The sequence below is a fragment of the Burkholderia savannae genome (assembly GCF_001524445.2).
Taxonomy (GTDB): domain Bacteria; phylum Pseudomonadota; class Gammaproteobacteria; order Burkholderiales; family Burkholderiaceae; genus Burkholderia; species Burkholderia savannae.
The window spans coordinates 2,631,925-2,689,595 of the sequence record NZ_CP013417.1 but is presented as its reverse complement, the minus strand read 5'-3'; the positions used below and the strand labels follow the sequence as shown (position 1 = coordinate 2,689,595).

38 protein-coding genes, 2 tRNA genes, 3 rRNA genes and 2 pseudogenes (2 of these 45 only partly in view) are annotated in these 57,671 nt (G+C 66.5%); 25 read left to right on the top strand and 20 right to left on the bottom strand.

Going from position 1 to position 57,671, the window contains the following annotated elements:
• From WS78_RS13255 to rrf, 5 genes are all read left to right on the top strand, one after another.
• Positions 1-32 (top strand): 16S ribosomal RNA (locus tag WS78_RS13255) (it extends 1,501 nt beyond the left edge of the window).
• Between the two features lie 63 nt (positions 33-95).
• Positions 96-172, top strand: a tRNA-Ile gene (locus WS78_RS13250).
• Between the two features lie 38 nt (positions 173-210).
• Positions 211-286 (top strand) — tRNA-Ala (locus WS78_RS13245).
• A 454-nt stretch (positions 287-740) separates the two neighbouring features.
• Positions 741-3,621, top strand: a 23S ribosomal RNA gene (locus tag WS78_RS13235).
• 189 nt (positions 3,622-3,810) lie between these two features.
• Positions 3,811-3,924: ribosomal RNA gene (rrf, locus tag WS78_RS13230) — 5S ribosomal RNA — on the top strand.
• The 16S, 23S and 5S rRNA genes sit together here with 2 tRNA genes alongside, the layout of an rRNA operon.
• A 256-nt stretch (positions 3,925-4,180) precedes the next feature.
• On the opposite strand, the pseudogene WS78_RS37985 reads toward rrf, so the two are convergent.
• The 3 genes and pseudogenes from WS78_RS37985 to WS78_RS13220 all read right to left on the bottom strand — a co-directional run.
• Positions 4,181-4,903, bottom strand: a pseudogene (locus WS78_RS37985) (IS3 family transposase); the annotation flags it as partial.
• Positions 4,904-5,617, bottom strand: a pseudogene (locus WS78_RS37980) (IS3 family transposase); the annotation flags it as partial.
• Positions 5,618-5,723: 106 nt separating this feature from the next.
• A protein-coding gene (locus WS78_RS13220) for an IS3 family transposase (RefSeq protein ID WP_394335868.1) occupies positions 5,724-6,859 on the bottom strand; the annotation gives its coding sequence in 2 pieces (ribosomal slippage) (positions 5,724-6,604 and positions 6,604-6,859; 1,137 coding nt in all).
• Between the two features lie 724 nt (positions 6,860-7,583).
• On the opposite strand from WS78_RS13220, the gene WS78_RS13215 reads away from it, so the two are divergent.
• The 3 genes from WS78_RS13215 to WS78_RS13210 all read left to right on the top strand — a co-directional run bounded on the left by WS78_RS13215 (position 7,584) and on the right by WS78_RS13210 (position 11,886).
• Positions 7,584-8,870, top strand: coding sequence for a M24 family metallopeptidase (locus WS78_RS13215; protein WP_269434876.1), 1,287 nt, complete (start codon positions 7,584-7,586; stop codon positions 8,868-8,870).
• Positions 8,871-9,052: 182 nt separating this feature from the next.
• On the top strand, positions 9,053-9,460 hold the full coding sequence (locus WS78_RS35860; protein ID WP_156432279.1) for a hypothetical protein: 408 nt from the start codon (positions 9,053-9,055) through the stop codon (positions 9,458-9,460).
• A 575-nt stretch (positions 9,461-10,035) separates the two neighbouring features.
• The gene (locus WS78_RS13210; RefSeq protein ID WP_059575283.1) at positions 10,036-11,886 is read left to right on the top strand and encodes a M24 family metallopeptidase; all 1,851 of its coding nucleotides are present in this window, start codon (positions 10,036-10,038) and stop codon (positions 11,884-11,886) included.
• Between the two features lie 147 nt (positions 11,887-12,033).
• Here WS78_RS13210 and WS78_RS13205 read toward each other — a convergent pair whose 3' ends face one another.
• The gene (locus WS78_RS13205) at positions 12,034-13,113 is read right to left on the bottom strand and encodes a fatty acid desaturase (protein ID WP_059575286.1); all 1,080 of its coding nucleotides are present in this window, start codon (positions 13,111-13,113) and stop codon (positions 12,034-12,036) included.
• 186 nt (positions 13,114-13,299) lie between these two features.
• On the opposite strand from WS78_RS13205, the gene WS78_RS13200 reads away from it, so the two are divergent.
• The 3 genes from WS78_RS13200 to WS78_RS13185 all read left to right on the top strand — a co-directional run bounded on the left by WS78_RS13200 (position 13,300) and on the right by WS78_RS13185 (position 16,925).
• On the top strand, positions 13,300-14,337 hold the full coding sequence (locus tag WS78_RS13200) for an AraC family transcriptional regulator (RefSeq protein ID WP_038744742.1): 1,038 nt from the start codon (positions 13,300-13,302) through the stop codon (positions 14,335-14,337).
• Positions 14,338-14,703: 366 nt separating this feature from the next.
• Positions 14,704-15,909, top strand: coding sequence for a phosphoglycerate dehydrogenase (gene serA / locus WS78_RS13195; protein WP_226377148.1), 1,206 nt, complete (start codon positions 14,704-14,706; stop codon positions 15,907-15,909).
• Between the two features lie 557 nt (positions 15,910-16,466).
• Positions 16,467-16,925: a transposase gene (locus WS78_RS13185; protein WP_059575290.1), complete on the top strand. Its 459-nt coding sequence runs from the start codon at positions 16,467-16,469 to the stop codon at positions 16,923-16,925.
• Between the two features lie 368 nt (positions 16,926-17,293).
• On the opposite strand, the gene WS78_RS13180 is transcribed toward WS78_RS13185, so the two are convergent.
• The gene (locus WS78_RS13180) at positions 17,294-18,322 is read right to left on the bottom strand and encodes a sulfonate ABC transporter substrate-binding protein (RefSeq protein ID WP_059575292.1); all 1,029 of its coding nucleotides are present in this window, start codon (positions 18,320-18,322) and stop codon (positions 17,294-17,296) included.
• An 851-nt stretch (positions 18,323-19,173) separates the two neighbouring features.
• On the opposite strand from WS78_RS13180, the gene WS78_RS13175 reads away from it, so the two are divergent.
• Entirely contained in the window at positions 19,174-20,901 is a 1,728-nt protein-coding gene (locus WS78_RS13175) for a sensor histidine kinase (protein WP_059575294.1), read from the top strand.
• Between the two features lie 70 nt (positions 20,902-20,971).
• On the opposite strand, the gene arsC is transcribed toward WS78_RS13175, so the two are convergent.
• The 3 genes from arsC to WS78_RS13160 are packed head-to-tail and all read right to left on the bottom strand — an operon-like array spanning position 20,972 to position 22,825.
• Positions 20,972-21,397, bottom strand: coding sequence for an arsenate reductase (glutaredoxin) (gene arsC, locus WS78_RS13170; RefSeq protein ID WP_038744834.1), 426 nt, complete (start codon positions 21,395-21,397; stop codon positions 20,972-20,974).
• A 22-nt stretch (positions 21,398-21,419) separates the two neighbouring features.
• On the bottom strand, positions 21,420-22,496 hold the full coding sequence (arsB, locus tag WS78_RS13165) for an ACR3 family arsenite efflux transporter (protein ID WP_038744751.1): 1,077 nt from the start codon (positions 22,494-22,496) through the stop codon (positions 21,420-21,422).
• Positions 22,493-22,825 carry an ArsR/SmtB family transcription factor gene (locus WS78_RS13160; protein ID WP_038744752.1) on the bottom strand — a complete coding sequence of 111 codons (333 nt, stop codon included), beginning with the start codon at positions 22,823-22,825 and terminating at the stop codon, positions 22,493-22,495. Before WS78_RS13160 ends, arsB begins: the two co-directional genes overlap by 4 nt.
• Before the next feature lie 443 nt (positions 22,826-23,268).
• On the opposite strand from WS78_RS13160, the gene WS78_RS13150 reads away from it, so the two are divergent.
• From WS78_RS13150 to WS78_RS13115, 7 genes are all read left to right on the top strand, one after another.
• Complete coding sequence (locus WS78_RS13150; RefSeq protein ID WP_059575296.1) at positions 23,269-24,510, top strand: aspartyl protease family protein; 1,242 nt, start codon at positions 23,269-23,271, stop codon at positions 24,508-24,510.
• Between the two features lie 394 nt (positions 24,511-24,904).
• Positions 24,905-25,621: a c-type cytochrome gene (locus WS78_RS13140; RefSeq protein ID WP_052145011.1), complete on the top strand. Its 717-nt coding sequence runs from the start codon at positions 24,905-24,907 to the stop codon at positions 25,619-25,621.
• Positions 25,621-26,913, top strand: coding sequence for a c-type cytochrome (locus WS78_RS13135; protein ID WP_038744755.1), 1,293 nt, complete (start codon positions 25,621-25,623; stop codon positions 26,911-26,913). The genes WS78_RS13140 and WS78_RS13135 overlap by 1 nt, the downstream gene beginning before the upstream one ends.
• A 7-nt stretch (positions 26,914-26,920) precedes the next feature.
• Positions 26,921-27,103, top strand: a complete 183-nt coding sequence (locus WS78_RS13130; RefSeq protein ID WP_004534842.1) for a hypothetical protein — start codon at positions 26,921-26,923, stop codon at positions 27,101-27,103.
• Between the two features lie 25 nt (positions 27,104-27,128).
• A complete protein-coding gene (locus WS78_RS13125) occupies positions 27,129-27,686 on the top strand; it encodes a cupredoxin domain-containing protein (protein WP_059575298.1) in 558 nt (185 codons plus the stop codon).
• Positions 27,673-29,298 carry a b(o/a)3-type cytochrome-c oxidase subunit 1 gene (locus WS78_RS13120; protein WP_059575299.1) on the top strand — a complete coding sequence of 542 codons (1,626 nt, stop codon included), beginning with the start codon at positions 27,673-27,675 and terminating at the stop codon, positions 29,296-29,298. The genes WS78_RS13125 and WS78_RS13120 overlap by 14 nt, the downstream gene beginning before the upstream one ends.
• Complete coding sequence (locus tag WS78_RS13115; RefSeq protein WP_059575301.1) at positions 29,295-30,083, top strand: c-type cytochrome; 789 nt, start codon at positions 29,295-29,297, stop codon at positions 30,081-30,083. Before WS78_RS13120 ends, WS78_RS13115 begins: the two co-directional genes overlap by 4 nt.
• A 471-nt stretch (positions 30,084-30,554) precedes the next feature.
• On the opposite strand, the gene WS78_RS13110 is transcribed toward WS78_RS13115, so the two are convergent.
• On the bottom strand, positions 30,555-32,012 hold the full coding sequence (locus WS78_RS13110; protein ID WP_038744760.1) for an HDOD domain-containing protein: 1,458 nt from the start codon (positions 32,010-32,012) through the stop codon (positions 30,555-30,557).
• A 34-nt stretch (positions 32,013-32,046) separates the two neighbouring features.
• Positions 32,047-33,789: a cyclic di-GMP phosphodiesterase CdpA gene (gene cdpA / locus WS78_RS13105; protein WP_081989375.1), complete on the bottom strand. Its 1,743-nt coding sequence runs from the start codon at positions 33,787-33,789 to the stop codon at positions 32,047-32,049.
• Positions 33,790-34,079: 290 nt separating this feature from the next.
• On the opposite strand from cdpA, the gene WS78_RS13100 reads away from it, so the two are divergent.
• Positions 34,080-34,628 (top strand): peroxiredoxin, encoded by a 549-nt coding sequence (locus WS78_RS13100; RefSeq protein ID WP_059575303.1) that lies wholly within the window; start codon positions 34,080-34,082, stop codon positions 34,626-34,628.
• A 209-nt stretch (positions 34,629-34,837) separates the two neighbouring features.
• Here the strand turns inward: WS78_RS13100 and WS78_RS13095 are convergent, their stop codons facing one another.
• The 6 genes from WS78_RS13095 to WS78_RS13070 form a co-directional block, all read right to left on the bottom strand.
• The gene (locus tag WS78_RS13095; protein WP_038744764.1) at positions 34,838-35,467 is read right to left on the bottom strand and encodes an SDR family oxidoreductase; all 630 of its coding nucleotides are present in this window, start codon (positions 35,465-35,467) and stop codon (positions 34,838-34,840) included.
• A gap of 667 nt (positions 35,468-36,134) precedes the next feature.
• Positions 36,135-39,437 (bottom strand): efflux RND transporter permease subunit, encoded by a 3,303-nt coding sequence (locus tag WS78_RS13090; RefSeq protein WP_059575305.1) that lies wholly within the window; start codon positions 39,435-39,437, stop codon positions 36,135-36,137.
• Positions 39,438-42,548, bottom strand: a complete 3,111-nt coding sequence (locus WS78_RS13085; protein ID WP_059575306.1) for an MdtB/MuxB family multidrug efflux RND transporter permease subunit — start codon at positions 42,546-42,548, stop codon at positions 39,438-39,440.
• Between the two features lie 13 nt (positions 42,549-42,561).
• Positions 42,562-43,890: an MdtA/MuxA family multidrug efflux RND transporter periplasmic adaptor subunit gene (locus WS78_RS13080; RefSeq protein WP_038744767.1), complete on the bottom strand. Its 1,329-nt coding sequence runs from the start codon at positions 43,888-43,890 to the stop codon at positions 42,562-42,564.
• Between the two features lie 461 nt (positions 43,891-44,351).
• Positions 44,352-45,179, bottom strand: coding sequence for an IclR family transcriptional regulator (locus WS78_RS13075; protein WP_038744769.1), 828 nt, complete (start codon positions 45,177-45,179; stop codon positions 44,352-44,354).
• A gap of 553 nt (positions 45,180-45,732) precedes the next feature.
• Positions 45,733-47,694 carry a PhoX family protein gene (locus tag WS78_RS13070; RefSeq protein WP_059575307.1) on the bottom strand — a complete coding sequence of 654 codons (1,962 nt, stop codon included), beginning with the start codon at positions 47,692-47,694 and terminating at the stop codon, positions 45,733-45,735.
• A 306-nt stretch (positions 47,695-48,000) separates the two neighbouring features.
• Here WS78_RS13070 and WS78_RS13060 point away from each other — a divergent pair, with 306 nt between their 5' ends.
• From WS78_RS13060 to WS78_RS13045, 4 genes are all read left to right on the top strand, one after another.
• Complete coding sequence (locus tag WS78_RS13060) at positions 48,001-48,474, top strand: hypothetical protein (protein ID WP_038744771.1); 474 nt, start codon at positions 48,001-48,003, stop codon at positions 48,472-48,474.
• 90 nt (positions 48,475-48,564) lie between these two features.
• A complete protein-coding gene (locus WS78_RS13055; RefSeq protein ID WP_038744772.1) occupies positions 48,565-49,026 on the top strand; it encodes an Rrf2 family transcriptional regulator in 462 nt (153 codons plus the stop codon).
• A 322-nt stretch (positions 49,027-49,348) separates the two neighbouring features.
• The gene (locus WS78_RS13050; protein ID WP_059575308.1) at positions 49,349-49,990 is read left to right on the top strand and encodes an NAD(P)-dependent oxidoreductase; all 642 of its coding nucleotides are present in this window, start codon (positions 49,349-49,351) and stop codon (positions 49,988-49,990) included.
• Between the two features lie 437 nt (positions 49,991-50,427).
• Positions 50,428-52,992: a mechanosensitive ion channel family protein gene (locus tag WS78_RS13045; protein WP_082717583.1), complete on the top strand. Its 2,565-nt coding sequence runs from the start codon at positions 50,428-50,430 to the stop codon at positions 52,990-52,992.
• 345 nt (positions 52,993-53,337) lie between these two features.
• On the opposite strand, the gene WS78_RS13040 is transcribed toward WS78_RS13045, so the two are convergent.
• Complete coding sequence (locus WS78_RS13040) at positions 53,338-53,958, bottom strand: cysteine dioxygenase family protein (RefSeq protein ID WP_059575311.1); 621 nt, start codon at positions 53,956-53,958, stop codon at positions 53,338-53,340.
• Positions 53,959-54,104: 146 nt separating this feature from the next.
• Here WS78_RS13040 and WS78_RS13035 point away from each other — a divergent pair, with 146 nt between their 5' ends.
• The gene (locus WS78_RS13035) at positions 54,105-54,572 is read left to right on the top strand and encodes an Lrp/AsnC family transcriptional regulator (protein ID WP_038744775.1); all 468 of its coding nucleotides are present in this window, start codon (positions 54,105-54,107) and stop codon (positions 54,570-54,572) included.
• Positions 54,573-54,779: 207 nt separating this feature from the next.
• Here WS78_RS13035 and WS78_RS13030 read toward each other — a convergent pair whose 3' ends face one another.
• The 3 genes in view from WS78_RS13030 to WS78_RS13020 are tightly spaced (at most 10 nt apart) and all read right to left on the bottom strand, a layout consistent with a single transcriptional unit that may run on beyond the window.
• On the bottom strand, positions 54,780-55,550 hold the full coding sequence (locus WS78_RS13030) for an ABC transporter ATP-binding protein (protein ID WP_059575313.1): 771 nt from the start codon (positions 55,548-55,550) through the stop codon (positions 54,780-54,782).
• A gap of 10 nt (positions 55,551-55,560) precedes the next feature.
• Positions 55,561-57,273 carry an ABC transporter permease gene (locus WS78_RS13025; protein WP_038744777.1) on the bottom strand — a complete coding sequence of 571 codons (1,713 nt, stop codon included), beginning with the start codon at positions 57,271-57,273 and terminating at the stop codon, positions 55,561-55,563.
• Positions 57,263-57,671 carry the end of a Fe(3+) ABC transporter substrate-binding protein gene (locus WS78_RS13020; protein WP_038744778.1) on the bottom strand. 632 nt of this gene lie beyond the right edge of the window, so only the last 409 of its 1,041 coding nucleotides appear in the window; its start codon lies off the right edge, out of view; its stop codon occupies positions 57,263-57,265. The genes WS78_RS13025 and WS78_RS13020 overlap by 11 nt, the downstream gene beginning before the upstream one ends.

Here is a 57,671-nt window from a genome sequence, read left to right as displayed (position 1 = left end):
GTATCGGAAGGTGCGGCTGGATCACCTCCTTTCTCGAGCTTATTTCCGCGAAGTTGAGCGCTCACGCTTATCGGCTGTAATCAAGACAGACTCAGGGGTCTGTAGCTCAGTCGGTTAGAGCACCGTCTTGATAAGGCGGGGGTCGTTGGTTCGAATCCAACCAGACCCACCAAGTTGTCTGGCGCAGGAAACCTGGGTGAAGTCTCTGTAGGGGGCATAGCTCAGCTGGGAGAGCACCTGCTTTGCAAGCAGGGGGTCGTCGGTTCGATCCCGTCTGCCTCCACCAATTGCGGTGCTCGTTAGTGCTTCAGCGCTTACGAGCATCTCACTCCCGAAGGGAGTCCCAATGGAGAATATTTGATTGGGTTCGAGAGAACGAATCGAGTATTCCCCATTGGCGATTGAGCCAGTCAGAGTGATACGTAGTATGTATCGGCTGTCGTTCTTTAACAATCTGGAAGAAGTAAGTAATTTGGATAGCGGAAGCGTCTAATGAGATGGACGTGGAAACTATCCGGGTTGTGATTGTATCGATGTATCTCAAGATGATTCGGGTCTACTCCCTTCGGGAGTGGGGCCGGCGTAAGCGCTAAAGCGCTAACGCCGGACCGACATCAATTTTGGAATACGGCACAACGCGAGAACTCAACCTGTAGCGACTGTCGTCCCCCATGCGGGGATGGGGCCCTCGTAAGCGCTAAAGCGCTAACGATGGCCGACATGAGACAGACTCGTTATAGGGTCAAGCGAACAAGTGCATGTGGTGGATGCCTTGGCGATCACAGGCGATGAAGGACGCGGTAGCCTGCGAAAAGCTACGGGGAGCTGGCAAACGAGCTTTGATCCGTAGATGTCCGAATGGGGAAACCCACTCCTTTTGGAGTATCCATGGCTGAATACATAGGTCATGTGAGGCGAACGCGGTGAACTGAAACATCTAAGTAACCGCAGGAAAAGAAATCAACCGAGATTCCCAAAGTAGTGGCGAGCGAAATGGGAAGAGCCTGTACTCTTTATCTGTATTGTTAGTCGAACGCTCTGGAAAGTGCGGCCATAGCAGGTGATAGCCCTGTAGACGAAAACAGTATGGAAGAACTAGGTGTACGACAAGTAGGGCGGGACACGTGAAATCCTGTCTGAAGATGGGGGGACCATCCTCCAAGGCTAAATACTCGTGATCGACCGATAGTGAACCAGTACCGTGAGGGAAAGGCGAAAAGAACCCCGGGAGGGGAGTGAAATAGATCCTGAAACCGCATGCATACAAACAGTCGGAGCCTCGTAAGGGGTGACGGCGTACCTTTTGTATAATGGGTCAGCGACTTACGTTCAGTAGCAAGCTTAACCGAATAGGGCAGGCGTAGCGAAAGCGAGTCCGAATAGGGCGTTCAGTTGCTGGGCGTAGACCCGAAACCAAGTGATCTATCCATGGCCAGGATGAAGGTGCGGTAACACGTACTGGAGGTCCGAACCCACTAACGTTGAAAAGTTAGGGGATGAGCTGTGGATAGGGGTGAAAGGCTAAACAAACTTGGAAATAGCTGGTTCTCTCCGAAAACTATTTAGGTAGTGCCTCGTGTCTCACCTTCGGGGGTAGAGCACTGTCATGGTTGGGGGGTCTATTGCAGATTACCCCGCCATAGCAAACTCCGAATACCGAAGAGTGCAATCACGGGAGACAGACATCGGGTGCTAACGTCCGGTGTCAAGAGGGAAACAACCCAGACCGCCAGCTAAGGTCCCCAAATATGGCTAAGTGGGAAACGAAGTGGGAAGGCTAAAACAGTCAGGAGGTTGGCTTAGAAGCAGCCACCCTTTAAAGAAAGCGTAATAGCTCACTGATCGAGTCGTCCTGCGCGGAAGATGTAACGGGGCTAAGCCATATACCGAAGCTGCGGATGCGTGCTTTGCACGCATGGTAGGAGAGCGTTCCGTAAGCCTGCGAAGGTGCGTTGAAAAGCGTGCTGGAGGTATCGGAAGTGCGAATGCTGACATGAGTAGCGATAAAGGGGGTGAAAGGCCCCCTCGCCGTAAGCCCAAGGTTTCCTACGCAACGTTCATCGGCGTAGGGTGAGTCGGCCCCTAAGGCGAGGCAGAAATGCGTAGCTGATGGGAAGCAGGTCAATATTCCTGCACCATTGTTAAATGCGATGGGGGGACGGATCGCGGAAGGTTGTCCGGGTGTTGGAAGTCCCGGTCGCTGCATTGGAGAAGGCGCTTAGGCAAATCCGGGCGCGGAATTCAAGGGTGTGGCGCGAGCTTCTTAGGAAGCGAAGCAATTGGAAGTGGTTCCAAGAAAAGCCTCTAAGCTTCAGTTTAACGATGACCGTACCGCAAACCGACACAGGTGGGCGAGATGAGTATTCTAAGGCGCTTGAGAGAACTCGGGAGAAGGAACTCGGCAAATTGGTACCGTAACTTCGGGATAAGGTACGCCCTGGTAGCTTGATGCGCCTGCGCGCAAAGGGTGAAGGGGTTGCAATAAACTGGTGGCTGCGACTGTTTAATAAAAACACAGCACTCTGCAAACACGAAAGTGGACGTATAGGGTGTGACGCCTGCCCGGTGCCGGAAGATTAAATGATGGGGTGCAAGCTCTTGATTGAAGTCCCGGTAAACGGCGGCCGTAACTATAACGGTCCTAAGGTAGCGAAATTCCTTGTCGGGTAAGTTCCGACCTGCACGAATGGCGTAACGATGGCCACACTGTCTCCTCCCGAGACTCAGCGAAGTTGAAGTGTTTGTGATGATGCAATCTACCCGCGGCTAGACGGAAAGACCCCATGAACCTTTACTGTAGCTTTGCATTGGACTTTGAACCGATCTGTGTAGGATAGGTGGGAGGCTATGAAACCGGAACGCTAGTTTCGGTGGAGCCGTCCTTGAAATACCACCCTGGTTTGTTTGAGGTTCTAACCTTGGCCCGTGATCCGGGTCGGGGACAGTGCATGGTAGGCAGTTTGACTGGGGCGGTCTCCTCCCAAAGCGTAACGGAGGAGTACGAAGGTACGCTAGGTACGGTCGGAAATCGTGCTGATAGTGCAATGGCATAAGCGTGCTTAACTGCGAGACCGACAAGTCGAGCAGGTGCGAAAGCAGGTCATAGTGATCCGGTGGTTCTGTATGGAAGGGCCATCGCTCAACGGATAAAAGGTACTCTGGGGATAACAGGCTGATACCGCCCAAGAGTTCATATCGACGGCGGTGTTTGGCACCTCGATGTCGGCTCATCTCATCCTGGGGCTGTAGCCGGTCCCAAGGGTATGGCTGTTCGCCATTTAAAGAGGTACGTGAGCTGGGTTTAAAACGTCGTGAGACAGTTTGGTCCCTATCTGCCGTGGGCGTTGGAAGTTTGAAGGGGGCTGCTCCTAGTACGAGAGGACCGGAGTGGACGAACCTCTGGTGTACCGGTTGTGACGCCAGTCGCATCGCCGGGTAGCTATGTTCGGAAGAGATAACCGCTGAAAGCATCTAAGCGGGAAACTCGCCTTAAGATGAGACTTCCCCGGGGACTTGATCCCCTTGAAGGGTCGTTCGAGACCAGGACGTTGATAGGTCGGGTGTGTAAGCGCAGTAATGCGTTCAGCTAACCGATACTAATTGCCCGTAAGGCTTGATCCTATAACAAGTCTGTCTCGGTAGTCGTTGGCGCGTCAGCGCTCACGGATATCGAGTGTCGAGTGCAAGGCGCTCGACGTACTGCGGTTGAAGTACCGCGTATGTGTGAGATACAACCTCACAACCCACCCAAGATTACTGCTTCTTCCCAGATTGGTTCTGTTGGCCGCGCCAGCAGAACAACCCTCTTTGCCTGATGACCATAGCGAGTCGGTCCCACCCCTTCCCATCCCGAACAGGACCGTGAAACGACTCCACGCCGATGATAGTGCGGATTGCCCGTGTGAAAGTAGGTAATCGTCAGGCTCCCCTCTGAAAACCCCCGCCCTCGCCGGCGGGGGTTTTGCTTTTTACGCCTCCGCCAATCCCCTGAACGCCCTCGGCAGGAGCCTCGCGCTCCAGCTCCCGCCTCGACTCCCTTCTCGCTCGAGCGCGGGCGGGCCTCTCGGACGGTACGCACGCGCTCTTGGGATTCGACCTGACCTGCCCCTTCAATAGGGCCAACGGACTTCTAGCAAAGTCCCTTTATGAGCGGTACCGGCTTTCAGTGCCAGCAGCAATGTTAGTCTTCGGCTTTCTGTTGGTCCGTCAGTTGGGCCTGCAGGCCCAACTGACGGGCGTATTCGGCAGGCGCCACTTCACCGAGAGCCCTGTGAGGCCGACTCTCGTTGTACTCGACCCGCCATCGCTCAATCTGCGCCCTGGCATCGGTAAACCAGTGCGCGTTCAGGCATTCATCGCGCAGCGTGCCGTTGAACGACTCCACGAATGCGTTATCCGTTGGCTTGCCGGGCCGACTGAAGGCAATCTCGACCTTTTGATGGTAAGCCCACAGGTCCATCACCTGACTCGTAAATTCCGAGCCGTTATCACACAACAGTGTACGAGGCGCTTCGCGTTTGGCCTTCAGTTCACCCAACACGCGCACGACATCTGACGCGCCCAATCGCTGGCCAACGTCAATGGCGAGCGCTTCGCGGGTGAAGACATCAATGATGGTCAGTGCGCGGAACCTCTGGCCGCTCGAAAGCTGGTCGGCAACAAAGTCCAAACTCCACACCTGATTTGCCGCCGTCGACTTCGCGCGTGCCGGGCGGCTCATCTGGGCGCGTCGTTTGCGATTTGGTCTGTAGCGCAGCGACAAACCTTCCTCCCGATACAGACGGTACAGCCGATTCTTGCTGACCTGATAGCCCTCCCGCAGGAGCAGCACGCGTATCTTCCGATATCCATACCGTACCCGCGTAGCCGCGATTTCACACATGCGCTGCCGCAATGCAGTCTGGGCGAGCGTCGTGAACCAGTGCTCGTTAAGGCATTCATCGCGGAACTTGCCGTTGAACGACTCAATGTATGCATTCTGCGTTGGCTTGCCAGCTTGAATCAATTTCAACGTCACGCCGTTGGCGTATGCCCATCGGTCGAGCGCACGGCTCGTAAACTCGGAGCCCTGGTCCGTTCGCAGCGCTTTGGGATAGCCTCGGAAACGCGTTGCCATATCCAGCTCTCGAGCGACATACAAGCCCGAGATGCCGTGGTCCACGACGATATCGACAGCCTCCTTGGTGAAATCGTCGACGATGGTCAAGCACTTCAGACGCCACCCGTTCGAAAGCGCGTCCGTCACGAAGTCGATTGACCAAACCTCGTTGGGCCCATTCGGCAAAACCAGTTGCTCGCGTTCAATCATCACACCGCGGCGCCGGCGACGGCGCCGCGCGGCCAGTCCCGCTTCGCGGTAAAGGCGATGCACGCGCTTGTGGTTCGCGTGGATGTCGAGCATCGAATCGGCCGGTAGGTGCTTGAGCTTGTTGTTCTCCTGCCCCAACTCCTTTAGGCACTGCGCTTCGGAGACCGTCATCCCGCCGAACTTCGTTTTCCAGTTGTAGTAGGTCGCTTCCGAGATGCCGTACTTGCAGCACAGCTCCGCCGGCTTCAGGCCAGCCTCGGCTCCTTTCAAGATGCCGATGATTTGTTCTTCGTTAAATCGCTTCTTCATTGCCGTTCCTCTCTGGAACGGACTCTACAGCGTCACCGTACTAAAAGAGGTGGCCTCACTCGTTCGGACAGTTTTCTGAGATTTTTAAGTGGAACGTCCGAGGCAATCATGCTGCCGATTTGATCGCAGGCAGCGTCGCGAAGTATGCCTCATCCGGCGTCCGATCCGCCAGGCTCGAATGGGGCCGTTTTCGGTTGTACAGCTCGATGTAGTCGCCGATGGAGCGCCGGGCATGGCTGACCGACTCGTAAGCTCGCAGGTAAACCTCTTCGTACTTGACGCTGCGCCACACGCGTTCGACGAACACGTTGTCGCGCCAGGCCCCTTTACCGTCCATCGACAGCCGCACGCCTCGACCCAGTACGGCCTCGGTGAACGCGCCCGCCGTGAACTGGCTGCCCTGATCGGTGTTCACAATGTCCGGCAGCCCGTAGCGCGCGAACGCTTCCTCGAGCGCCTCGACGGCGTGCACTGCTTCCAGCGTGATCGCCACCCGGTGCGAGAGCACCTTGCGACTTGACCAATCCACTACTGCCGTCAGGTACACGAAGCCTCGCGCCATCGGAATGTATGTCGTGTCCAGTGCCCACGCCTGATTGGCCCGGGCGATTTTCATGCCGCGCAGCAGGTACGGCCAGATCTTGTGCTGCGCATTGCGTCGGCTCGTGTTCGGCTTGCAGTACAGCGCTTCCACGCCCATGCGTTTCATCAGCGTGCGCACGCGGCGGCGGCCGACCTCATAGCCTTCCCGGCGCAACAGACGCGCCAGCATCCGCGCTCCGGCAAACGGAAACTCCATGTGCAGTTCGTCGATCCGCCGCATCAGCAACTGGTCCGCCTCGCTCACTGGCTGCGCCCGGTAATACGCGCTCGATCTCGCGATGCCAACCAGTCGCGTCTGTCGCGAAACCGGCAGCGCATGCGTACGGTCAATCATCGCTTTGCGCTCAGCAGTCCGGCTTTGCCGAGCGCTCCTGACAAAAAATCGTTCTCCAGCGTCAACTGTCCGATTTTCGCGTGCAGCGTTTTCACGTCCACCGGCGGCTCGTTCGACGGTGGAGCGGCCGCGCCGAACACATCCGCCGCACGCTCCTGCAGTTGCCGCTTCCACTCCGTGATCTGGTTCGGGTGCACATCGAACTGCTGCGCCAGTTCGGCCAGCGTGCGCTCGCCCTTGACCGCCGCCAGGGCCACTTTCGCTTTGAACGCCGCTGAGTGCGTCCGTCGGGTTCTCTTCGTCATCTTTCCGGTTCCTTTGCCTGCATTATCGCTGGCTCAGGCCCCGGGCATTCCACTTACCCGACTGTCCGAATTTGCGCGGCCACCTCTAAACGCGGGGGATAGGTCAAGGCGCAAGTCGAGATACAATTTTTGCGCGGCTTAAATTTAAGCTTGACCAAAATTATGACGTAATCTAGATTCATTTCGGTAACAAGGAATGAGGTGGGGAATAAAGCGGATGCCTCGATCCAATCGGGTACTGAATGGGTCGACCTTGCGGGTATGAGTACTTCCGCGAATCGACGTGGAGCAGACTCAGGCGCCGCCGTTGGCAGCTTTATTAGCACGCCGCCGATTGAAAGTGAATCAGGCAGACTGTCTTTCGATGTCGATGAGATAGGGCGCTGCTGGTGTATCGGATCGACTACTGTTGAACGCTTCGGCACCGCCATCGATTCAGAGCGAATTCGGCAAGCCAGCCGATCGCAAGGCGGCATGGTGACGTCGTCGAATGAGTGCACGCGCATGTCTGCTATTCATTGCAGATTTACTTCGGAGAATTAAACAGTTGGTTCAACGCCTCTGATTCCGGAACGGATGCATTCCGTGTTGCGATCGGCATTCGCAGCAAGACATTGCCGTGCTGCCGGCGGGGAAGGGGCGGGCAGTGTACTCGGCGCGTGTTGTGTCGAGTGGTGTCCTTGTCTAACGCGCGGGACGTTCGTGCTGCAATGCGCAGTCAGACATGCCGGCGCGCCGATCGGACGCGCCACGCACGAGTTATCTTGAAATTCTTGAAACGATCGGGAAACGAACCATGGCAATCGGCATCGGCGGATCGAGTGCAGCGACGGAACTGGCGAAACTCGGCGACATGACGAGCGGCATCGCGCCGATCCAGCCCGCAGAGTATGCCGCGCGAATCGAGCGCGCACAGGCGCTGATGACGCAGTATGGCCTCGATGCGATCTATGTCGAATCGGGGACGAACCTGCTCTACTTCACGGGTGTCGCATGGCGCCGCAGCGAACGCCTGACGGGCGCGCTGATTCCGGCGTCGGGGCCGGTGCAATATGTCGTGCCGGCGTTCGAGCGCGGCACGTTCATCGGCATGATGCAGATTTCCGGCGACATCCACTGTTGGGACGAGGACGAGAATCCGTATCAACTGCTCGCGGATGTCGTCGAACGCCGTGGAATCGGCGCCGGTACGCTCGGATTCGACGAATCCGCGCCGTATTTTATGTATGTGGGCATTCGCGAACGAGCACCGGCATTGCGCATTCGCAGCGCAGCGGACGTCACGCGTGCGTGCCGGATTCGCAAATCGGCGACCGAACTCGCGCTGATGCAGCGAGCAAACGACATGACGCTGCGCGTTCACCAGGCCGCGGCGGCGATCTTGAGAGAAGGCATCGCTACCGATGAAGTGCTCGACTTCATCGACGACGCACATCGCGCGGTGGGCGCGCGGCGCGGGTCGACATTCTGCATCGTGCTGTTCGGAGCGGACACGGCTTACCCGCACGGCGTCAAGCGTCCGAAGCGCCTCGAGCACAACGACATGGTGCTCATCGATACGGGCTGCCAACTATACGACTACCACTCCGACATCACGCGTACATACGTGTTCGGCAGTGCTGACGCGCGTCAGCGCGAAGTCTGGGAGCACGAGAAGCACGCCCAACGGATCGCGTTCGAGCGCGTGAAGGCGGGTGTCTCGGCGGAAGAGGGCGATCGTGCGGTCCGCACGTATCTGCAATCGATCGGCTATGGTCCGGGGTATACGTTGCCGGGTCTGCCGCATCGAACAGGACACGGAATCGGTCTCGACATCCACGAATGGCCCTATCTTGTCGGCGGCGATCGAACCGAGCTCGACGTAGGCATGTGCTTTAGCATCGAGCCGATGCTTTGCGTTCCGAACGAATTTGGGGTTCGTCACGAGGATCACGTCTACATCACCGCCGATGGCCCGCGATGGTTCACTCAGCCGGCAAGAAGCATCGATGATCCGTTCGGATTGGGTTGAGCATCCAAGCCGTTGTCGGGGGTGTCGGTGGTCGACGCTATCGATAGTGTCGGCACCTCGTTGTTACACGGCCGGCAGCGAAGGCATGTCGGCGGTCGGCGTCGACATCGGCATGACGAGCGAGTCGGCGGAGCGTGCGTTGTGTCCTGTACGTATCGCGCCGAGCGGCCGGATTTTTGCCGGTGATCGCTGCGTCCCAAAAACGTCTGACCATCGCCGATCACGCGCTGGTTCCGCTCCGAAAAAGTAATGAGGCCAACGCGGCATGCAAGCCGTATCCGAGGTTTGACGAACATTGCAGCCGCGGTGCGGACGTCGACTGCAGGGCGACGCGGATGATCATCTTGGACATCCAGAGTGCCTTGCATCGATTCGGACGGTGCCGCAGGCATCGCATTGCGGATGCGTCAACAACCTCGGCTGCATACCCGATCGCGAAGATCGGGATGCGTTCGCTCACGATATCGCTGTTGCGACGGCTCGGTTCGAAACGTCACAAGCAGCGTTTCAGCGTGACGCCAATTTCGGGAGCGCAACTGCGCGCGCAATCGGCGCACTTCGACATGTGCGACATCCGTCTGTCGCTCTAGGGCGACGCGTGCTGTGCGTTGATGCAATTCGCTCACGGCCTCAGTCGATCGCGTCGACTAACGGTGTGATGGACGCCGGATTGCGACGTACGATGCACACATCTTCGGTACTGCTATTCGCCGGCATCGATTGTCGGATTGCAGGCACGCGCCAACGCATACCGATCGTTCGCAACGGGTATACATTTCGCCGCTCGCTGCTTGGAAAATCGATGCTGATGTCTTGTGTATCTTGTGTATAGTCTGTTCGCGCCGGGCAGGGCTTGTTGCGTATCGGCCTGCGAGCCTGCCCGAACTCGCTGGCGCGGTGCTGGCCAGATCGCTCGCCGGCCGTGCGATGTCGGTCGTTTCTTTCGAGCAGGCAGCATCCAAATCGTCGCGTGGCGCGATTCATCTTCGGGCATGCCGGTGCGGCATGCCTGCGCGGCAGACCTTTCTCCTTTGCCGGAAGGTTGCGTTCGTTTAAGCTGGACAAAAATTTAAGCTTGACGCAATTTCGCCCGAAAGGTAATTTTTTTGCCTATCGGCCGCGGCGATAGCGGCTGCGCGCTTACTGACATCAATTGGGACAGCCGATGATCGACCGACTGAAATACAGTTTTCCCGACCTCACATCCTACTGCGCATCGATCGTCGACACGCATGCAGGGCTGTCTCGTCTGATCGACACGCTACAGCTCGACGCGCTCGTGGTCACGTCCCAGGACGAATACATCTCCGAGTGGCTGCCGCGCTGCAATAACCCGCGCTACGCGTTGTCCGGATTCGACGGTTCGGTGGGCTCGGGCATATTCCTGAGCGCCGCCGCGGCGAAACGCATCGGCGCGCCGCAATTCGTGCTGTTCGTCGACGGCCGCTATCACTTGCAGGCGGAAAGGCAGTGCGATCCCGCGCTCGTGCAGGTCGAGAAACTGGGGCTCAACGTTGCGATGTGGCCGGCGATTGCCGACTGGCTCGCCGCGCACGCGGCCGAAATCAAGCGCGTCGGCTACGATGCGCCGCGATTGAGCGTCGCGCAGCGCGAGCGCTTGTTCGCGCACACCGCGAACGCCGGATTGCAATGGGCGGGTCTTGTAGGCGGCGAGATCGGTAAGGCGATCGAATTGCCGGGCTGGAGCGTCGAGCGGCCGATCTTCGAGTTGCCGCGATCGGTGACGGGCGTCGATATCGCGGAGAACATCGCGACGCTGAACAGGCGCATCGGCGAGCATCTCGGCGATTCGCACGCGAAGGCCGCGTTTCTTTCTTGCGCGGCGGACGATCTGAGCTATTTGCTGAACAGCCGCGGCTACCATCTGCCGTACGCGTCGTCGCACGTCGGCTTTCTGTTCGTCGTCGGCGAGGCCGTCGCGCTGTTTCTGCCGGACGGTTTCGATCGCTGCGCGGTGCGGATCGAATCGTATCCGGCGCTGCGCGTGATCCGCAACGACGTCGCCGAGCTCGAGCGCTTCCTCGCGCAATTCGACGTCGAGCACGTGTACTACGGCTTCGAAGCGGTCAACTGCGCGCTGCCCGATACGGTGCGCCGCGTGTGGCCCGGCGCCCGTCACGTCGATCACAATCCGGTCGAAGCGATGCGCGCGAGCAAGACGCCGCAGGTGCTGGACCAGTTCCGCGACGCGTTCGCGCGCGGCTCCGAGGCGATTGCCGAGGCGATGCGCTGGGCGAAGACGGGCGAGCCGGGCAAGCGGCATTCGGAATTCGATCTCGCGCGCGTGATCAGCGAGGCATACGCCGCGCGCTCGGCCGTGGCGCTCAGCTTCACGACGGTGGCGGCGAACGGCGCGAACAGCGCATCCGCGCACTACACGGCGGTGAGCCCCGACGTCGAGCTGACGGAAGGCGAACTCGTGCTGCTCGACAGCGGCGCGTATTTCGGCGGCGGCTTCGCGACCGATTGCACACGCGTCGTGCTGCGTCGGACCCGCGCCGATACGCAGCCGCAGCCGTGGCAACGCGAGATCTACACGGTCGCGCTGAAGGCGTGCATCAAGGGGCTCGTCACGCGCTTCTCGAAGGACGCGACGGGTGCGGACGTCGACGCAGCCGTGCGCGATGTCTGCCGCGCGCACGGCTACGACTACAACCACGGCACGGGGCACGGAATCGGCATTCACGTGCATGAAGGCGGCGTGCGATTCAACATGGGCTCGAAGTACGGCCTCGTGCCGAACGCGGTGATTTCGGTCGAGCCGGGCATTTATTTGCCGGGCAAGGGCGGCGTGCGCATCGAGAACATCGTCGTCATTCATCCGAGCGATCAAGAGCCGAATGCGATGGAGTTCGAAAACCTCGTGACGGTCGGCTACGACTGGGATCTGATCGATCTCGATCTGCTCGCCGATGACGAGCGCGCCTATCTGCGTGATTACGAGCGGTTGTGCGTCGAGCGCGGCACGAACGTCACGCATTGCCCGCTGCTGTAGAGAGAGACGTGCGGTGCGCCGGACGCGCGCCGGACGTGAAAAGAAAAAACGCCGCCGGATGATCGCCCGGCGGCGTTTTTTTGCGAGCGCTCGGTGAATGTGCCGACTGCGGCGCGACCGAGCGTCGCGCGCCGCCCGCCGCGCGCGTCACGCGACGCGCGTTTCGCTCCAGCGGTTCGCGCGACGGAAGGTGCCGATGTCGTTGAAGCGCACGCCGACCGCGCGCATCGCCGCGTGCGCCCGCTTCGCGGTCAGCTGGCGGATGTAGAACGGATCGCGCACGACGAAGTGGTGAATCGCATGCGTGCTGCCGAAGTTGAAGCAGAACAACTGCACCGGAATCAGCCACCACGGATTGAGCACTTGCGTTTGCTGGATGACGTTGCGCGAATCGATGTCGCCGAAGTAGTGCATGTTCGAGCTGATGAAGTTGATGCAGAAGCTGCGCACGAAATTCGGCCCGAGCCAGGTCACCGCGAGAAAGTCGACGACATGCATTGCCTGCTGGACGAACGTCGGCACGTCCGGCTGATAGCCGAGCGCATGCAGCGCGAAAAGCCCGACGTGGTATGCGATGAACGCATGCCAGAGCACGAAGTAGACGTGGCCGATCGGCATGTACGACATCAGTTGCTCGACGCGCAGCCGCACGCGATCGCCGCGCTGCTGGGCAGGCTGCGCCGCGACGTACTGCAGCACCTTGCGGCGCATGCCGAGCGGCCGCAGCGCGACGGCGAGCATGCCGTCGGCGAGCATCAGCAGGCGCTTCAGGCCCCAGCGCTCGCCGTTGGTGATTCCGTATTCCTCGAGATCGGATTCGCCGCCCGACACCTTGTGATGGTGCAGATGCATGCGGCGACGCGTCCACGGGTTGATCGTGCCGGGGCGGGTGAGCCAGCAGAGCGTCATCATCAGATGATAGGCCCACGGCGTCTTCTTGAAGTACATCAAGTGGATCAGGTCGTGCTCGAGTTCGTGGATCAGCGACGTCGCGAGCGTCGCGACGGGGAGCGCGACGTACCACGCGATCACGCCCGTCGCATACAGATATGCGCTGCCGAGCAGCGTCGCGACACACAGCGCCATCACCGTCGCGCCGACGAGATTCTGATTGTCGAGCAGCGGGTATTTCGCGCGCACGGCGTCGCTCGCGGCGTTGACCTCGTTGCGAACGTACGCGACCTTTTCCGCGTCGTTCTTGAAGCGCAAAGTCTTGGACTTGTTCATTGTTCGAATCCGTATCCCTGAAATCGGCGGTGTGCCGATAACACCATCTTAGAGCCGCCGGCGCATCGCGCGTGAGAGCCGGTCGTGCCAAAGGGCGAGTCATTTGAGGCCAATTTGCGGCACTGCGATGTGTCATCTGAGGCCATCCGTCGCTATAATCGGCCGGTCAACGCTCGGAGTCGATGCATGGCCACGTCCATTCCGGACCCTACGAGGCAATTGAACAAGGCGACCGTGTCGTCGGCGTATGCACTCTTCATGCTGATGCTGGCCGAGGAGCGCGGCATTGCCGATGCGGACATTCTCGCGAACACGGGCGTCACGCGCGCGAAGCTCGAAGAGCCGGACGCGCGCATCACGCCGCTGCAGCAGGCGGCGATCGTGTTCAATTTGCTCGGGAAAACGAACGATCCGTCGATCGCGATCGAGATCGGCTTGCGCAGCAGTCTGACGAAGTCGGGGCTGATCGGCTTCGGCCTGATGAGCTGCGCGACGCTCGGCGAGGCGATCCAGCTCGGCATCCGCTATCTGCCGACGCGCGTGCCGTTCTTTTCCGTGCGGCTCACGGAATTCGAGCACACCGTGCAGATCGACATCCTCGAAGCGTTTCCGCTCGGCAGGCTGCGGCAATTCGCCGTCGAGAACTTCATGGTCGAGACGGCGATCCTGTTCAACTCGTTGCTCACGCCGTCGCATGACAAGACGATGAAGGCGAACGCCGAGCTGTGCTTCGAGTGGCCCGAGCCGCCTTATTTCGCGCGTTACCGCGATCGCCTGCCGCGCTGTCATTTCGATGCGCCCGCCAATCAGATCCGCTGCGAAGCCGCGCTGCTCGACGAGCCGATCAAGACCGCGAACGCGCAGACCGCTCAGATGATCGTCCAGCAGTGCGAAGCGGAGCTCGCGCGGCTCGGCTATGCGGAGAGCATCGTCGAGCGCGTGCGCAATCTGCTGATCCGCGGCAGCGACGGCTACCCGTCGCTCGACGAACTCGCGCGCGAGCTGCATCTGTCCGAGCGCACGCTCAAGCGCAAGCTGAGCGACTACGGCGCGACGTATTCGGCGCTGCTCGACGAAATCCGGCTGCGCGACGCGCTGCGCCTGCTCGAAGGCACGCTGCTGACGGTCGACGAGATCGCGGTGCGCGTCGGTTACACGGATCGGGCGAACTTCAGCCGCGCGTTCCGGCGCTGGACGGGCACGTCGCCGAGCAGCCGGCGCTGAGCGCGACGCGCGGCCCCGCGATTGCGCGACGCGCCTCGTCCCGGAGAGACGAGGCCGATGCATGCCTGAAGTGCGCGCAACGCGCATTTCGGATACACCTGTCGCGAGCAGGGACGTTCGCGTTCGCGTCGATGCGTTTTCGCGACATCGCGTACGCATTGCTTCGGCGATCTCAAGCCGCAATTCCCCACGCAAAATAGGATATGCCGGCAAGCTTGTGTTGCGCTGGCTCAAGGCATACGATTTTTGGACGGCGGCGCGAGATGCGCGGCGTAGTGCGAGATCGGTGCGAACGGCTCGTGTGCGTGCGCATGCCGCGTCGGGATTCCCGGCTTTCGTCACGACTCGTTCAACACGCTCCGCAACATGACTTCCGTTCTTCTTCTCGAAAACATTCACGACAGCGCATCCCGGTATTTCATCGACGCGAACGTCGAAATCGAGCGGCGCAAAGGCGCGCTCGCCGGCGACGAGCTCAAGCGCGCGCTGCAGCCTCATCAACTGATCGGCATTCGCTCGGCGACGCATCTGATGCGCGACGAGATCGACGCCGCGCGGCATCTGCTCGCGATCGGTTGCTTTTGCATCGGCACGTCGCAGGTCGATTTGTCGGCCGCCGCGCACCACGGCATTCCGGTGTTCAACGCGCCGTTCTCGAATACGCGATCGGTCGCGGAGCTCGTGATCGCGGAGGCGATCCTGCTGCTGCGGCGCGTGCCGGAGAAAAGCGCGCTCGCGCACGCGGGCGAATGGGCGAAGGGCGCGGGCGGATCGTTCGAGACGCGCGGCAAGACGATCGCGATCGTCGGCTATGGCAACATCGGCGCGCAGGTGGGCGTGCTGGCCGAGGCGCTCGGCATGAAGGTCGTCTATTTCGACGTGCAGGCGAAGCTGTCGCTCGGTTCCGCGCAGCCCGCGCGTTCGCTCGGTGAGGCGATCGCGCAGGCGGACGTCGTCACGCTGCACGTGCCGGCGAACGCGTCGACGCGCAACATGATCGATGCTGCCGTGCTCGCGCAATTCAAATCGAATGCAATCCTGATCAATGCGTCGCGCGGCACCGTCGTCGATATCGATGCGCTGCGCGACGCGCTCGCGCAAAAGCACCTGAGCGGCGCCGCGATCGACGTGTTTCCGCACGAGCCGAAGAGCAACGCGGATCGCTTCGAATCCGTGCTGCAAGGATTGCCGAACGTGATCCTGACGCCGCACATCGGCGGCAGCACGCAGGAAGCGCAGGAGAGCATCGGCGCGGAAGTGTCGTCGAAGCTCGTCGCGTTCCTGACGCGAGGCGATACCGCGGGCGCGGTCAATTTTCCGCAAGTGAGCCCCGGCGAATGCACGTCGGCCGCGCGGCTCCTGAACGTGCACGGCAACACGCCGGGCGTGCTTGCGGTGCTCAACACGCTGCTCGCGCAGGAGGGCGCGAATGTCGTCGCGCAGCATTTGCAGACGCGCGGCGACATCGGCTATGTGGTGACCGATCTCGACCGGGTGCCGTCGGATGCATTTCTCGACAAACTGAGCCGCGATCGCGCATTCACGCGCAGCCGGCTGCTTCGCAGCGCATGAGGCGGCGCGCGGGCGTAATGGCAAGGGACCGGGCGTCATGCGGCATGCATCTTTGATGCACTGCCGCAGCCCTGTCGATTTTGACAGCGTTGGATTTCTCGCGCCCCGCGTGTAATATTGCGCTCCAATCGAATCGTCGCGCGACGACGGCGCTCGAACGGATCACCGAATCCGGAGCGCACGAGCGACAGGCTCGCCCATTCGCGTTCCACGGCAGAGCCGGAATTGGCCGCGACGAATCACATCGCCGAGACGCGATGCACGCTCGATGGAGTCGAATCGAGATCCTGAGATTTACATAGAACAATAACGAATTTATCTGGGGAAGGGGGTTCGTGTATCGTGCGGCTTTCGATCCGCACGCTGTCGGTGTTCCATCCGGCGTCCCTATGACACCGCTTCGGCGGCGTCGTGCGCGCACGCTTGCATCCCGAACGATTGCACGAAGCCCGCGCGGCGGTTCGCGCTTGGGTCTGCCGCGGCTGACAGGCGTTTCATCGGCGTCGTGCACGACATGTGCGAGTGCGTTCGCGCCGATTTCTCGAAGAGGGCTGACGATGCAGTTCGAAGAGTTGAGCGATGACGAATGGGCGCGTATCGAGGGATTGCTGGCGGCGCAGCCGGTGAGGAACACACGCTGCGGCCGGCCGCGCGCGCAGGCGCGGGCGGTCGCGAACGCCGTGTTGTGGGTGTTGACGACGGGCGAGTGCTGGGCCGCGCTGCCGCGTCGCTATCCGTCGTCGCCGACTTGCCGCCGTCGTTTCGACGAATGGTCCGCGGACGGCACGCTTGCCGCGTTCGTCGAGCGATTGCGTTCGGCCGGGCGGCAGGTGGAACTGCGCGATCGGATCGGCTCGGCCGATGCGAAGCCGCACGCGCGGGCGCGCCGCCGGTTCCGGCACAACGCGCTCTGGAGCAGCCCTGAATCCTGGTGCGCGCCGGCCGCCGGCGGCGGCGCGGCCGATGCGGGCAGGGACGGCCGCGCGCCGGAATGCGGAGAGGGCGGCGCGGGCTGACGGACGGCGGTGCGTGCGATGCTTCGCGTTGCGGGCTGTGGAATTCGTCGTCGCGGCCCGGTGACGCTCGGCGGTCGACGAGCAATCGACCGGTTGCGAATGGCCCGTAGTATGCCGCGCGCGTTCGATGTCGTGGCTGGGCGTGATGCAAACGGCCGCGCGAGCGTGTGTCGCTCGACGCATCCATCGACGCGTTCGAGCATGCCCGCCCATTCGATCCTCGTGCAATGCGCGATTGCCTGATTTGGCCGATGCGACGAGCAATCGCGCCGTATCTCATGCGAGCGGCGAACGGATGTCGGCGCATCGTCCGTCGCAAGCGAGCCGCGCTCGGCGTTTCGCTCGCGACAAGTGCGACAGGCGAGGACCTACGCCGCTTGCCAGCGCGCGGCCGCGACGTCGATCTTGCGCGGAATCAGCTTGAGGCTCGCAAACGTATCGGCGATTTGCTGCTGATATGCGAGCGCCGAGGCGTCGATCGGCTGCACGCCGTAGCTTGCGCGCTTCAACGCGCGTTCGAGCGTCGCCGTGTCGAGGCCGACGAGCGGTGACAATTGCGCCGCGACGGCGGCCACGTTCTCGCGCGCCCAGCGATCGACCGCGCCGACTTCGTCGAGCAGCGCGCGCACGAGTTGCGGCTCGGAGTCGGCGAACTTCCGGCTCGCGAGGTAGTACTGCGTGTTGTTCACGAGCCCCTCTCCGTTCGCGATCACGCGCGCGTTCGCTTGCCGCTCGACCGCGGCGAGATAGGGGTCCCAGATCACCCAGGCGTCGACGCCGCGTTGCGCGAACGCCGCGCGTGCGTCGGCGGGCGCGAGATAGACGGGCGTGATGTCGCGGTAGTCGATCTTCGCGCGCTGCAGCGCCTTGACGAGCAGAAAGTGAACGTTCGAGCCTTTGTTGAGCGCGATCTTTTTGCCGCGCAGATCGGCGAGCGCGCGAATCGGCGAATCGTGCGGCACGACGATCGCTTCGCCCTGCGGCGCGGGCGGCTCGCTGCCGACGTAGACGAAATCGACGCCGCCCGCGAGCGCGAACACGGGCGGCGTCTCGCCGACGGTGCCGACGTCGATCGCGCCGGCGTTCAGGCCTTCGAGCAGTTGCGGCCCGCCGGGAAACTCGACCCACTGGATCGCGACGTGCTGATCCGCGAGCCGCTTCTCGAGCGAGCCGCGCGCTTTCAGGACGACGAAGTTGCCGTATTTCTGGTAGCCGATCCGCAGCGTTTTCGCGTTGCGCTGCGCGTGCGCGGCGCCGCTTGCCGACAACGCGGCGAGGCCGCCCAACAGCGGGGCGGCGAACGCGGCCGCGCCCGCCGCTTTGAGCAGCGTGCGTCGCGTGTCGTCGTGGGCGCGGGGGAGAGCGGTGGTGGTGCGAGGCGTATCGTGATCGGTCATGTGGCTTTTCGGTCGATGCGGTTCTTGCGCGCGATGCGATCGCGCCGCTTGCACGATTCGCGGCCGCGCGGCCGCGTCGCGAATCCGTCGTCATCATCGTCGGCGCGCGCGAAGCGGGTCAATGGCCGGCTTCGACTTTGTTCTGCTATCGATTTCGCGTGAAAGAATTTGTGAGCGTGGCGTGGCTCGGCTTGGCGTGCGTGTGTGCGAGGGCGCAGAACACAGGGCACGGAACACGGAACACGGAACACGGAACACGGAGCACAGAGCACAGAGCACAGAGCACAGAGCACAGAGCACAGAGCACAGAGCACAGAGCACAGAGCATCGCCGATGAATGCCTGCCGTGCGCGCGTGGCGCATTGGTCGAGCGCATGTCGGCGCGTCGAGCATTCGTGGCGCGCCACATCGCGCCCGGCTCGGACCGCCATGCTCGATGCGCGGCGATTATCGGGTGGCGCAGTGCACAGGCTTGACGGTGCGATTTCGGGAGCGGGAAGCGGGCGACCGAGCCGGGCCCTGAGCATCCGATGAGCGTTGTCGCACGGAGGAACTCGACGACCATCGCCCGGTTCGACGCTCGAGGATTCGCGCTCCAACATCATCGAGCGGCCCGGCGCACGGCACTCGAGCGCCAGGCGTGCGAATCCCGAGCCCCGCAGCCCGCCTGGGCGGAACCGATCCATCTCCGCGAAAGCACGATTGCTGCGTCGCAGCGCCCACGCCCGCCGCCGATCCCGCCCGGTGCGCCCCTGCTTTTCATGAGTCAAGATCGATTTCATAATAGGCGCGCCGCGGGATCGCGCGACATGCCCGAGCAGCGAGCAAGCTTGCCGATGGGGGGAACCAGAATGGGCGAGTTGGCGGACGAATCGAGAATTTTCCTGTCGACGCTACAGCCGGAGCGCCGCGAGCGCAGGCTCGCGATGACGGCGGTGGTGCTGTCCGTGGTCCTGTTCGCCACGCTCGCGCCGTTCGTGCGCATCCAGATGCCGCAGGTCTGGGCGTTCATTCCGATCTATCAGTCGGCGATCGTGATCTGCGATCTGATCACGGCGGGCCTGCTGCTCGGCCAGTTCGGCATCCTGCGCACCACGTCGCTCGTCGTGCTCGCCGGCGGCTATTTGTTCACGGCCTGCATGGCGAGCGTGCACATGCTCACGTTCCCCGGCCTCTTCCTGCCGAGCGGACTGCTCGACGCGGGCCCGCAGACGACCGCATGGCTCTACATGTTCTGGCACGGCGGCTTTCCGCTTTGCGTCATCGCCTATACGTTCGTCAGCCGCCGCGAGCGCGGGCAGCCGCTCTACACCGGGCGGCTCGCGCTGCCCGTGATCGCCTGCGTCGGCACGGCGCTCGTCGCGACGGGCGCGTTCGCCGCGCTCGCGACGAGCGGCCGCGAACTGCTGCCCGCGATCATGCAGAATCAGCACTACACGCCGCTCATGCGCGGCGTCGTCACGACGGTCTGGCTGACGACGCTCGGCGCGCTGATCCTGCTCGCGGCGCGTCGGCCGCATTCGGTGCTCGATCTGTGGCTCGTCGTCGTGCTGTGCGCGTGGCTCCTCGACATTGCGCTGTCGGCCGTCCTCAATCACGGGCGCTTCGATCTCGGCTTCTACGCGGGGCGCATCTACGGCCTCGTCGCGTCGAGCTTCGTGCTGCTCGCGCTGTTGCTCGAGAACGGCAAGCTGTACGCGCGCACGGTTCATGCGCTGCAGGGCGAGCGGGTCGAGCACCGGCGCGTGCAGGAGAAAACCGTGCAGTTGAACGAAGCGAACGAGCTGCTCGAGCAGCGCGTCGCCGAGCGCACGCGCGAGCTGCTCGCCGCGAACAGCGAGCTGCGGCGCGAGATCGCCGAGCGCGAGCGCGCGGAGGAGGCGCTCGCGCGCTCGCGCGAAGAGCTGCGCGAGATCGCCGCGATCAGTTCGACCGCGCGCGAGCAGGAGCGCGGCCGCATCGCGCGCGAGTTGCACGACGAGCTCGCGCAGACGCTCGCGATGCTGCGGCTCGATCTCGAACGCGTGTCGACGGCGGGCAATGAGCTCGCGGGACGCTTCTCGGAGATGCGCGGGCTGCTCGACGGCGCGGTGGCGGCGACGCGCCGGATCGCGTCCGATCTGCGGCCGCTGATGCTCGACGATCTCGGGCTCGTCCCGGCGATCCAGTGGCTCGTGCAGGCGTTCCAGCAGCGGCACGGAATCGATTGCTCGCTGATCGTCGAGCCGCCCGAGCTCGATCTCGGCGAGCCGCAGGCGAGCACGACGTTCCGCATCCTGCAGGAATCGCTGACGAACGTCGGGCGTCACGCGCGCGCATCGCACGTCGACATCCGGCTCATCGCCGACGATCGCGAGGTGATGCTGTGCATCCGCGACGACGGCGTCGGCTTCGACACCGCGAATCCGCGCAAGCCGAATTCGTTCGGGCTCGTCGGCCTGCGCGAGCGCGCGTACCTGGTGCAGGGCACGCTGTCGGTGGAGACGGCGCCGGGGCAGGGTACGGCAATCGAGGTCCATATTCCGCTCGTGCAGTCGCACGGCGTGACTGTCCTGCAAAGCGGCGAGCTGCGCGAGTGACGCGGCGGTGCGGTGTGGTGCGGTGTGGCGCGGTGAGGTGCGATGTGGTGCGGCGAAGCCGCCGCGCGCGTCAGCGGCCGGCGCCCGGGCTGCGCGGGTCGATCACGACTTCGCCGTCTTCCTTCGTGAACGGGCCGCGCAGCGGCGACGGCAGGATCTCCAGCACGCGCTCGGACGGCCGGCAGAGCCGCACGCCGAGCGGCGTGACGACGAACGGCCGGTTGATCAGGATCGGATGCGCGAGCATCGCGTCGATCAGTTGCGCGTCGGTGAGCGTCGCGTCGGCGAGGCCGAGCTCCGCATACGGCGTGCCCTTCTCGCGCAGCGCGTCGCGCACCGCGAGACCCGCGTCGGCGATCAGCCTGACGAGCGTCGCGCGTTCGGGCGGCGCGTTCAGATATTCGACGATGCGCGGCTCGATGCCGGCGTGGCGGATCATGGCGAGCGTGTTGCGCGACGTGCCGCAGTCGGGGTTGTGATAGATCGTGACGGACATCATGGACCTCGCTGGATTTCGGTCAGGCGTCGCGCTCGAGCGCCGACGCATACCAGCGGCGCGACCGGTTGACGACGCCGACGACGAACAGCATGACGGGCACTTCGATCAGCACGCCGACCACCGTGGCGAGCGCGGCGCCCGAGCGCACGCCGAACAGGCTGATCGCGGTCGCGACCGCGAGCTCGAAGAAATTGCTCGCCGCGATGAGGCTCGACGGCCCGGCGACGCAGTGCGCGACGCGCAGGCGCCGGTTGACGAGATACGCGAGCCCCGAGTTGAAGAGCACTTGCAGCGTGATCGGCACGGCGAGGAGCGCGATGACGAGCGGCGCGTCGACGATCGCCTGGCCCTGGAACGCGAACAGCAGCACGAGCGTCGCGAGGAGCGCGGCGATCGACCACGGGCCGAGCGCGGCGATCGTGCGTTGCAGGCGGTTCTCGCCGCGCGCGAGCAGCACGCGGCGCAAGCACTGCGCGAAGGCGACGGGCGCGACGATGTAAAGGCCGACCGACACGAGCAGCGTGTCCCAGGGCACGACGATCGCCGACAGGCCGAGCAGCAGCGCGACGAGCGGCGCGAATGCGACGACCATCACCGCGTCGTTCAGCGCGACCTGCGACAGCGTGAAATACGGATCGCCGTCGCAGAGCTGCGACCACACGAACACCATCGCGGTGCACGGCGCCGCGGCGAGCAGGATCAGGCCGGCGACGTAGCTGTCGAGCTCGCTCGCGGGCAGCCAATGCGCGAACAGGTGGCGCACGAACAGCCAGCCGAGAAGCGCCATCGAGAACGGCTTGACGAGCCAATTGACGGCGAGCGTGACGCCGATCCCGCGCCAGTGTCGCCCGACTTGCGAGAGCGACGCGAAGTCGATCTTCAGCAGCATCGGCACGATCATCACCCAGATCAGCAGGCCGACGGGGACGTTCACGTGCGCGATCTCGAGCCGCGCGAGCGCATGGAAGAAGCCGGGCAGCAGCTTGCCGAGCGCGATGCCGGCGACGATGCAAAGCGCGACCCACGCGCTCAGATAGCGCTCGAAGAAGCCGATCGCCGGGCGGGGCGGCAGGCCGATGCGGGCCGATTGCGTCATTGCCCGGCCTCCTTGCAGACGGCGCCGCGCGCGATGCCGCAAGGCGCGCCCGCGCAGCAGTTGTCGGTCAGAAAGCCGATCAGCTCGTTCATCGCGCCGAAGTTGGCGGAGTAGATCACGTAGCGGCCGTCCTGGCGCGCGTGCACGAGCGACGCGTGCGCGAGGTCCTTCAAATGGAACGACAGGCGCGATGGCGCGATGTCGAGCGCTTGGGCGAGATCGCCGGCCGGCATGCCGTCCGCGCCGGCGACGACGAGCAGGCGGTAGATCGCGAGCCGGGATTCATGAGCGAGCGCGCCGAGCGCGCGGATGACGATGGATGAGTCCATGCGCGGAGGATAGCCGCATCGATTCATTATTTCAAGAAATATTGAAATAATGCGCCGGCGGAGCAGGCGGCCGTTGCTCGTGCCGGCCTGCTTCGCTTTGTCCCGTTCACGTTGTCCGGCCTTCCGCCCATGCCGTCCCGGCCCTCGCGAGCCGGCGGCGGCAACCGGCGCGCTGCCGGCTCGGCGGGCGCGGCGCGCGGCGTTGCGCGAACGAGCGGCGGAGCGGCGCCAGAGCGCATTCTTCGAAAAGGCGCGAACAAAAGTCGACAGCACGCCGCAGCGCGTTTCGATAGAATCGCCGATCCTTACATCGTGTTTTCGTCGAGCGGGCGCGCGCCGTCCGCGCGGCTTACGACGCGGCATCGGACGCGGCATGCGCCGCGATTCGCCGCTTCCCGCGATGGTCCGCCCATCCTCACTTCGCCTCGCGCTTCCCGCCGTTCATGGTTCAACACGCAATCGCCTCGACGCCGTCGCCGACGCGCGCCGCATCCGCCTTCCTCCGCCGCGCGCCGCGCGCGTTGCCGATCGTCGCGCTCGTGTGCGCCGCCGCGCTTCTCGCGGCCGGCTGCCGCGAGCGCGAAGAGCCGCCGCGCGGCGTCATGCCGGTGCTGAGCGCATCGTTCAAGCCGACGAGCGGCTTCGTCGTGCCCGTCGCGATCGCGGGCAAGACGTATCACTTTCTCGTCGACACGGGCGCGAGCCACACGGTGATCGACAATCGGCTCGCGCAGTCGATCACGCAGCCGTCGACCGACGAACAGATTCCGATCGCGTACCGGACGATGCTCGAAAAAGGCCTGACGACCTCGGATGGCGTGCTGCCGCAGGAGCGCGTGCGCCTGTGGCAGCCGCTGCCGATCGCGCTCGGCAGCTACGAAGTGCCGAGCTTCTATCCGTGGCTCGGCCTCGATCTGTCGTTGCTGTCGCAGGTGTTCGGCACGCGGATCGACGGCGTCGTCGGCATCGAGATCTTTCGCCAGCTGAGCTGGATCGCCGACAATCGCAGCGGCACGCTGACGGCGTGGCGCAATCCGCCGGCCGGGCAGCGCTTTCAGCATTGCGTCCCGTATCAGGACAGCTTCGGCCAGTCGCCCGCCGTGAGCGTCGATTTCGGCGATCAATGGGCGATGTTCCGCTTCGATACGGGCGCGCGCCATTCGATCGTGTCGGCGCCGACGCTCGCGTTCCTCGCCGGCCGTCAGGCCGCCAAGCCGCTCGGCGGCACGGTGCCGAGCGTGTCGGCGAACGGCGTCGGCCAGTCGCGCGATTACTTCGCGAAAGGGCTGTCGTTCGACGGCAAGCCGATCGGCAGCCTGCGCATCGCCGAAGGCGGCGGCGACATGCTCGGGATGAACTTCCTCGCGCGCCTCGATCGCTACATGTTCGTGCCGAGCACGATGGAGTTTTGCTACGACGCGAGCCGCTTCACGCGGGACGATCCGCGGCCGCTGCGCACGATCGCGATCCGCTTCGTCGACGGCCATGTCGAGCTGTTCCACAATCGTCCGGACGATCTCGCGCGCTACGGCCTCGAGAACGGCGACGTGCTCGTCGAGATCGACGGCAAGCGCGTCGATCCTTCGGCGATCGACGACGCGCGCGACCGACTGAGCACTGCGCCTTCGGGATCGCTCGAAATCGAGGTCGAACGCGGCGGCGCGCGCCGCCGCGTGCGGATTTGACGCACGGCGTTCGTCCGGCCGCGCGCGTCACGCGCCGCGGCCGCGTCGGCCCGCGCGGGCCAGCCGCGCGTAACGCATTGCCGAATAAGGAAAAAGATCGCGACGCCGAGCGAGGCGTCGCGGGGCATTGCGCTTGGCGGGCGAGCGACTAAATTCAAAAAGCATGAGATTTGCGATCGAGCGGCCAATCGACTATCAATATAAAGAAGTACTCGATTGACATGAATCAACGCAAATCAACGGCGCTCATGAGATTTTCGCGTCATTGAAAATTTGAACAACAAGTTCCCATGAGACCAATGAAAGCGATGGTGCGCGCGACGGACCCGCTTGCCTCACGAGCCGCAGGGGCGGCTCGCGTCGATGGCGGGAACTGCATGCCTTGCCGGAGAGGATGACAGTGACCTCGAGACCCACCGCTGTACTTGCCGTGCTGTGCGGCTTGCTGAGCCAGACGGCGCTATCCCAGGAACCCCAGACGGAGCGCGCGCCCGACACGATGGAGGCGCGCGTGCTCGCATGCGCCGCATGCCACGGCCGGCGAGGCGAGGGGACGTCGAACGACTACTTCCCGCGCCTGTCCGGCAAGCCCGCCGGCTATCTGTACAACCAGCTCGTCGCGTTTCGCGACGGCCGGCGCAAGTACCCGCCGATGAACTATCTGCTCGCGTACCTGCCGGACGCGTACCTGCACCGGATCGCCGACCACTTCGCGAGCCAGCGGCCGCCGTTCCCGGCGATCGCGGCGCCCGCCGTCGCGCCCGCGGCGCTCGAGAGCGGCCGGCAGCTCGTGAAATCGGGCGACCCGTCGCGCAAGATTCCCGCGTGCGCGTCGTGCCACGGCGCGGCGCTGACGGGCATGGAGCCCGCCGTGCCGGGCCTGCTCGGCCTGCACGCCGAATACCTGAGCGCGCAGCTCGGCGCGTGGCGTTACGGCACCCGCACGTCGATCGCGCCCGACTGCATGCAACAGGTCGCATCCCGCCTCACCGACACGGACGTGACCGCCATCTCCGCGTGGCTCGCTACGCAGCCCGCGCCCGCGAACCCGTCGCCCGCCCCCGCGGGCTCGCTCGACATGCCGCTCGCATGCGGTAGCGAACCGCGTTAATGGAGGCCTCGGTGCACAAGCATTTGATCGTCAAATTCCGCGGTGCGCTCGCGAATGCCGCGTTCGCGCTGCTCGCGGCGGCGTTCGCCGCATCCGCCGCGCACGCGCAGCCCGCCGCCGACGCGGCGAGCGTCAAGCGCGGCGAATATCTGGCGCGCGCGGGCGACTGCATCGCGTGCCATACGGTGCCGGGCGAGAAGCTCTTCGCGGGCGGCCGCGCGATGCCGACGCCGTTCGGCACGCTGTATTCGCCGAACATCACGCCCGACAACGAGGCGGGCATCGGCAAATGGACGGCCGACGAGTTCTACACGATGATGCACACCGGGCGTTCGCGCGACGGCTCGCTGCTGTACCCGGCGATGCCGTTCGCCGCGTACACGAAGGTCACGCGCGCGGATTCGGACGCGATCTTCGCGTACCTGCGCTCGGTGCCGCCCGTGAAGCTCGCGAACCGGCCGCACGACATGCGCTTTCCGTACAACAACCGGCAGCTGCTGATCGGCTGGCGCACGCTGTTCTTCAAGGAGGGCGAGTATCAGCCGGACAACTCGAAGTCGGCGGAATGGAATCGCGGCGCGTATCTCGTGCAGGGGCTCGGCCATTGCTCGATGTGCCACACCGCGATCAACGCGCTCGGCGGCAGCTCCGAATCGAACGCGTTCGAGGGCGGACTGATTCCGATGCAGGCGTGGTACGCGCCTTCGCTCACGTCGAACCGGGAAGCGGGGCTCGGCGACTGGAGCATCGCCGACATCACGGGGCTCCTGCAGGCGGGCGCATCGCATCGCGGCGCGGTGTACGGGCCGATGGCCGAAGTCGTCTACGACAGCCTGCAGCACCTGTCCGACGACGACGTGCGCGCGATGGCCGTGTATCTGAAGTCGCTGCCGCAGCGCGGCGGCGAGGCCGAGGCCGCGCTGAAGACGACGATGCCCGCATCGGAGCAGGCGCGCCTCCACAAGCTCGGCGCGAAGATCTACGACGCGCAGTGCGCGAGCTGCCACGGCAAGACGGGGCGCGGCAAGACGCCCGCGTTCCCGCCGCTCGCGGGCAACCAGTCGATCCAGATGACCTCCGCGGTGAACCCGATCCGCATGGTGCTGAACGGCGGCTATGCGCCCGGCACCGCGAAGAATCCCGAGCCCTACGGCATGCCGCCGTTCGCCCAGTCGCTGTCGGACGACGAAGTGGCCGCCGTGACGACGTTCATCCGCACCGCCTGGGGCAACCGCGGCACGCCGGTTTCCGCGAAGGAAGCCAACGCGCTGCGTTCCGCTCCGCTCTATTGAGGACATCATGAGCGACACTTCCCAACGACACGGGGGCGACCCCGAACCGCACGACGACGCGGTCGACGAGATCGTCCGCGCGGGGCCGCGCGGCGCGCTCGCGCTTGCCGGCACCGCGACCGCGATCGTGATCGCGCTGTGGTTCGCCTTTTACTTTCTCGTCTTCCTGCCTCGCGGCGTGATCCAATAAAACGGCTCCCATGTCCAAACAACCTATGCCAGACCGTCTCGACGGCGCGCAGCTCGCGGCCCGGATCGAGCGCAGGTGGGCGATCCTGGCCGTCGGCCTGATGGTCGTCCTCGTCGCCATGATGGTGTTCACCGGCCTGCATTGGGCGATGATGCCGCCGTCGCGCGTCGAAACGATCGATCCGACGACGCTGCACGTCTCCGGCGAATTCGTCGAGAGCAACCTCGGCACCGCGCGCGAGCCGGACGGCTCGGTCACGGTGCGCGTGATCGGCCAGCAGTATTCGTTCACGCCGCAGTGCATCCTCGTGCCGGCGAACACGCCCGTCACGTTCCGCGCGACGAGCGCGGACGTCGTGCACGGCTTCCTCATCACCGACACCAACATCAACTCGATGCTCGAGCCCGGCTACGTCGCGACGTTCCGGACGACCTTCGACAAGCCGAGGGACCACCTGATGCCGTGCCACGAGTATTGCGGCACGGGGCACGAGGGGATGTGGGCGCACGTCAAGGTCATTGACCGTGCGGAATTCGACAAACTGGCGTCCGGCGCGCGGAGACTGAGCTGTGTTAAAGAATAATCGACTGGTGCTCGCCCACTTCTGGCTCGCGTTCGCGGTGTTCGGCGTCGCGCTGCTGCTCGGCGCGTGGCAGATGCTCGCGCGCAGCCCGCTGCATCCTTGGCTCGGCAATCCCGAGCTCTACTATCGTTCGGTGACGGCGCACGGCTCCGTGATGGGCTACGTGTTCCCGACGCTGATCGCGATGGGCTTCGGCTACGCGATCAGCGAGCTCGCGCTCAAGATGCCGCTCGTCGGCCGCCGCTGGGCGTGGACGGGCTTCTGGCTGATCGCGCTCGGCTCGGTCGTCGCGATGACGCCCGTGTCGCTCGGCCTGTCGTCGGTGCTGTACACGTTCTATCCGCCGATGATCGGCAGCCCGTTCTACTACCTCGGTGTCGTGCTCGTCGTCGTCGGCTCGTGGATCTGGGTCGCGCTGATGTCGGTGAACCTGTATGCGTGGAAGAAGGGCAATCGCGGCAAGCCGATCCCGCTCGCGATGTTCGCGAACGTCGCGGGCGCGTATCTGTGGGGCTGGACCGCGGTCGGCGCCGCGATCGAGATCCTGTTCCAGATCCTGCCCGTCGCGGTCGGGCTCAAGTCGACGATCGACGCGGGCCTCGCGCGCGTGTTCTTCTCGTGGACGCTGCATGCGATCGTCTACTTCTGGCTGATCCCCGCGTACATCGCGTACTACACGCTCGTGCCGCGCGCGATCGGCGGCAAGCTGTACAGCGACGGGATGGCGCGCATCTCGTTCATCCTGTTCCTCGTCGGCGCGATGCCGATCGGCATTCACCACCTGTTCGCCGATCCGCAGGTGGGCTCCGGCTTCAAGTTCCTGCAATCGGTGTTCACGGCGCTCGTCGCGGTGCCGACGCTCCTCACGGTGTTCACGGTGTGCGCGTCGGTCGAGATCGCGGCGCGCCTGCGCGGCGGCAAGGGCGCGTTCGGCTGGCTGCGCGCGCTGCCGTGGCACGAGCCGATGATGCTCGCCGTCGCGTTCTCGTTCGTGATGCTCGGCTTCGGCGGCGCGGGCGGGCTCATCAACATGAGCTACCAGCTCGATTCGACGATCCACAACACGCAGTGGATCACGGGCCACTTCCACCTGATCTTCGGCGGCGCTGTCGTCATCATGTACTTCGCGATCGCCTACGAGCTGTGGCCGCATCTGACGGGCCGCGCGCTCGGCAGCCTGCGCCTCGTCAAGACGCAGCTGTGGCTGTGGTTCATCGGGATGATCGTCACGACGTTCCCGTGGCACTACGTCGGCATCCTCGGCATGCCGCGCCGGATGGCCTATTACGACTACAGCGACCCCGCGCTCGCGCCGCAGGCGGCGTGGGTGATCATGTCCGTCGTCGGCGCGCTGATCCTCGTCGCGTCGGCCGTGCTGTTCTTCGTCGTGCTGATACGCAGCCATTGCGGCGCGAAGGTGAAGCCCGCCGAGTTCACGTTCAGCTCGGCCGTCCACGAGCCGAAGACGCTGCCCGTCGCGCTCAACAGCTTCGCGCTGTGGATCGCGCTGATGATCGGCCTCACGGTCGTCAACTACGGCTATCCGATCGCGCAGCTGATGGCGCTCAAGCAACCGTCGGTGCCGGCGATCTACATGGGGGCGCAGCGATGAGCACGGAACGTCTGTTTTCGATTCGCAACCGCTGGTTCACGGTCAGTGTCGGTCTCACGCTGTTCGCGGTGGTCGCGTCGGTGCTGATCGGCTTCGTCTGGCTGCCGTCGGCGCAGAAGGACGCGCAGTTCCAGGGCATCTGGAACGCGATCTGCAGCGCGGCCGGCGTGCCGCGCGCATGGCTCGCGTCGCAGCCGGAGCCGGCGCCTTCGGCCGTCAAGACGAGCACGGTCGTCGTCACGCCGCAGATGATGGCGGGCGCGGACAGCCTGTCGATCGGCCGCGGCGCGACGCTCGCGATGCGCTGCACGATGTGTCACGGCGCGCGCGGGATGAGCGATGCGAATTCGCCGAACCTCGCGGGCCAGTACGCGGCCGTCATCTACAAGCAGTTGAAGGACTTCCAGACGGGCGCGCGCACGAACGCGGTGATGGCGCCGATGGTCGCGAACCTCACCGACCAGGACATGCGCGATCTCGCGGCGTTCTACTCGTATCTGCCGCACACCGCGACGCAGCTCGCCGCCGCGCCGCCGAAGATCGTCGCGAGCGGCGCGCCGATGCGCAACATCGCGCCGTGCGCGTCGTGCCACGGCGGGATGGACAACAAGGTCGGCGGGCCGAGGCTCGAAGGCGAGCCGGAGGTCTACATCAACGCGCAGTTGCAGGCGTTCGCGTCGGGCGCGCGGCACAACGACATCAGCGAGCAGATGCGCAACGTCGCGCGACAGATGACGCCCGGCGAGATCGCGGCCGCCGCGCGGTATTACGCGGGCCGGCCCTGACGGGCGGCGCGGTTGCGGCCGCGCTCCGGCGCGAGCCGCGAAGGTGGCGGGCGCGCACGAACGCTGCGTCGCAGGCAACGCCGCATTGAAAGAAGCGGCAAACGGGGCGGGCCCGTTTGCCGCTTCTTGTTGATGACGGTCGATGAAGGAAGGCGGGCGCGTAGTGCGATGCGCACCGGGCGGGATATCGCGGTTCCGTGGCGGCGGGCTTCGGCGTGCGTTGGCGGATCGCCATCGCGCGGCGGCTGACGATGTTCGCCGGGGCCGACGATGCCCGGAAGCGCCAACGGTGCTCGAAAGGGCAGGCGGGGCGCGGCGGCCGCGTTGCGTCAGGCGCGCGAGCCGCGGCGCTTCGCGCTGCGCGGCGAGCGGGTGGGGGCGAGTGCGAGCGCATCGAACCGTCCGTCGCCGCGTGCCGCATGCGTCGCCGCATCGCGTGTGCGGCCGCGTTGCGCGCGGCTGCCGCGCGCACTATTTGTCGTCGGCCTGCGCGTCGTGAAAGAAGCGCCCGAGCTCGGTCGCGAGCTCGTTGAGCACGCCCATTTCCTGCTGCGTGATCTTGCGCGCCGGCTGGCCGGCCGACCAGTCGCCGTACAGCAGCGCGACCGCGTTTTGCTCCGCGGTCACGGGCAGCAGCACGAACGCGCGCGCGTCGTCAAACGCGTCCCGATACCACGCGGGCAGCCGCTTGACCATCTTCGGATCATGCGCGTTCTCGATGAAGATGCCGACCGAGTTCGTGATCGCGAGATGGAACACGTCGGGCTGGAACGCCTCGTGAAAGCGCAACTGTTCAAGCGTGGCGTCGACGTTCGGCCCGAAGCCGAGCCGCGCGGCGAACATGCCGTCGTCGCGCCGCACGAACATCACGGTGCGCGTGAACGCGAGGCCCGCGAGCACGCTTTCGGACGCGAGCGCGAGCACCGGGCCGAGCACGTGCTCGGACGGCAGCGCGCGCAGATCCGCGAGGCCCGCTTCGAGGCACGCCTGCGGCGTCGACGCGCCGCGCGCGATCTTGTCCGCGTTCGCGCGCAGCTCGACGATCTCGCGCATCACCGTGTCGCTCGTCTCTTCGCGCGACAGCGACGCCGCGATCTCGGCGAGCTCGTCCGCGCCGGTGCCGAGCGCGCCGTGAAAGCGGTGCGCGAGCGCCGCGATCCGTGCGTCGCGCTGCTGCGCGTGCAACGACGTGAGCGCGGTCGCGACGTCGGTCGAGCAGTGGCTCACCGCGCGCAGCCACTGGACGTCGTGCGGCGCGCCGTCGTTCGCGTCGAAGCGCGCCATGCCCGCGCGGATCAGCTCCGGCAGCCGCCAGCGCGACGCCGCCTCGAGGCCGATCTCGTCGAAGCCGACGCCGAGCACCGTGCGGCACGCGGCTTCGTCGTCGTCGTCATGCTCGGCCGCGCGCCGGCGGATCGCTTCCCACTCGGCGTCGAGATAGCAGACGACGAGCAGCTTGCCGACCTGGCGCATCAACGTGCAGACAACCGCTTCCTCACCCGCGCGCAGATCGACATGCTCGGTCAGCTTGCGCGCGACGCAGCCCGACAGCAGCGCGCGGTTCAGTTCGAGCTTCGCGTCGATGCGGCGCGGCGCGCTGTGATGGAAATGGTCGACGAGCTTGAGCCCGACGACGAGATGGCCGACGGCGTCCATGCCGAGCACCATCAGCGCACGCGTGACGGTCGTGATGTTGCCGCCGAACGCCATGTACATCGCCGAGTTCGCGAGCCGCAGCACTTTTTGCGTCAGCGCGAAATCCGACAGCACGACGCGCACGAGCGCCGTGAAGTCGAGATCGTCGTTCTTCATCGCGGCCATCGTCGCGCGCAGCGCGTCCGACAGCAGCGGAAAATCGCCGCGCTCGTTCATCCGGGCCCAGAGCTTGTCGAGCAGCGCCGTTCGCGGCAGTTGTGCGGTGATTGGCATACGAATCAGTGATTGATGAAGCCGGCGGCGGGCGTCATGCGGCTTCGTGCAGATAAAGCTCCTGCGCCTCGAAGCGCTGCGCGAGCTCGTCCGACGGCAGCGCGCGGCAGACGAGCCAGCCCTGGATGTGGTTGCAGCCCATCTCCGTCAGCAGCGTGCGCTGCGCCTCGGTCTCGACGCCCTCGGCGACGAGCTCGAGCTCGAGCGTCTGCGCAAGGCCGACGACCGCCGACACGATCGCGCGGTCGTTTCTCGACGTCAACAGATTTTCGACGAAACTTCTGTCGATCTTCAACTTCGCGAGCGGGAAGCTCTGCAGGTACGCAAGGCTCGAATAGCCGGTGCCGAAATCGTCGACCGCGAACCGGATGCCGAGCTCGGTCACTTCCTCGAGCAGCGTCTTCGCGTGATGCGGATCGTGCATCAGAAGGCTTTCGGTGATCTCGAGAACGATCCGGCACGGATCGATGCCCGTCAGCTTGATCGCGTCGCGCACGCTCTGCGTGAAGCGCGGATCGCGGAACTGCTGCGGCGACACGTTGACGGCCACGTATTGCAGAGCGATGCCTTGCCGGTCCCACGACACGAGCTGCATGCACGCGGCCTTCAGCACCCAGTTGCCGAGATAGTTGATGAGGCCGATCGACTCCGCGAGCGGAATGAACGTTGCCGGCGCGACGAGCCCGTGCACCGGGTGATGCCAGCGGATCAGCGCCTCGACGCCGACGACGGCGCCCGTGTGGCTCTTCGTGATCGGCTGGAAGTGCAGCGAGAACTCGCCGTTGCGCACGCCGTTGTAGAGATCGGCCTCGAGCTTCAGGCGCTCGGCGTCGGCCGGATCGTCGGTCGGCTGGTGGAACGCGAGCGCGTTGCCGCCCGCCGCCTTCGCCCGCGAGAGCGCGCGGTCCGCGCGCCGCAGCAGCGGACTGTGGTGCTGCGCGTGCTTCGACGCGGCGCGCGCGTCCGGATAGATCGCGATGCCGACGCTCGCCGACAGGTGCACGGCCTGCCCGTCGTACGCGTACGGCCGCTGCACGGCCGTCTGCAGCTGTCGGGCGAGCGCCTCGGCCGCGTCGATCGCGTCGATGCGCGTGGGCGCGTTCAGCATCACCGCGAACTTGTCGCTCGCGACGCGCGCGAGCCGTTCGCCGCGGGTCGCGAGCCGCTGCAGCCGCTGGGCGGTGTCGCGCAGCAGCGCGTCGCCCGCGTCGTAGCCGAGCGCGCGGTTGATTCGCTGGTAGTCGTCGAGATCGAGCAGCAAAAGCGCGGTGCAGCCGCCGCCTTCGTCGGCCGTCTTTTGCGCGCGCATCAGCGCGGGCAGCAGCGCGGACAGGTTGTCGAGCCCCGTCATCGGGTCGTGGTGCAGCTCGTAGGTGAGCCGCGCCTCGATCGCCCGCCACGACGACACGTCGAACGCCGCGATCGCGAAGCCGTCGACGCCGTGGTGGCGGCTGCGCACCGCGCGCACCTCGACGTCGAGCGGGTAGGTCAGCGACTTGACGAGACAGAGCGTCGCCTTCTCGACGTCGCCCGACGCGGACGCGCGGGCGAGCAGGCCGTCGAGCGTCGCGGTATCCTGCTCGGGGATCAGGTCGCGCAGCGTGAGCGTGTGCAGATATTCGCGGTGGTAGCCGATGAAGCGCAGGCCCGCGTCGGACACGTACAGGAAGCGCAGATCGCGGTCGACGTGAGCGAGGAAATCGACCGCACCGACGGTTTGCTCCAGCCAGCTTCGGACCGTATCGTCGGCGCGCGGCGTGCCGGCGCGCGCGGGCATCAGCGCGCCGCCCGACCAGGCGAAGCGGCGGAGCTTGTGAAATGCGGCGCGCCAGGAGCCTTTGCGGGGCGTCTTGTTCCTGATGGCTTCCATGTATCTCGCTGGCGTGAAGGGGCTGGAACCGGTGTCCGGACGCAATAACGGCGCATTGTGCCGATTCTTTAGCGTCAGGGAAGAAAGGATCTAGAGCATTTCGTCATGTGCGGCAGTTCGGCATGCGAACGCGACTGGACGGCTTGCCGGGTGCCGGACCCTGTTGAACGTATGGACATTCGAAGACGAGGACTCAGATGAATCGAAAACTGGCATCGGGCGCGGCGGCCGCGCTCTTCGCGCTGTACACGGTCGCGGCCCATGCGGTGCTGAAGGTCGGCGATGCGGCGCCCGACTTCAGCGCGCAGGCGTCGCTCGGCGGCAAGACTTACACGTACTCGCTCGCCGACGCGCTGAAGAAGGGCCCCGTCGTGCTGTACTTCTATCCGGCCGCGTTCACGACCGGCTGCACGATCGAGGCGCACGCGTTCGCCGACGCGGTCGATGCTTACAAACAGTATGGCGCGACGGTGATCGGCGTCTCGGCGGACGACATCGAGACGCTGACGAAGTTTTCGGTCAGCGAGTGCCGCAGCAAGTTCCCGGTCGCCGCCGATCCGGATGCGAAGATCATCCGCGAGTACGACGCGAAGCTGCCGGCGATTTCGAAGGCGAACCGCGTGTCGTACGTGATTTCGCCGGAAGGGAAGATCCTCTACGAGTACACGAGCCTGTCGCCCGACAAGCACGTCGAGAACACGCTGAACGCGGTGAAGGCGTGGGTGGCGTCGCACAAGCAGCCGTGACGTGGGCGGCGGCCGCGTGAGGCGGGCCAAGGCGGGGGCGGCGCCGTGTCAGGAGGGCTGCCCATCGCGCGGAGCGCGAAGCATGCCGGGCGCGATGCCGGCAGTTGAGGCTGGCAGTTGAGGCTGGCAGTTGAGGCCGGCAGCGGGTGCCGGCAACTGAGGCCGGCAGCGGAGGCCGGCCGGCGCGCTGCGCGCCCCGGCTCGTTCGTTCAGGCGCGCAGCGCCTGCTCGATCGGCACGCCGCCGCCGACGAAGCCGATCGTCTTCTTCGAGATGCCGAGCTTGATCGCCTCGATCGCCGCCCATGCGACGTCCTGTCGCGCGACGGGCGCTGAGTCGTCGAGGCGATCCTCGGTGAGCGCGATCTTGCCGACGCCCGGATCGTCGGACAGCGGACCCGGCCGCAGGATCACGTAGTCGATGCCCGATGCGATCACGCGGTCGTCGCCTTCGCGCTTCATCTGCGAATAGTGGCGCAGGAACTCGGGGCTGCGCTCCGGCCAGTATGCGGAGAGCGAGCTGATCACGACGAGCTTCTGCACGTTGTGCGCCTTCGCGTATTCGGCTGCGCGCGCAACCGCGTCGCGGTCGACCTGCTCCTCTTCGGCCGCGCCTTCGGATTCGGCGGAGCCCGCCGCGTAGATCGCGTGCGTGATTCCGTTGAATGCGGACGAGAAGTCCGCCGTCAGATCGGCGACGACGACTTTCGCGCCCGGCAGCGCGAAATCCGGCCGGCGCACCAGCGCCGTGACCTCGAAATCCTGCTGCTTGAGCAGCAGGTCCGCGAGCGCGCGGCCCGTGCGGCCGGACGCGCCAATCAGCAGTACCTTCATCGACATGAAACCACTCCTTGCATGGCGTTGCGTCAATGGCGCCCTCTGAACGAGGGACTGACGACGAACGTACAAGTGTATGCCGAATTCGCGTCCGATCGGTGGCGCCGAAACGAGATTCGGATCAAGCGCCGACGTGCGACGGCGGGCTGGCGCACATGGCGGCGCGCGCGCTCCGGTCCGGCCGATCGCGACTGCGGGCGGCGTGCGCGGGCGGCGCGCCGGCGCGATGGTGCTGCCGCCGCGCGCGGGGCCCGCTCATTTATGAATAGGCGAAGGGCTTCGTATCAGGCGTAAGCATTTGTGACATCGCGGCGTCGCCTGCGATCGCGCATCGGGCGATGCGCCGGCGGGCGGCGCGCCCGGTGCGGTTCGGGCCGGGCGAGACGGCCAGAATGGGGCGGCCCGTTCGGGACTCCCGTCCGGGACGGCCCGTCCGGGATCGCCCAGTTTGCGAGTGGCGGCGACGCGGACGGCCCGCGCGCCCGGCGCGCGCCGTCCGCGTGCGACATGCGTGCGACATGCGTGCGACATGCGTGCGACATGCGTGCGACATGCGTGCGACATGCGTGCGACATGCGTGCGACATGCGTGCGACATGCGTGCGACATGCGTGCGACGCGCAGCCGAAGCCGGCCGACCGGCGCGGCTCGCATCGCGCGCGCTCGGCGCGTCAATCGCCCACGATGGCCGCGTTGCCCGACGTCCCGCGGTTCCGGCGCTTTTCCGCCCACACGCGCAGCCGGTCCATGTACAGGTAGACGACGGGCGTCGTATAGAGCGTCAGCATCTGCGACACGATGAGGCCGCCCGCGATCGCGATCCCGAGCGGCGCGCGCAGCTCGGCGCCGTCGCCGCGCCCGAACGCGAGCGGCAGCGCGCCGAGGAGCGCCGCCATCGTCGTCATCATGATCGGCCGAAAGCGCAGCAGGCATGCCTCGTGGATCGCGTCGAACGACGACTTGCCTTGCCGCGACGCATCGATCGCGAAATCGACCATCATGATCGCGTTCTTCTTCACGATGCCGATGAGGAGAATCACGCCGATCAGCGCGATGATGCTGAACTCGGTCTTGAAGAGCAGCAGGCCGAGCAGCGCGCCCACGCCCGCCGACGGCAGCGTCGACAGGATCGTCACCGGGTGGATGTAGCTCTCGTACAGGATGCCGAGCACGATGTAGACGGCCGCGAGCGCGGCGAGGATCAGGACCGGCTGATCCTTCAGCGACTGCTGGAACGCTTGCGCGGTGCCCTGGAAGCTGCCCTGGATCGTCGGCGGCACGCCGATCTGCGCCATCGTCTGGTAGATCACCTGCGTCGCCTTCGACAGCGACACGCCGGGCGGCAGGTTGAACGAGATCGTCGTCGCGACGAACAGGCCCTGGTGGTTGACCGACAAGGGCGTCGTGCTCGGCCCGAAGCGCGCGATCGCGGAGAGCGGCACCATCGTCGACTTAGACGTCGACACCGACGCGCCCGACGACGCGCTCGACTTGCCGCTCGACGAGATCGAGTTGAGCGCCTGGTTGCGCGCCGAATCGGCGGCGATCGCGGCGGCGCTCTGCGCGGCCGTGCCGGCCGTCGACGCGCGCGTCGACGTCGCGACGTAGGTGCCCGCCGCCGCGTTCGTCGTCTGCGCGCCGCTCGCGCTGCCGCCCGACGTGCTCACGTACACCTGGTTCAGCATCTCCGGGCTCTGCCAGTATTGCGGCGCGACTTCCATCACGACGTGGTACTGGTTGAGCGCGTTGTAGATCGTCGACACCTGGCGCTGGCCGAACGCATCGTACAGCGTGTTGTCGATCTGCGCGGGCTTGATGCCGAGGCGCGCGGCCGTCGCGCGGTCGATCGTCACCATCGACTCGAGGCCGCCTTGCTGCTGGTCGGAATTCACGTCGGCGAGTTCGGGGCGTTTCTGCAGCGCCTCCGTCAGGATCGGCCCCCATTTGTACAGATCGGCCGACGAATCGCCGAGCAGCGTGAACTGATACTGCGCGTTGCTCTGCCGGCCGCCCATCCGGATGTCCTGCGCCGCCTGCAGGAACGTGCGCGCGCCCGCGACGTGCGACAGCGGCTCGCGCAGCTGCTGAATCACCTGGTCGGCCGACAGCTTGCGCTGCGGCTTGTCCCTCAGCGCGACGAACATGAAGCCCGAGTTGGTCTGCGTGCCGCCCGTGAAGCCCGCGACGTTGGCGACGTTCGGATTCGCGCTCACGATGCGCATCATCTCGGTGAACTTGAGCTTCATCGCCTGGAACGACGTCGTCTGGTCGGCCTGGATGCCGCCGATCATGAGCCCCGTGTCCTGCTGCGGGAAGAAGCCCTTCGGCACGACGACGTAGAGGAACACGTTGAGCGCGATCGTCGCGGCGAGCGTCATCAGGATCGTGCGCGGATGGCGCAGCGCCCACGACAGCGTGCGCTCGTAGCCGCGCTGCATCCGCTCGAAGCCGCGCTCGAGCCAGCGCGCGAAGCGGCTCTCGTCCCGCGGATCGTGCGGCTCGGGCAGAAGGCGCGCGCACATCATCGGCGTGAGCGTGAGCGACACGACGAGCGACACGGCGATCGCGAGCGACAGCGTGAGCGCGAACTCGCGGAACAGCCGCCCGACGATGCCGCCCATCAGCAGGATCGGCAGGAACACCGCGACGAGCGACAGGCTGATCGACAGCACCGTGAAGCCGACCTCGCGCGCGCCGTCGAACGCGGCCTGCAGGCGCGGCGTGCCGTTCTCGATGTGGCGCGAGATGTTTTCGAGCACGACGATCGCGTCGTCGACGACGAAGCCCGTCGCGACGATGAGCGCCATCAGCGACAGGTTGTTCAGCGAGAACCCGAGCAGGTACATCGCGCCGAACGTGCCGACGATCGAGATCGGCACGGCGACGCTCGGGATCAGCGTCGCGCGCCAGTTGCGCAGGAACAGGAACACGACCATCACGACGAGGCTCACCGCGATGAGCAGCGTGTGCTCGGTGTCGGCGAGCGACGCGCGGATCGTGCGCGAGCGGTCGAGCACCGGCGCCACCTTGATGTCGGCGGGCAGCGCGGCCGTGAGCTGCGGCAGCGCCGCCTTCACGCGGTCGATCGTCTCGATGATGTTCGCGCCGGGCGACCGGTAGAGAATCACGAGCACCGCGCGCTCGCCGTTCGCGAGGCCGAGGTTGCGCAGGTCCTCGACCGAGTCGACGACGCTCGACACGTCCGAGAGGCTCACGGCCGCGTTGTTGCGGTACGCAATCACGAGATCCTTGTACTGCGACGCCTGAGACGCCTGGTCGTTCGTGTACAGCTGGTAGTGGTTCGGGCCGAATTCGATCGCGCCTTTCGGGCTGTTCGCGTTCGCCGACGCGAGCGCGGCGCGCACGTCCTCGAGGCCGATCCCGTAGTGAAAGAGCGCGTGCGGCTCGAGCTCGACGCGCACGGCCGGGTTCGCCGAGCCGCTCAAGCTCACCTGGCCGATGCCGTCGATCTGCGACAGCGATTGCTGGAGCACCGTCGACGCGGCGTCGTACAGCTTCGCGGGCGAGGCCGTCTTCGACGTGAGCGACACGACCATGATCGGCGAATCGGCCGGATTGACCTTGCGGTACGTCGGGTTGCTCTTCAGGCTCGCCGGCAGATCGGCGCGCGCGGCGTTGATGGCCGCCTGCACGTCGCGCGCGGCGCCGTCGATGTCGCGGTTCAGGTTGAACTGCAGCACGATCCGCGCGTTGCCGACCGAGCTCATCGACGTCATCTCGGAGACGTCGGCGATCGAGCCCAGGTGCCGCTCGAGCGGGCTTGTCACGCTCGTCGCGACGGTCTCGGGGCTCGCGCCGGGCAGCGACGCCTGCACCATGATCGTCGGGAAATCGACTTGCGGCAGCGGCGAGACGGGCAGCTTGACGAACGCGAACAGGCCGGCGAGCGCGATCCCGAGCGCGAGCAGCGTCGTCGCGACGGGGCGGGTGATGAACGGGCGCGACAGGTTCATTTACGCGTCCGGATGCGCGGCCGCCGGGCCGGAGCGATCGAAGAAGCCGCGGATGCGGCGCGCGAGCGCGTCGAAGCCGAGGTAGATCACGGGCGTCGTGAAGAGCGTGAGCACTTGCGACACGATGAGCCCGCCCGCGATCGCGATCCCGAGCGGCTGGCGCAGCTCGGAGCCCGCGCCGGAGCCGACGATGAGCGGCACCGCGCCGAGGAGCGCCGCGAGCGTGGTCATCAGGATCGGCCGAAAGCGCAACAGGCACGCCTGGTAGATCGCCTCGCGCGGCGGCTTGCCCTCGACGCGCTCCGCCTCGAGCGCGAAGTCGATCATCATGATCGCGTTCTTCTTCACGATGCCGATCAAGAGCACGATGCCGATGATCCCGATGATGTCGAGGTCGTGGCCGGTGATCATCAGCGCGAGCAGCGCGCCGACGCCCGCCGACGGCAGCGTCGACAGGATCGTGATCGGATGGATGTAGCTCTCGTACAGCACGCCGAGCACGATGTACATCGTGATGATCGCGGCGAGGATCAGGAACAGCTGGTTCGACAGCGACGCCTGGAACGCGAGCGCCGCGCCCTGGAAGCGCGTCTGGAACGACGCGGGCAGCCCGAGCTCGCGCTCGGCCGCCTCGATCGCCTTGACCGCCTCGCCGAGCGACGCGCCCTGAGCGAGGTTGAACGAGATCGTCGTCGCCGGGAACTGCGACAGGTGCGACACGAGAAGCGGCGCCGGCCGCTCGTGGAACGTCGCGATCGAAGCGAGCGGCACCTGCCCGCCGCCCGCCGACGGCAGGTAGATGCCGTTGAGCGAATCGGTGTAGTGCTGCATCTGCGGCTCGGATTCGAGGATCACGCGGTACTGGTTCGACTGCGTGAAGATCGTCGACACGATTCGCTGGCCGTACGCGTCGTAGAGCGCGTTGTCGACGGTCGCGGGCGTGATCCCGAAGCGCGCGGCGTTCGCGCGGTCGATCTCGATGTAGACCGATTTGCCGCTGTTTTGCAGATCGGTCGCGACGTCGGCGAGCGACGGCTCCTTCTTCAGCCGCTCGACGAGCTTCGGCACCCAGGTCGCGAACTCTTCCGCATTCGGGCTCGTCAGCATGAACTGATACTGCGTCGGGCTCACCGTCGAATCGATCGTCAGATCCTGCACCGGCTGCATGTAGAGCGAAATGCCCGTGACGTTCGCCACCTGCTGCTGCAGCGAGCGGATCACGTCGCTCGCCGATTCGCTGCGCTCGTCGCGCGGCTTCAGGTTGATCAGCATGCGGCCGCTGTTGAGCGTGATGTTCGAGCCGTCGACGCCGATGAACGACGTGAGGCTCACGACGTCCGGGTTCTTCAGGATCTCGGCGGCGAGCGCCTGCTGGCGCTCGGCCATCGCGCCGTACGACACCGCCTGCGGCGCCTGCGTGATCGCCTGGATCACGCCCGTGTCCTGCGTCGGGAAGAAGCCCTTCGGAATCACGACGTAGAGGAGGGCGGTGAGCGCGAGCGTCAGCACCGCGACGACGAGCGTGGAGCGCTGCCGGTTCAGCACCCACTGCAGCGCGACGCCGTAGCGCGCGATCACGCGGTCGATCAGCGCGTGCACCTTCGCCTCGAAGCGGTGGCTCTCGGGCGGCGGCGTGTGGCGCAGGAGCTTCGCGCACATCATCGGCACGAGCGTGAGCGACACGACGGCCGAGATCACGATCGTCACCGCGAGCGTGATCGCGAACTCGTGAAAGAGGCGCCCGACGACGTCGCCCATGAAGAGCAGCGGAATCAGCACGGCGATGAGCGACACCGTCAGCGAGATGATCGTGAAGCCGATCTGCTTCGAGCCCTTCAGCGCCGCTTCGAGCGCCGAATCGCCTTCCTCGACGTAGCGCGCGATGTTCTCGATCATCACGATCGCGTCGTCGACGACGAAGCCCGTGGCGATCGTGAGCGCCATCAGCGACAGGTTGTTCAGCGAGAAGCCCGACAGGTACATCACCGCGAGCGTGCCGATCAGCGACAGCGGCACCGACAGGCTCGGGATGATCGTCGCGTAGACGTTCGCGAGGAACAGGTACATCACCAGCACGACGAGCACGACCGCGAGTGCGAGCTCGAACTGCACGTCGCGCACGGCGGCGCGGATCATCGTCGTGCGGTCGGTGACGATCTGCACGTCGAGCGCGGCGGGCAGCGATTCCTGCAGCTTCGGCAGGATCGCCTTGATGTTGTCGACCGTCTGGATCACGTTCGCGCCCGGCTGCCGCTGCACGTTCAGGATGATCGCGGGCTCGGAATCGACCCACGCGCCGAGCTTCGTGTTCTCCGAGCCGGCGACGACTTTCGCGACGTCGGTCAGCATCACGGGCCGGCCGTTCTTGTACGCGACGACGGCGTCGTTGTACTGGTCGGCGCTCGTCAGCTGGTCGTTCGCGTTGATCGTGTACGCGCGCGTCGGGCCGTCGAAGTTGCCCTTCGGCGTGTTGACGTTCAGGTTCGAGATGGTCGTGCGCAGGTCGTCGAGGTTCAGGCCGTACGACGCGAGCGCGAGCGGGTTCGCCTGAATCCGCACGGCCGGCCGGTTGCCGCCCGACAGGCTGACGAGGCCGACGCCCGACACCTGCGAGATCTTCATCGCGAGCCGCGTGTCGGCGAGATCCTGCACCTGCGTGAGCGGCAGCGTCTTCGACGTGACGGCGAGCGTGATGACGGGCGCGTCGGCCGGATTGACCTTCGCGTAGATGGGCGGCGCGGGCAGGTCCGACGGCAACAGGTTGCCGGCCGCGTTGATGGCGGCCTGCACTTCCTGCTCGGCGATGTCGAGCGGCAGGTCGAGGCTGAACTGCAGCGTGATCACCGACGCGCCCGCCGAGCTTTGCGACGACATCTGGTTGAGCGACGGCATCTGCCCGAACTGCCGCTCGAGCGGCGCGGTGACGGACGAGGTCATCACCTCGGGGCTCGCGCCCGGATAGAAGGTCTGGACCTGGATCGTCGGATAGTCGACCTCGGGGAGCGCCGCGAGCGGCAGGAAGCGCAGCGCGACGAGACCGGCGAGCATGATCGCCGCCATCAGCAGCGCGGTGCCGACCGGGCGAAGAATGAAGACGCGGGACGGGTTCATCGGTCAGCCGGCGTCATTGCGATTGTGCCTGCGACGCGCCGCGGCGGCGATGCCCGCCGTGCGCGCCGGACGCGGCCGATGCGCCTTTCGCGCCCGACGCCTGCTTCGGCTGCTCGGCCGGGACCGTGATCGCCGAGCCCTCGCGCAGCCGGTCGGAGCCGTCCGTCACGACGCGCTCGCCGGCCGCGAGCCCGTCGACGATGCTCGTGCGCTCGCCGTCGACGGGGCCGGGCTTCACCTTGCGCACGGTCACGGTGTTGTCCGGCTTCACGACATAGACGAACTGGCCGATCGAGCCGGTGAGCACGGCCGACGTCGGCACGATCGTCGCGTCGCGCATCGTGTCGACGAGAAGGCGCGTGTTGACGAACTGATTCGGGAACAGCAGGTTGTTCTTGTTCTCGAACGACGCACGCAGCTTCACGGTGCCGGTGGTCGTGTCGATCTGGTTGTCGAGCGTGTCGAGCATGCCGGTTTCGAGCGGCGACGTGTTGTTGCGGTTGTACGCGGTGATCGACAGCTTGTTGCCGGCGCTCACCTGCTTGAGGATAGCGGGCAGGTTGTCTTCCGAGGTCGTGAAGATGACGCTCATCGGCTGCAGCTGCGTGATGACGACGATGCCGTTCGTGTCCGACGGCGTCACGTAGTTGCCCGGATCGACCTGGCGCAGGCCGACGCGGCCCGACACGGGCGCCGTGATCCGCGCGTACGTGAGGTTGAGCTTCGCGGAATCGATCGCCGCGCGGTCGATCTGCACGGTGCCTTCGTATTGCTTGACGAGCGACGCCTGCGTGTCGGCCGTCTGCTTCGCGATCGAGTCTTGAGCGACGAGCGTCTGGTAGCGCTTCAGGTCGAGGCGCGCGGTCGCGAGGAGCGCCTCGTCGCGCGCGAGCGCGCCCTGCGCGTTCGCGAGCGAGATCTCGTACGGGCGCGGATCGACTTGCGCGAGCACGTCGCCTTTCTTGACGATCTGGCCTTCCTGGAACGACACCGACTGCAGGTAGCCGGACAGCTGGGTCCGCACGGTCACGTTCGCGAGCGGCGTGACGGTGCCGAGCGAATTGAGGACGATCGGCATCTCGCCGCGCGCCGCGGTCGCGACCTGGACGGGCTGCGGCAGGTTCGCGAGCGCGGCCGGCCCGCCGCGCTTGCGCGCGCCGCTTTGCTGGCTCGCGGCGGTCGAGTCGCCGCCGCTCTTCCACGGATGCCACCACAGCAGGCCGCCGGCCACGACGGCCGCGATCGCGCAGAACGCGATCAGCTTGCGGCGCGGGCGAGGGGCTTCGGGGCCCGACGGCGGGTGGGCGGGAGAGCGGGGCGTGGGCTTTTCTTGATTGTCCATCGGTTCGATCTGGAAGTCGGCGTGCAGCGCTTACGGCAGGCGCGGGCGGGCCGCGTTCGCGGGCGGCGCGGCGCGGGCCGACTGCGGCCCGGTCGCGACGCAAAAGAGCGGGGCGCGCCGTTTGGGCGCGGGGTTGCATGATGCTACGTCCCCATGACGGTTACAGTCCAGCGCCCTATCTTTCAGCGAATTACGGTCGTTACAGATGAACGGATGATGACGGTGTCGCGATGACGCGCAAGATGCTGCGGTTGCAGATCGGGCGGGGCGGGGTGTTGTCGGGGCGGATCGGGCTGCGGGCTGCGGGCGGCCGGCGAAGGGCGAAGGGCGAAGGGCGAAGGCGAAGGCGAAGGCGGCCGTTCGCCGCATCGGACGCGGTATGCGCCGCCGGCGCACACCGCGCGCGCAAGGGCGGGCAGGGCGTGTCAGGGCATGCAAGGACGCGCGCCAAGGGCCGCGCGTCAGGGCGCGCGGTTCGGCCACGCGGAGCCGCCGATCTCGCGCGTGATCCTCGCAATGCACTCGCGCAGCGCCGGCACCGCGACCGAGCGCAGGAAATCGGGCGTGCACTGGTGCGCGGAGCCGCCGCAGTTGACCGCGTAGCGCTGGCCGGTCGGCGCGACGAAGCCCGCCGCGATCGCATTCAGCTCCTCGCGCCATTCGCCGATCGCGATCGCGTAGCCGTTTTGCGCGATGTCGGCGAGCGCGGAATTGAGCCTCGACACGACGAACGGCCAGTCGTCGCCCGCCGCGGCCTGCAGCGCGCCGATCAGCTCGCGGCGCGCGTCGTCCTCGAGCGCCGCGAGATACGCGCGGCCGACCGCCGTGCGCGCGATGTCCATCCGCGAGCCCGTCTCGAGCCGCGTGACGAGCACGGCCGAGCGCGGACGGATCACGTCGATCGCGACCATGTCGAGGCGGTCGCGCACGGCGAGGTGAACGGACAGCGAGGTCTTTTCGGCGAGCTCGACGAGGAACGGCCGCGAGCGCGCGCGGATGTCGAAGTTGCGCAGGAAGCCGTTGCTGAGCTCGAGCACCGACGCGGTCAGCACGAAGCGCTCGCTGTCGGGCAACTGGAACAGGAAGCCCGCGTTCACGAGCGTCGCCGTGATCCGCGATACGGTTGGCTTGGGGATGCCTGTCAATTCTGCCAGTTCCCGGTTGCTGACCGGGGCGTCGGAGGTGGCGATGCGGCGCAGAACGGCCAAACCGCGCGCGAGGGCCGTGATTTCGTCGGAAGTGGCTTCCCGTTCACGGGAAATGGCCTGAGCGTTGGAGCGTGTCGTCACGGAAATCTCTCTTTTTCGAAACTTGATTTCAGATTTTTATCAATTGTAAGACGAATGCCGGAAAGTGCGCGCGTTTTGCGATAATCTTTCACGATGCGCAATACTTACTCACTTACCCTGAGTTTATTAGGGAAATGTCGGGTCGCGCACAGTCGAAAATGCGTGGGCGGCATGTATTTTTCGCTTGACTTGTCGCCCGGAAACGGAAAAAATGTCTCCAAATTTCGAAACGTTGTTTCGTTAGTTTAGTCGGGAACGACGTTCGATGCAGTCTCTCAGGTTCTAGCACGGCCCTCGGAATGGCTAGAACTTTTTTAGCGCCACGGTCTCCGTGGCGCTTTTTTTTTTGCCTGTTCACTGTCCAGGTGGGCATCCCAAATATTGGGATTACGCCGAGCAATGCCGACGCGGCCTTCCCTTGCCGTTCTCGCGCCGAGCTGCGCCGCCGCACGCGGCGAGCGCGCATAAAAAAAGGCGCGGTGCCACGAGGGCATCGCGCCAACCCGGCATCGAGCGCCGGCGAATCAGCCGTGACGGCGAAGAGAATCCGGGGTCACGCCTTCTTGAGCTGGATCGCGGCGGGCTCGGCCGTCAGATAGCCGACGCTCGCGCCGAAGCGGTCCTTGTAGTTCGCGCGCACGAGCGGATCGAGCACGCCCTTCACCTTGTCGTGCAGCGGCGATTCCCAATCGCCCGCGTGCTGCAGGTTGCTCATGATGTACGTCCAGCCGTTGATCTCGTCGACCGCGTGCAGGCCCGTCGATTCGGCGCCCGCCGGGCACGACAGCACGCGCGAGAGTTGCTTCGTGTCGACGTTGTACGCCCACAGGAAGTTGTTCACGTGCATCCCCGAGTCCTCGCCGACAAAGAGCGTGCGAAGCTTCTCCGAGTACTTCAGGTTGTCCGGATTCGCGATCTTGTCCGGATTCGCGAGGTTGCCGAGCGCGTCGGCCGCGGCGAGATCCTCGCCGACGAGCGCCGCGGGCGCGCTCATGTCGACGGGCACCCATTCGCTCGCGATCGTCGCGCCCGACGTGTCGCGTTGCCCGCCGCGCATGTTGAGCGCGTAGACGGCGCCCGCGTTGATCGCGCGGTCGAGCGCGATGTCCGGCCCGGCGGCCGCGTTGCCGCGAACCATCGATTTCTGGATGTACGACATCGCCGTATAGAGCACCTTGTCCTTCGCGTTGACCGTCGTGCCTTCGAGCTTCGTGAAGCCCATGCTGCCGCCCGCGTACGCGGCGAAGCGGTGCGTTTCGAGGAACGCCGCGGCCTTCGTCATGCCGGGCTTGATGCGGACCCAGTTGAACGTGCCGCTGAAGTTGATCTTCGAAAACGACGCGTCGCCCGGGTCCTTCGTCGCGACGTCCATGATGTCGGTCGCCGTCAGCCGGTTCGCGAGCGCCTCGATCTCCGCGCTCGTCGCGTGGCCGAGATTGATCCACGTGAGCGTCGCCGAGCCCGGGCCAATCGACGAGGTCTGCGTCCACTTCGCGACGTACAGCGTGCCCGCCGAGAGATCGGCCGCGCTGTCGGCGATGAACATGAAGAGGCCGCCGTTCGTCGCGTCGTCGCCCATCAGCACCGTGCGTTGGTCCGGCATCACCTGCACGAGCTCGTGCGAGATTCGACCGAGGCAATAGTGCTTGCGCAACGAGCCCGTGCCGTCCGGGTTCACCGTGATCTCGGGCAGGTGGCCGTAGTGGTACGGGTTCGCGGCCGTCTCGCTGCCGAACGTGTTCTTGCTGAACGCCTTGAACTGCGCGTCGGTCGCGGCCTTCGTCGCGTCCGGCTCGTACTCCTCGCTCGACAGATGCGTGTTCCACGGCGACAGGCTCGCGCCGCACGTGATCCACAGGCCGTGCGCGGCCGACGTGTCGACGTTGTGATACTTGACGAGCTTGAGCGCGCCCGTGGCCGGGTCCTGGTCGAGCGTCAGCACGGCGATCGGCGACGGCAGCCGGCCGTATTGCGACGCGCTCGCCAGGTCGCGCGTCGTGTATTCGAACTGCACGACGGCGAACACCGCGTTGCCTTTCACGCCCGGCACGCTTGCGTTCTTGAGCGTGAGCAGCGAGCTGCCGTCCGGGCAGTCGGAGTAGAACTGGCGCGCCTGGCCCGGCGCCGAGCGATCGACGATCGGCCGGTTGTCGATGTCGTAGTAGCCGCCCGCGAGGGTCGTGCCGCCTTTGCCGTCGGGCACCTGGTCGCCCGTCACGAAGAACGGCCGGTACGCGAGCTTGTAGTCGCGCGACGTGCCGTCGGTGAACGAGACGGACAGCGTCGAGCCGACCGTCGTCGTCGCCATCGCGGCCGGGCTGGCGAGCGTCGGCGCGGCCATCGACGCGAACGCGGCCGCCGCGAAGCTCGCGGCGGGCGGCGCGGCGGCGACGTCTTCGTCGCCGCCGCAGCCGGTGAGCAGGGCGGGGAGCGCGACGCCGGAAAGCGGCAGCATCGGCGCGCCGGCGAGGATCTTCAAGGCATGGCGGCGGGAGGGATTGGGCAACGCGGGCATGGGGAATCCAGTTGTTGTGGGCGACGGGAGCCGCCGGTGGCCGGCGCGGGCGCGGCGAACGGCGGTGAGAACCGCATGGAAGTGTATTTTTTGAAAATGAAAGTTTTTTGAATTGAATTTGTATGAATGGACGGGCGTCTCGCGAGGGACGCGCCGATGCGGCGTGCGCGGGCGCCGGCCCGTCGGGCGGGGCGCCGCCGATGCGGCAACGACATGTAAAAAAGAAGCGCAAGCCGTTGGGCGCGCGCCGGTGCGTCGTATCATCGCTTTTTCGCCACACGGAGCCGCTTTGCCGCGCCATTCGCCATGACGATCGAGATCGCCGACGCAACCGCACACGTTCACGCCATCGCACCCATTTCCCGCGCCGGCCGCAGCCGGCTTCGCGCCGCCGCGCTCGCGGCGGTCGCCGTCGCTGCGCTGGCCGGATGCAAGAAGCCCGACCAAGCGAGCGCGCCGCCCGACAACGCGGCGAGTGCCGCCGCGCATGCCGCCCAGCAGACGACGCAGCAGCTCGACCAGGTCGCGAGCTTCGTCAATCAGCAGATCGACGCGGCGAAGCGGGGTGTCGCGTCGGCGGCGTCCGCCGTGCCGCCCGTCACCGCGAGCTCGGCGCAGGCCGCCGCGCAGGGCGCCGCGTCCGCCGTGCTCGGGCAGGCCGCCGCCGCGGCCGGCACGAGTCTCGAAACGGCCGGCCGGAAGCTGCAGCAATGGAGCCAGACGGCCGCGCTGGGCGTATCGGGCGCGTCGGCCGCGAGCGGCTCGGCGGCGAGCCGCTGAATTTCGCTTGCATCGCGGATTAAATGTAATTATTATGGTTACACATTGTCGTCGGAACGGGGTGCGCGAGCGCGCCGTTTCAGGTGAATCATGAATACGAGCAGCCGGTTCGCGTTTGCCGTTCACGTGCTCGCGCTGTTGTCGATGCAGGAAGGCGTGCCGCTGTCGTCTGACGTGATTGCGGGCAGCGTGAACACGAATCCGGCGTTGATTCGCCGCCTGCTGTCGATGCTGGCGGCGGCGGGGCTCACGACGTCGCAACTCGGCGCGGGCGGCGGCGCGCTGCTGGCGCGCGAGCCGTCGGGCATCACGCTGCTCGACGTCTACCGGGCGGTCGACGATGCGCAGCTCTTCGCGCTGCACCGCGAGGCGCCGAATCCGGCCTGCCTCGTCGGGCGGCACATCCAGGGCGCGCTGACGGGCTACATCGGCGACGCGCAGCGGGCGATGGAGGCCTCGCTCGCGACGCGCACGCTCGCCGACGTGTCGGCCGACGTGCTGCGCTCGGAGGCGTCCGGGCAGCCGGGCGGGGCGCGGCAGACGAGCGCGTGAGCGATTGCGCGGCGGAGCGTGCTCGGCCGCTTGAAGGTTCGCGTGGACGGGTGCGATGCGGCGAAGCGGCGATGCGGCGAAAGGCAAAGCGGCAAAGCGCGCGATGTCGGGCGCGCTGCGGCTGCGAGCCGTATCGGGATTCGCCGTCGGCCCGTTGTGGGCGGGCGCAGGATGAACGCCAAGGGCTTTGCTGCCCGATGAAATGCCGCCCGGCGGTCACGACGGGCGGATGAATTGACTATGATGGGGATCGTGGGTCCCTCTTTTTTCGATTGAATATGTAATTGATATAGTTACATATTCGCCAACCAGGAGAATCGACATGACGCAACGTACTTTGAAAATCGCTTTGTTCGGCGCAACCGGCATGATCGGCTCGCGAATCGCGGCCGAGGCGGCGCGACGCGGCCACCAGGTGACGGCGCTGTCGCGCAACCCGGCGGCGGGCGCGCAGAACGTCACCGTGAAGGCGGCCGACCTGTTCGATCCGGCGAGCATCGCCGCCGCGCTCGCGGGGCAGGACGTCGTCGCGAGCGCCTACGGCCCGAAGCAGGAGGACGCGTCGAAGGTCGCCGCCGCCGTGCGGGCGCTCGTCGAGGGCGCGCGCAAGGCGGGCGTGAAGCGCGTCGTCGTGGTGGGCGGCGCGGGTACGCTGGAAGTCGCGCCCGGCAAGCAGCTTGTCGATGCCGAGGGCTTCCCGGACGCGTACAAGGCCGTCGCGCTCGCGCACCGCGACGCGTACGACTACCTGGCGAGCGTGCAGGACCTCGACTGGACGTTCTTCTCGCCCGCCGCGCTGATCGCGCCCGGCGAGCGCACCGGCCAGTTCCGCACGGGCGAGGGCAAGCTGATTGTCGACGCCGACGGCAACAGCAAGATCTCGGTCGAAGACTACGCGGTCGCGTTCGTCGACGAGATCGAACAGAGCCGCTTCGTGCGCCAGGCCGCGACGGTCGCGTACTGATCGCGGCGCGGACGCCGGCGCGACGCGCGCAGCGGTCGCTCGGAGCGGAGCGGCCGGGCGATGGCGTTCGGCCGGGTGGTCCGGCCGGGCGACATCGCCGAAGGGGCCGGCCGGAAGTGTCGGGCCGGGAGCGTCACGCCGAAGGGGCAGTCCAAAGCGCTAGCCCGAGTTCGAAGCGCTAGCCCGAAGCGCTAGCCCGAAAGTGGCACGCCGAAGGGTCGTGGCGAAGGGGCATGCCGAAGCGCCAGGCGGGAGCATTCGGCCAGGCATGTCGACCGAGCGCGTCAGCCGAGGCGTTCTTCCGCACGCGCGTCGCGCCGGTTCGCGCCGGCACGACGCGCGCGCCGTCGTTCAGGGCGCGCGCTACCCGCGAAGCGGGCGGCGCATGCGCGCGTTGGGGCTACACTGGCGATCGTCGTCACCACTCCTACGATCGCATGCCGATTTCGCCTCGCTCGCTCTTCGCGCGCGGCGCCGCCGTCGTTCTCGCCGCGCTCGCCGCTTGCCCGTCGATCGCATCGCGGCCGAGCGGGCGGCGATCGACCCCGTCGAGCGCACGCGCCGCCGCGCTCGCGCTCGCCGCCGTCGGCTTCGCGCTCGCCGTCGCGCCGTTCGCCGCGCGAGCGGCGACCAATCCGGGCCTCGCCACCTTCCAGAAGCTGATCGCGCCCGCCGCCGCGTCGGACGCCGCCGCGCCGGCATCGGGCGCCTCAGCCGCGGCGAGCGCGTCGGCGGCCGCGCCGTCGCCGGCGAGCGCCGCCGAGATCGCGCGCTCGTTCGACTCGGTGATCCGCATGCTCGACAACGACCGGCAGCGTACGCAGCTCGTCGCGCAGCTCAAGCAATTGCGCAGCGTGGCGCTCGTCGCGCAGGCCGGGCAGGCCGCATCGGCACCGGCGGCGGCGTCCGGCGCGGCGGGCGCGGGGCTTCTCGGCGCGATCGCGTCGGGGATGGCGTCCGTCGAGGCGAGCCTGCGCGAGCGCGACACGCCGCTGCGCTACTGGTCCGCGCGCTTTCGCGCGGCGGGCCGCGAGCTCTACGGGCTCGCGAGCGGCGCGGGCCCGCAGCCGAGCACGCGAATCCTGCTCGATCTCGTGCTGATGCTGGCCGGCTGGCTCGCGTGCGCGGCGCTGTTGATCTGGGCGCAGCACGGTTTCTGGGCGCGCCACGGCGTCGCGGTCAAGCTCGATCCGAATCCGAGCGCGAAGGAGATGCTGATCTTCGCGTTGCGGCGCGTCGGGCCGTGGATCGTGTCGTTCGTCGCCGTGCTCGCGATCGCGCGCGGGCTGCCCGATTCGCTCGGCCGCACGCTCGCGCTCGTCGCCGCGTACGCGATCGTGTCGGGCTCGGTGTTCGCGTCGCTGTGCCTCATCATGTTCGCGCTGTTCAGCTCGGGCCACCGCCGCGCGGCGGGGCGCGTGCTGATCGCGCGCTCGTGGCGGCTGCTGCGCCTGATCGGCGCGTTCGGCGCGCTCGGCGACGCGGCGCTCAACCGCGACGTCGCGTGGCAGCTCGGCCTCGACCTGTCGAGCCTCGTGTCGACCGCGTCGAGCATGACGGCCGCCGTGCTCTGTGCGTGCTTCGCGGTCGCATACCGGCGGCCCGTCGCGCACCTGATCCGCAACCGCAGCCATGCGCAGCGCACGGGGCATCGCGCGACGACGGAGATGGCCGACTTCGCGGCCACGCTCTGGCCCGCGCCCGTGCTGGTGCTCGCGTTCGCGGCGGTCGCCGGCACGCTGCTCGTCAGCCGTTCGTCGTCCGATCTGCTGCGCACCTCGATCGTGAGCGCGCTGCTGCTCGTGCTCGCGTTCTTCCTGTCGGCCGTCGTGCTGCGCGTCACGCGCCCGAATCCGGTCCACCGCAAGCGGCGCCACCGCTCCGTGTACGTCGCGCGGCTCGTGCGCTTCGCGGGCTCGCTCGCGACGCTCTTCATCTGGCTCGGCTACGTCGAGCTCACGTCGCGTCTGTGGGGCATCTCGCTCGCGCGGATCGTCGAGCACAGCGTCGCCGCGCGCGGGATCGCGCAGGCGGTGACGGCGATCGTCGTCACGCTGTTCGTCGCGTGGCTCGCGTGGATCGTCGTCGACACCGCGATCCTCGAGGCGCTCAGCTCGGCGACTTCGCGCGGCAAGGCCCGCAATCCGAGCGTGCGCGCGCGCACGATGCTGCCGCTCGTGCGCAACGTCGCATTCGTGACGATCGTCACCGTCGCCGCGATCGTCACGGCGGCGAACCTCGGCATCAACGTGACGCCGCTCCTCGCCGGCGCGGGCGTGATCGGCCTCGCGGTCGGCTTCGGCGCGCAGTCGCTCGTGTCGGATCTCATCACCGGGCTTTTCATCATCGTCGAGGACACGATTTCGGTCGGGGACTGGATCGACGTGGACGGCGGCCACGCGGGCACCGTCGAGCATCTGACGATCCGCACGGTGCGGCTGCGCGACGGGCAGGGCGCGCTGCATTCGATTCCGTTCTCGCAGATCAAGATCGTCAAGAACCTGTCGCGCGACTACGGCTGCGCGGTGTTCGAAGTGCGCGCGCCGTTCTCGGCGGATCTCGACCAGGTGACGCGGCTGATTCGCGACGCGGGCGCGGATCTGTGGAGCGACGGCGCGGTGCGCCGGCTGATGCTCGGCGCGGTCGAAGTGTGGGGGCTCGACCGCTTCGAGCCGAACTGGATGATCGTCAAAGGGCAGATCCGCACGCGGCCGCAGCAGCAGTCGACCGTGATGCGCGCGTTCAACGCGCGCATCAAGCGGCGGATGGACGACGCCGGCATCGAGATTCCGCTGCCGCAGATGCACGTGTATTCGACGACGGCGGGCGGCGCCGCGGCCGAGGACGCGACGCGCGAAGATGCGCGCGATCCGGCGCGCGACGCGCGCGACGATATGGGGCGCGGCGGCGAAGGGCGGGCCGCTGGCGCCGAAGGCAGCGGCGGGAAGCGCACCGATGCCCGGGCAGCGGCAGCGGGCGAGCGGGGCGCGAAAGGTGTGTGACGGTGTGTGAGGGGCGTGTCCTGCCGGGCGTGCCGCAGGTATCGGCTGGTGCGATGAGTTGCGGGGGACGATGCTCATGACGGCCGGTGCCGGGCGGGTTCGGATGGCGCGTACGGCTCCGACGGCTCCGACGGCTCAAACGGCTCAAACGGCTCAAACGGCTCAAACGGCTCAAACACGGCGCTCAAACTCAAACGGCTCGATCACGCCGCCGCGCCCCCGTCACCTCCGTTTCACGGCGCGACATGGTCGCGCCCAAGCAACCCCGCATGCTCGGCCGCGAACGCCGGGGCGTCGAATCGCGGCTTCGCCGCGTCGTCCGCGTGGGCACGGGCGATCACGCCCTCAGGCATGCGCGCCGGCGCCGGCCGCGACGACGTCGTTTACGTGCGTCGCCACCCGTTCGCCCGCCACGCCGTACACGTGCAGCGAGATCGCGGGCGCGTCGGCCGGCGCGCCCGCGTGCCCGAGCCGGTGAATGGCCTCGCGCCCCGCGCGGACGTACGACACCGCGCCCGTCGGCCGCGCGTGCCTGCGCGCGTCGACCGCGCAGCAGGCCGCATCGTTCCAGCGGTAGACGATCTCGGTCAGCTTGCCTTCCAGCACCGCATAGCCGCACCACGCATGATGGCCGTGCACCGGGCTCCATTGGCCCGGCTCCCAGACGAGCGACACGACCGCATAGCGGCCGCCCGGATCGGCGGCAAGCAAATGGCGCCGATAGCCCGCCGCGCCGCTCTCGCGTTGCGCGGGCGTGAGGAAGTCGGGCGTCGCGGCGGCTTGCGCGAGCGCGATGCGCAACTCGCGCGCGAACGCCGGATGGCGGGAGGGCGCGGACTCTCGGGCGAGCGAGTCGAACGCCGCGTCGAGCCGCGCGCAGAAACGCTCGATCGCCGACGGCGCGCGCTCGCGCGGTTTCGGATGCGCATCCGGCGCGTGCGGGAGAAAAGAGGCGGCGTGATTCATCGTTGGCTCGGTCGTTCATGTCCCGCGGCGAGGTTGCGCGGGTCCGGTACGTATTTATACCGGTCGACTTGGAGAAAGGGATTCCATATTGTTCCCTCATGCGAACAATGAATAGAATAATTTTCTATTCGCTACGGACTGGGGAAATGGACGCGATCGATCGTAAGTTGCTCGAGCTGCTGCAGGAGGACGCGACGCTGCCGATCGCGGAACTCGCGCAGCGCGTGAATCTGTCGCAGACGCCGTGCTGGAAGCGGATTCAGCGGCTCAAGGAGGCGGGCGCGATTCGCGCGCAGGTCGCGCTGTGCGATCCGCGCAAGCTCGGCGTCGGCACGACGGTGTTCGTCGCGGTGCGCACGAACCAGCACACCGAGGAGTGGGCGGCGCGCTTCACGCAGGTCGTGCGCGACATGCCGGAAGTCGTCGAGGTCTACCGGATGAGCGGGGAGACGGACTATCTGCTGCGCGTAGTCGTCGCCGACATCGACGACTACGACCGCATCTACAAGAAGCTGATCCGCTCGGTGCCGCTCTTCGACGTGAGCTCGTCGTTCGCGATGGAGCAGATCAAGTACTCGACCGCGCTGCCCGTGCGCGACGGCGACGCGCGCTGACTGCCGACTGCCGCTTGCCGACTGCTGACTGCTGACGGTTGACGGTTGACGATCGACAGTTGACGGGGCGGCGAGCCGGCGGCCGTGCGCGATGCCCCGAATGCCGGACGCGGCGGCGCGATGTCCCGCCGACCGTCTGCGCCCGACACGCGTGCCCGACACGCGTGCCCGATGCGCCCGCCGAACGGCGCCGCGCGTCGCTCGCGCTCAACGCCCCCGCTCGAGCGCGCGCCGGCGCTCGTCGGCAAGCGCGTCGCGCCGCACGAAATCCGCGACGAACCCGCTCGCCGGATGGTGATAGAGGTTGTACGGCGCGTCCCACTGTGCGAGCCGGCCGTCGGCGATCACGCCGATGCGGTCCGCGAGCGCGAACGCTTCCGCCTGATTGTGCGTGACGAAGAGCGCCGTGTGGCCCGCCGCCTTCAGGATGTCGCGCACTTCGAACGCGAGCCGCTCGCGGGTGTCGACGTCGAGATTCGAAAAGGGCTCGTCGAGCAGCAGCAGCTCCGGCGACGGCGCGAGCGCGCGGGCGAGCGCGATCCGCTGCTGCTGGCCGCCCGACAACTCGTGCGGATACGCGTTCGCCGCATCGGCCAAGCCGACGAGCTCGAGCATCTGCGCGGCGCGCGCGCGGCGCTGCGCCTTCGGCGTGCGGCGCAGCCCGAACTCGACGTTCTGCTGCGCGCACAGGTGCGGGAACAGCGCGTAATCCTGGAACATCATGCCGACGCGGCGCTTTTCGGGCGGCACGTCTGCGTCGCGGCTCGCGAGCGGGGCGCCCGCGAGCACGATTTCGCCCGCGCGCACCGGCTCGAAGCCGGCGATCGCGCGCAGCACCGTCGTCTTGCCGCAGCCGGACGCGCCGAGCAGGCAGCCGATCGCGCCGCGCTCGAGCGCGAGATTCAGGCGGTCGACGACCGTGCGCCGGCCGCGCGGCGTGTCGTAGGCGAGCGTGACGGCGTTCAGTTCGAGCAGCATGGTGTGCCTTTCAGGGTCCGGATTTCAGTTGGGTGCGCGCGAGCACGATCACGGGCGCGAGGCCCGCCGCGACGATCGCGAGCGCCGCGACCGCGCCTTCCTCGTAGGTGCCGCGCGCGGCTTCCGCGTAGAGCCAGGTCGCGAGCGTGTCGAAGTTCAGCGGGCGCAGGAGCAGCGTCGCGGGCAGCTCCTTCATCGCGTCGACGAACACGAGGAGCGCGCTCGCGCCGAGCGCCGGGCGCAGCAGCGGCAGATGCACGCGCCAGAGCGTCATGCCCGCCGATTCGCCGAGCGTGCGCGATGCTTGCTCGAGCGACGCCGGAATCCGCGCGAGGCCGGCCTCGATGCCGCCCGCCGGAATCGCGAGGAAGCGGATCGCGTACGCGATCACGAGCGCGGCGGCCGAGCCCATCAGCACGAGCGCGTCGCGGCCGAACGCGGCGGCGATCGCGCGATCGGCGAGCGCGAGCGGTGCGAGGAGGCCGATCGCGAGCACCGTGCCCGGCACCGCGTAGCCGACGCTCGCGAGCCGCGCGCAGATGCGGCCCGGCTGGAAGCGGGCGCTGTCGCGCGCGCGTCGCGTCGCCCACGCGACGACGATCCCGCCCGCGAGCGTGACGACGGTCGCGGCGAGCGCGACGGCGAGCGTGTTCGCGAGGCTCGCGAGCAGCTGGCTCGACACGCCGCCGACGAGATGCAGGCGCTTCGCGGTTTCGTGAACCAGATACGCGGCGGGCGCGCCGAAGCCGACGACGACGGGCAGCCAGCCCGCCGCGGCCGCGCCGACGGCGGCCGCGCCGCGCAGCCGCTGCGGCTCGATCGCGCGCATCCGCCTGCCGTGCGCGTAGCGCTCGCGGCGGCGGCCGTAGCGTTCGAGCGCGAGCGCGCCGAGCACGATCGCGAGCATCGCGAGCGCGATCTGCGCGGCGCTCGCGAGATCGGAGCGCGTGACCCACGTCGTGTAGACGGAAACCGTGAGCGTCTGCACGCCGAGGAATTCGGAGGCGCCGACGTCGTTCAGCGTCTCGAGGAGCGCGAGGCTCGCGCCGACCGCGATCGCCGGCCGCGCGAGCGGCAGCACGACGCGAAAGAAGGTTTCGATGCGGCCCGCGCCGAGCGTGCGCGCGGCTTCGACGAGGCTCGCCGATTGCGTGACGAACATCGCGCGCGTGCACAGATAGACATACGGATACAGCACGAAGCCGAGCACGCCGATCGCGCCCGGCAGCGAACGCAGGTCGGGCAGGCGGAACTCGCGGGGGCCGTCGAAGCCGAGCGCCCAGCGCAGCGCGCTCTGCACGGGGCCGATCGGGTGGAGCAGGTCGAGATACGCGAACGCGACGATGTACGACGGCACCGCGAGCGGCAACAGCAGCGCCCACGCGAGCGTGCGACGCCCGGGGAAGTCGTACGCGGTGACGAGCCACGCGGCGCCCGTGCCGACGCACGTGACGATCGCGCCCACGCCCGCGAGCAGCGCGAGCGTGTTTGCCGCGGCTTGCGGCAGCACGAATTCGGCGAGGTGCCGCCAGTGCGACAGATCGGCGCCGAGCGCCGCGCACGCGAGCGCGACGAGCGGCGTCGCGACGAGCGCCGCGATCGCCGCCGCGGCGGCGAGCCAGCCGCGCGCAGCGATACCGCGGACGAACGCGCGAATGCGCGCGTCCACGCGCGAACGCGAACGCGAGCGGCGCGCGGCGAAGGCGTCGACGTCAGTTGTCAAAGCCGACCTTGTCGACGAGCTGGCTCGCGCGCTTGCGGTACTTCGCGATCTCGACGAGCGGCAGCGGATCGACCTTGAGCGGCCCGAAGCCGGCGATCACCGGATCGAGCGCGACGCCCGCGCGCACCGGGTATTCGTAATTCGCCTGCGCGTACAGCGCCTGCGCGGGCGGCGACGCGAGGTATTCGAGCAGCTTCACCGCGTTGTCCCTGTTCGGCGCGTGCTTCGCGACGGCCGCGCCGCTCACGTTGACGTGCGTGCCGCCGCTCTTCGCGTTCGCGAACGTCGGGCGCACGACCTTGATCGCGTCGCCCCACTTGCGCGCGTCGGTGCCGGGCTCCGCGTGCTTCATGTGGCCGACGTAGTACGCGTTCGCGAGCCCGACGTCGCAGATGCCG

Excerpts from the sequence above, each read along its gene's own strand:
- WS78_RS13215 (WP_269434876.1), top strand. The coding sequence starts at position 7,584 with ATGCCGGCGCGCCGATCGGACGCGCCACGCACGAGTTATCTTGAAATT.
- WS78_RS13210 (WP_059575283.1), top strand. The coding sequence starts at position 10,036 with ATGATCGACCGACTGAAATACAGTTTTCCCGACCTCACATCCTACTGC.
- WS78_RS13205 (WP_059575286.1), bottom strand. The coding sequence starts at position 13,113 with ATGAACAAGTCCAAGACTTTGCGCTTCAAGAACGACGCGGAAAAGGTC.
- WS78_RS13200 (WP_038744742.1), top strand. The coding sequence starts at position 13,300 with ATGGCCACGTCCATTCCGGACCCTACGAGGCAATTGAACAAGGCGACC.
- serA (WP_226377148.1), top strand. The coding sequence starts at position 14,704 with ATGACTTCCGTTCTTCTTCTCGAAAACATTCACGACAGCGCATCCCGG.
- WS78_RS13185 (WP_059575290.1), top strand. The coding sequence starts at position 16,467 with ATGCAGTTCGAAGAGTTGAGCGATGACGAATGGGCGCGTATCGAGGGA.
- WS78_RS13180 (WP_059575292.1), bottom strand. The coding sequence starts at position 18,322 with ATGACCGATCACGATACGCCTCGCACCACCACCGCTCTCCCCCGCGCC.
- WS78_RS13175 (WP_059575294.1), top strand. The coding sequence starts at position 19,174 with ATGGGCGAGTTGGCGGACGAATCGAGAATTTTCCTGTCGACGCTACAG.
- arsC (WP_038744834.1), bottom strand. The coding sequence starts at position 21,397 with ATGTCCGTCACGATCTATCACAACCCCGACTGCGGCACGTCGCGCAAC.
- arsB (WP_038744751.1), bottom strand. The coding sequence starts at position 22,496 with ATGACGCAATCGGCCCGCATCGGCCTGCCGCCCCGCCCGGCGATCGGC.
- WS78_RS13160 (WP_038744752.1), bottom strand. The coding sequence starts at position 22,825 with ATGGACTCATCCATCGTCATCCGCGCGCTCGGCGCGCTCGCTCATGAA.
- WS78_RS13150 (WP_059575296.1), top strand. The coding sequence starts at position 23,269 with ATGGTTCAACACGCAATCGCCTCGACGCCGTCGCCGACGCGCGCCGCA.
- WS78_RS13140 (WP_052145011.1), top strand. The coding sequence starts at position 24,905 with ATGACAGTGACCTCGAGACCCACCGCTGTACTTGCCGTGCTGTGCGGC.
- WS78_RS13135 (WP_038744755.1), top strand. The coding sequence starts at position 25,621 with ATGGAGGCCTCGGTGCACAAGCATTTGATCGTCAAATTCCGCGGTGCG.
- WS78_RS13130 (WP_004534842.1), top strand. The coding sequence starts at position 26,921 with ATGAGCGACACTTCCCAACGACACGGGGGCGACCCCGAACCGCACGAC.
- WS78_RS13125 (WP_059575298.1), top strand. The coding sequence starts at position 27,129 with ATGCCAGACCGTCTCGACGGCGCGCAGCTCGCGGCCCGGATCGAGCGC.
- WS78_RS13115 (WP_059575301.1), top strand. The coding sequence starts at position 29,295 with ATGAGCACGGAACGTCTGTTTTCGATTCGCAACCGCTGGTTCACGGTC.
- WS78_RS13110 (WP_038744760.1), bottom strand. The coding sequence starts at position 32,012 with ATGCCAATCACCGCACAACTGCCGCGAACGGCGCTGCTCGACAAGCTC.
- cdpA (WP_081989375.1), bottom strand. The coding sequence starts at position 33,789 with ATGCCCGCGCGCGCCGGCACGCCGCGCGCCGACGATACGGTCCGAAGC.
- WS78_RS13100 (WP_059575303.1), top strand. The coding sequence starts at position 34,080 with ATGAATCGAAAACTGGCATCGGGCGCGGCGGCCGCGCTCTTCGCGCTG.
- WS78_RS13095 (WP_038744764.1), bottom strand. The coding sequence starts at position 35,467 with ATGTCGATGAAGGTACTGCTGATTGGCGCGTCCGGCCGCACGGGCCGC.
- WS78_RS13090 (WP_059575305.1), bottom strand. The coding sequence starts at position 39,437 with ATGAACCTGTCGCGCCCGTTCATCACCCGCCCCGTCGCGACGACGCTG.
- WS78_RS13085 (WP_059575306.1), bottom strand. The coding sequence starts at position 42,548 with ATGAACCCGTCCCGCGTCTTCATTCTTCGCCCGGTCGGCACCGCGCTG.
- WS78_RS13080 (WP_038744767.1), bottom strand. The coding sequence starts at position 43,890 with ATGGACAATCAAGAAAAGCCCACGCCCCGCTCTCCCGCCCACCCGCCG.
- WS78_RS13070 (WP_059575307.1), bottom strand. The coding sequence starts at position 47,694 with ATGCCCGCGTTGCCCAATCCCTCCCGCCGCCATGCCTTGAAGATCCTC.
- WS78_RS13060 (WP_038744771.1), top strand. The coding sequence starts at position 48,001 with ATGACGATCGAGATCGCCGACGCAACCGCACACGTTCACGCCATCGCA.
- WS78_RS13055 (WP_038744772.1), top strand. The coding sequence starts at position 48,565 with ATGAATACGAGCAGCCGGTTCGCGTTTGCCGTTCACGTGCTCGCGCTG.
- WS78_RS13050 (WP_059575308.1), top strand. The coding sequence starts at position 49,349 with ATGACGCAACGTACTTTGAAAATCGCTTTGTTCGGCGCAACCGGCATG.
- WS78_RS13045 (WP_082717583.1), top strand. The coding sequence starts at position 50,428 with ATGCCGATTTCGCCTCGCTCGCTCTTCGCGCGCGGCGCCGCCGTCGTT.
- WS78_RS13040 (WP_059575311.1), bottom strand. The coding sequence starts at position 53,958 with ATGAATCACGCCGCCTCTTTTCTCCCGCACGCGCCGGATGCGCATCCG.
- WS78_RS13035 (WP_038744775.1), top strand. The coding sequence starts at position 54,105 with ATGGACGCGATCGATCGTAAGTTGCTCGAGCTGCTGCAGGAGGACGCG.
- WS78_RS13030 (WP_059575313.1), bottom strand. The coding sequence starts at position 55,550 with ATGCTGCTCGAACTGAACGCCGTCACGCTCGCCTACGACACGCCGCGC.